42 protein-coding genes, 1 pseudogene and 1 riboswitch are annotated in these 45,812 nt (G+C 69.9%); of the genes and pseudogenes, 23 read left to right on the top strand and 20 right to left on the bottom strand.

From position 1 onward, the window contains the following. Positions 1–88: 88 nt before the first annotated feature. The 3 genes from KDK82_RS00210 to KDK82_RS00200 form a co-directional block, all read right to left on the bottom strand. Positions 89–544 (bottom strand): DoxX family protein, encoded by a 456-nt coding sequence (locus tag KDK82_RS00210; RefSeq protein ID WP_223275169.1) that lies wholly within the window; start codon positions 542–544, stop codon positions 89–91. Beyond that, positions 531–890 carry a DUF4148 domain-containing protein gene (locus tag KDK82_RS00205; protein WP_012207534.1) on the bottom strand — a complete coding sequence of 120 codons (360 nt, stop codon included), beginning with the start codon at positions 888–890 and terminating at the stop codon, positions 531–533. Before KDK82_RS00205 ends, KDK82_RS00210 begins: the two co-directional genes overlap by 14 nt. A gap of 124 nt (positions 891–1,014) precedes the next feature. After that, a complete protein-coding gene (locus KDK82_RS00200) occupies positions 1,015–2,676 on the bottom strand; it encodes an adenylate/guanylate cyclase domain-containing protein (protein WP_088163630.1) in 1,662 nt (553 codons plus the stop codon). A gap of 126 nt (positions 2,677–2,802) precedes the next feature. Between KDK82_RS00200 and KDK82_RS00195 the strand changes: the two genes are divergently transcribed. After that, positions 2,803–3,510, top strand: a complete 708-nt coding sequence (locus KDK82_RS00195; RefSeq protein WP_088163628.1) for a Crp/Fnr family transcriptional regulator — start codon at positions 2,803–2,805, stop codon at positions 3,508–3,510. Here the strand turns inward: KDK82_RS00195 and KDK82_RS00190 are convergent. The 3 genes from KDK82_RS00190 to KDK82_RS00185 all read right to left on the bottom strand — a co-directional run bounded on the left by KDK82_RS00190 (position 3,507) and on the right by KDK82_RS00185 (position 8,632). Beyond that, positions 3,507–5,132: an ABC-F family ATP-binding cassette domain-containing protein gene (locus tag KDK82_RS00190; RefSeq protein WP_088163626.1), complete on the bottom strand. Its 1,626-nt coding sequence runs from the start codon at positions 5,130–5,132 to the stop codon at positions 3,507–3,509. The two genes, KDK82_RS00195 and KDK82_RS00190, sit on opposite strands and share 4 nt — an antisense overlap. 149 nt (positions 5,133–5,281) lie before the next feature. Further along, positions 5,282–5,488 carry a hypothetical protein gene (locus KDK82_RS31640; protein ID WP_143343368.1) on the bottom strand — a complete coding sequence of 69 codons (207 nt, stop codon included), beginning with the start codon at positions 5,486–5,488 and terminating at the stop codon, positions 5,282–5,284. Positions 5,489–5,491: 3 nt separating this feature from the next. Beyond that, positions 5,492–8,632 carry an efflux RND transporter permease subunit gene (locus KDK82_RS00185; RefSeq protein ID WP_063328382.1) on the bottom strand — a complete coding sequence of 1,047 codons (3,141 nt, stop codon included), beginning with the start codon at positions 8,630–8,632 and terminating at the stop codon, positions 5,492–5,494. A gap of 383 nt (positions 8,633–9,015) precedes the next feature. Here KDK82_RS00185 and KDK82_RS00180 point away from each other — a divergent pair, with 383 nt between their 5' ends. Beyond that, entirely contained in the window at positions 9,016–9,750 is a 735-nt protein-coding gene (locus KDK82_RS00180; RefSeq protein ID WP_175403331.1) for a response regulator, read from the top strand. Positions 9,751–9,784: 34 nt separating this feature from the next. Next, a complete protein-coding gene (locus KDK82_RS00175) occupies positions 9,785–10,858 on the top strand; it encodes an ATP-binding protein (protein ID WP_013800609.1) in 1,074 nt (357 codons plus the stop codon). A gap of 18 nt (positions 10,859–10,876) precedes the next feature. On the opposite strand, the gene KDK82_RS00170 is transcribed toward KDK82_RS00175, so the two are convergent. The 12 genes and pseudogenes from KDK82_RS00170 to KDK82_RS00115 form a co-directional block, all read right to left on the bottom strand. Beyond that, entirely contained in the window at positions 10,877–11,338 is a 462-nt protein-coding gene (locus tag KDK82_RS00170; protein WP_256974381.1) for a VWA domain-containing protein, read from the bottom strand. A 209-nt stretch (positions 11,339–11,547) separates the two neighbouring features. Then, positions 11,548–12,684 (bottom strand): ATP-binding protein, encoded by a 1,137-nt coding sequence (locus KDK82_RS00165; RefSeq protein WP_088163624.1) that lies wholly within the window; start codon positions 12,682–12,684, stop codon positions 11,548–11,550. After that, complete coding sequence (cobN, locus tag KDK82_RS00160; RefSeq protein WP_088163622.1) at positions 12,681–16,505, bottom strand: cobaltochelatase subunit CobN; 3,825 nt, start codon at positions 16,503–16,505, stop codon at positions 12,681–12,683. The genes KDK82_RS00165 and cobN overlap by 4 nt, the downstream gene beginning before the upstream one ends. A 29-nt stretch (positions 16,506–16,534) precedes the next feature. After that, positions 16,535–17,584 carry a cobalamin biosynthesis protein CobW gene (cobW, locus tag KDK82_RS00155; protein WP_061289518.1) on the bottom strand — a complete coding sequence of 350 codons (1,050 nt, stop codon included), beginning with the start codon at positions 17,582–17,584 and terminating at the stop codon, positions 16,535–16,537. 27 nt (positions 17,585–17,611) lie between these two features. Beyond that, positions 17,612–18,634, bottom strand: a complete 1,023-nt coding sequence (locus KDK82_RS00150) for an LLM class flavin-dependent oxidoreductase (protein WP_088163620.1) — start codon at positions 18,632–18,634, stop codon at positions 17,612–17,614. Positions 18,635–18,638: 4 nt separating this feature from the next. After that, complete coding sequence (locus tag KDK82_RS00145; RefSeq protein ID WP_306417379.1) at positions 18,639–19,226, bottom strand: ABC transporter ATP-binding protein; 588 nt, start codon at positions 19,224–19,226, stop codon at positions 18,639–18,641. Positions 19,227–19,327: 101 nt separating this feature from the next. Further along, positions 19,328–19,606: pseudogene (locus KDK82_RS33360) on the bottom strand (ATP-binding cassette domain-containing protein); the annotation flags it as partial. Further along, positions 19,603–20,625, bottom strand: a complete 1,023-nt coding sequence (locus KDK82_RS00135; protein WP_088163618.1) for an iron ABC transporter permease — start codon at positions 20,623–20,625, stop codon at positions 19,603–19,605. The pseudogene KDK82_RS33360 and the gene KDK82_RS00135, both read right to left, overlap by 4 nt. Beyond that, complete coding sequence (locus KDK82_RS00130) at positions 20,622–21,563, bottom strand: ABC transporter substrate-binding protein (protein WP_088163616.1); 942 nt, start codon at positions 21,561–21,563, stop codon at positions 20,622–20,624. Before KDK82_RS00130 ends, KDK82_RS00135 begins: the two co-directional genes overlap by 4 nt. A 10-nt stretch (positions 21,564–21,573) precedes the next feature. Then, complete coding sequence (locus KDK82_RS00125) at positions 21,574–23,814, bottom strand: TonB-dependent receptor (protein ID WP_088163614.1); 2,241 nt, start codon at positions 23,812–23,814, stop codon at positions 21,574–21,576. A gap of 127 nt (positions 23,815–23,941) precedes the next feature. Beyond that, positions 23,942–24,223, bottom strand: a riboswitch (cobalamin riboswitch). 38 nt (positions 24,224–24,261) lie between these two features. Beyond that, positions 24,262–25,143: a CHAD domain-containing protein gene (locus KDK82_RS00120; RefSeq protein ID WP_088163612.1), complete on the bottom strand. Its 882-nt coding sequence runs from the start codon at positions 25,141–25,143 to the stop codon at positions 24,262–24,264. A gap of 57 nt (positions 25,144–25,200) precedes the next feature. After that, positions 25,201–25,692 (bottom strand): YbaK/prolyl-tRNA synthetase associated domain-containing protein, encoded by a 492-nt coding sequence (locus KDK82_RS00115; protein WP_088163610.1) that lies wholly within the window; start codon positions 25,690–25,692, stop codon positions 25,201–25,203. A 66-nt stretch (positions 25,693–25,758) separates the two neighbouring features. On the opposite strand from KDK82_RS00115, the gene KDK82_RS00110 reads away from it, so the two are divergent. Then, positions 25,759–26,400 carry a transcriptional regulator gene (locus KDK82_RS00110; RefSeq protein ID WP_088163608.1) on the top strand — a complete coding sequence of 214 codons (642 nt, stop codon included), beginning with the start codon at positions 25,759–25,761 and terminating at the stop codon, positions 26,398–26,400. Between the two features lie 44 nt (positions 26,401–26,444). Then, positions 26,445–27,407, top strand: coding sequence for a threo-3-hydroxy-L-aspartate ammonia-lyase (locus tag KDK82_RS00105; protein ID WP_088163606.1), 963 nt, complete (start codon positions 26,445–26,447; stop codon positions 27,405–27,407). 31 nt (positions 27,408–27,438) lie between these two features. Here the strand turns inward: KDK82_RS00105 and KDK82_RS00100 are convergent, their stop codons facing one another. Then, positions 27,439–28,173, bottom strand: a complete 735-nt coding sequence (locus KDK82_RS00100; RefSeq protein WP_016448794.1) for an NUDIX domain-containing protein — start codon at positions 28,171–28,173, stop codon at positions 27,439–27,441. 87 nt (positions 28,174–28,260) lie between these two features. Here KDK82_RS00100 and KDK82_RS00095 point away from each other — a divergent pair, with 87 nt between their 5' ends. The 7 genes from KDK82_RS00095 (at position 28,261) to KDK82_RS00065 (ending at position 34,488) form a co-directional block, all read left to right on the top strand. Continuing rightward, positions 28,261–29,334 (top strand): SPFH domain-containing protein, encoded by a 1,074-nt coding sequence (locus KDK82_RS00095; RefSeq protein WP_034397141.1) that lies wholly within the window; start codon positions 28,261–28,263, stop codon positions 29,332–29,334. Next, entirely contained in the window at positions 29,321–30,253 is a 933-nt protein-coding gene (locus tag KDK82_RS00090; protein ID WP_088163604.1) for a sugar kinase, read from the top strand. Before KDK82_RS00095 ends, KDK82_RS00090 begins: the two co-directional genes overlap by 14 nt. A gap of 56 nt (positions 30,254–30,309) precedes the next feature. Beyond that, positions 30,310–30,894 (top strand): RNA 2'-phosphotransferase, encoded by a 585-nt coding sequence (locus KDK82_RS00085; protein WP_088163602.1) that lies wholly within the window; start codon positions 30,310–30,312, stop codon positions 30,892–30,894. Then, positions 30,872–31,483 (top strand): HAD family hydrolase, encoded by a 612-nt coding sequence (locus KDK82_RS00080; RefSeq protein ID WP_088163600.1) that lies wholly within the window; start codon positions 30,872–30,874, stop codon positions 31,481–31,483. Before KDK82_RS00085 ends, KDK82_RS00080 begins: the two co-directional genes overlap by 23 nt. A gap of 28 nt (positions 31,484–31,511) precedes the next feature. After that, the gene (locus KDK82_RS00075) at positions 31,512–32,093 is read left to right on the top strand and encodes an NADAR family protein (RefSeq protein WP_088163598.1); all 582 of its coding nucleotides are present in this window, start codon (positions 31,512–31,514) and stop codon (positions 32,091–32,093) included. Continuing rightward, positions 32,090–33,058, top strand: a complete 969-nt coding sequence (locus KDK82_RS00070) for an ADP-ribosylglycohydrolase family protein (protein ID WP_256974379.1) — start codon at positions 32,090–32,092, stop codon at positions 33,056–33,058. The genes KDK82_RS00075 and KDK82_RS00070 overlap by 4 nt, the downstream gene beginning before the upstream one ends. Before the next feature lie 338 nt (positions 33,059–33,396). Beyond that, a complete protein-coding gene (locus tag KDK82_RS00065) occupies positions 33,397–34,488 on the top strand; it encodes a fimbrial protein (RefSeq protein WP_256974378.1) in 1,092 nt (363 codons plus the stop codon). Between the two features lie 15 nt (positions 34,489–34,503). Here KDK82_RS00065 and KDK82_RS00060 read toward each other — a convergent pair whose 3' ends face one another. Beyond that, a complete protein-coding gene (locus KDK82_RS00060; protein ID WP_088163596.1) occupies positions 34,504–34,917 on the bottom strand; it encodes a lysozyme inhibitor LprI family protein in 414 nt (137 codons plus the stop codon). 224 nt (positions 34,918–35,141) lie between these two features. Between KDK82_RS00060 and KDK82_RS00055 the strand changes: the two genes are divergently transcribed. From KDK82_RS00055 to KDK82_RS00005, 11 genes are all read left to right on the top strand, one after another. Continuing rightward, entirely contained in the window at positions 35,142–36,002 is an 861-nt protein-coding gene (locus KDK82_RS00055) for a transporter substrate-binding domain-containing protein (RefSeq protein ID WP_047219606.1), read from the top strand. 102 nt (positions 36,003–36,104) lie between these two features. Then, positions 36,105–37,019, top strand: a complete 915-nt coding sequence (locus tag KDK82_RS00050) for a transporter substrate-binding domain-containing protein (RefSeq protein WP_013800587.1) — start codon at positions 36,105–36,107, stop codon at positions 37,017–37,019. Next, complete coding sequence (locus tag KDK82_RS00045) at positions 37,016–37,834, top strand: transporter substrate-binding domain-containing protein (RefSeq protein WP_016448804.1); 819 nt, start codon at positions 37,016–37,018, stop codon at positions 37,832–37,834. The genes KDK82_RS00050 and KDK82_RS00045 overlap by 4 nt, the downstream gene beginning before the upstream one ends. Beyond that, entirely contained in the window at positions 37,831–39,372 is a 1,542-nt protein-coding gene (locus KDK82_RS00040; RefSeq protein WP_088163594.1) for an FAD-binding oxidoreductase, read from the top strand. Before KDK82_RS00045 ends, KDK82_RS00040 begins: the two co-directional genes overlap by 4 nt. Then, on the top strand, positions 39,369–40,640 hold the full coding sequence (locus KDK82_RS00035; RefSeq protein ID WP_088163592.1) for an aminotransferase class I/II-fold pyridoxal phosphate-dependent enzyme: 1,272 nt from the start codon (positions 39,369–39,371) through the stop codon (positions 40,638–40,640). The genes KDK82_RS00040 and KDK82_RS00035 overlap by 4 nt, the downstream gene beginning before the upstream one ends. Next, positions 40,637–41,386, top strand: a complete 750-nt coding sequence (locus KDK82_RS00030; protein WP_013800583.1) for an amino acid ABC transporter permease — start codon at positions 40,637–40,639, stop codon at positions 41,384–41,386. The genes KDK82_RS00035 and KDK82_RS00030 overlap by 4 nt, the downstream gene beginning before the upstream one ends. Further along, entirely contained in the window at positions 41,376–42,197 is an 822-nt protein-coding gene (locus KDK82_RS00025) for an amino acid ABC transporter permease (protein ID WP_013800582.1), read from the top strand. Before KDK82_RS00030 ends, KDK82_RS00025 begins: the two co-directional genes overlap by 11 nt. Further along, the gene (locus KDK82_RS00020; protein WP_013800581.1) at positions 42,184–43,062 is read left to right on the top strand and encodes an amino acid ABC transporter ATP-binding protein; all 879 of its coding nucleotides are present in this window, start codon (positions 42,184–42,186) and stop codon (positions 43,060–43,062) included. Before KDK82_RS00025 ends, KDK82_RS00020 begins: the two co-directional genes overlap by 14 nt. 26 nt (positions 43,063–43,088) lie before the next feature. Then, a complete protein-coding gene (locus KDK82_RS00015; protein WP_088163590.1) occupies positions 43,089–43,760 on the top strand; it encodes a cysteine dioxygenase family protein in 672 nt (223 codons plus the stop codon). Then, positions 43,757–44,980 (top strand): cystathionine beta-lyase, encoded by a 1,224-nt coding sequence (gene metC / locus KDK82_RS00010; protein ID WP_088163588.1) that lies wholly within the window; start codon positions 43,757–43,759, stop codon positions 44,978–44,980. Before KDK82_RS00015 ends, metC begins: the two co-directional genes overlap by 4 nt. A 534-nt stretch (positions 44,981–45,514) precedes the next feature. Continuing rightward, positions 45,515–45,784 (top strand): hypothetical protein, encoded by a 270-nt coding sequence (locus KDK82_RS00005; protein WP_063328408.1) that lies wholly within the window; start codon positions 45,515–45,517, stop codon positions 45,782–45,784. The last annotated feature ends 28 nt before the right edge of the window (positions 45,785–45,812 follow it).

Genomic DNA, 45,812 nt, shown 5'->3' with positions numbered 1-45,812 from the left:
GGCCCTTCCTCGGTGTCCCTGGCTTTTCGGGCGCGCCGGTTTCATGGGCTATGGGTAACGCACAGCGCCAGGGATCACTGGCTCGTGCTCAACGCGAGGCCTTGCGCCGCGCGTCCAGGCTCCAGCGCGCCACGGGCGCCAGCATCAGCTGCACGAATCCCCCGGCGATCGCCAGGTTCTTCAGGAACTGCACCAGCTGGCCCTTGTCGCCGAACTGGTTGTGGAACATCAGCGCCGACATGACGCTGAACACGGCCATCACGGCCGCGGCCTCGCGGGTGCGCCAGCCCAGCAGCAGGGCCGTGGCCACGCCCAGCTCCACCACCAGCGCCATGGCATACGACAGCATGGGCAGCGGCAGACCCGCCTTGGCGATATAGGCCATGGTGCCCTCCGGCCCCATCAGCTTGCCGATGCCGCTGTAGATGAACAGCAGGCTCAGCAGCACCCGGGCCAGCAGCGGTGCGAAGTCGGCCCAGGGCGATGCTGCGGCGTGGGCAGCGCGATGCGTGGCGGCGCGCGTCATCGCATCAGCCCGGGACACGGCCGGAACCCTGGCCTTCGGCCGCCTTCACCGAGCCGCCCAGGCGCTGTACTTCGGCCAGGTACTCGGGGCCGCTGCGCATGCGCTGGTACTGGGCCAGGCGCTGCTGGTAGTCGGCATCCCAGTGGTTCACGTCGGACTCGCGGTAGACGTTGAGGCCGGCGCGGTTCCACAGGGCCAGGTCGGCCTGAACCTCGGCGCGCGACAGCGCGGGGCCGGAAGCGACGGGCTCGGCGCCGAACCAGGTTTCTGCAGATACCGTGGCGGCCGGTGCGGCCGAGGCCATGCCCGACCACAAGGCGGAGGAAAGGGAAACGATGGCGAAGAGGGTCTTTGCGTGCTTCATGGCGAATCCTTTGTCAAATCCTGCAGCGCGTGATTGCGTTCTGCATGGCTGCAGTCTCGTCTTCGCCCGCCTGCGCGTCAGTGCCTAAACGCACAGCTTTGCGCAAACTCTCCGGCTCCCACGCTCACGGCCACTGCAGGCCGGGCCGCGCCACATGCAGGGCCGGCAAGGGCTCGGAGCGCCCGCGCACCTGCACCTGCCGGATTTCGCCCAGGCCATCGGCCACGCCCGCGCGGCGCGCCACCTCCAGCGACAGCACCAGCCGCGCCTGGGCGCTCTTGGTGTATTCCTGCAGGCGGCTGGCCGTGTTGACCACTTCGCCCACGGCCGTGAAGGTGGTGGTGTGCTCGAAGCCCACGCGCCCCACGGCGGCGCGCCCCGCATGCAGGCCCATGCCGAAATCCACCGGCTGGCCGAACTGCGCCTCGAAGGTGTGGCTCCATTCCTGCATGCGCCGGTCGATGAGGGCGCTGGCCTGCACGGCCTGGCGGCAGGCCGTGTCCAGGTCGGTGTCCAGCCCGAAGATGGCCATCACGCTGTCGCCGATGAACTGGTTGGCCATGCCGCCGCTGTCGTGCACGGCCTGGCCCACGCGCTCGAAATACTGGTCCAGCACCCAGGACAGGTCCACGGGCCATTGCCGCTCGGCCAGGCCCGACCAGCGGCGCAGGTCCACGAACAGGATGGCCACCGCGCGCACTTCACGAACCTCGCGCTGCTCATCACCCCGCCCGGCCTGGGCGGCTGCCGGCGAGCGAAACAGCGGGGCCACCTGCACATCGCCCGTGGGCCGCAGCTGGCAGGCCAGCCGCACGTCCTGCGGCGCGCCCACGCGCTCCAGCGTGAGGCGCTCGTCCCGCCCCGGCGCGGGCAGGTGGGTGGCCGGGCCGGACACGCGCACCCGGCAGGTGGAGCAACGCGCCCTGCCGCCGCACAGCGACAGATGGGCAATGCCATGCTCGCGGCTGGCTTCGAGCACGCTCATGCCCTGGGCCACCTGCACGGTGCGGCCCGGATAGTGCAGCAGCACCTGGCGGGCGCCGCGCAGGCGCATGCTCCGCCACAGCCAGGGGCCGGCCAGCAGCGCGGCCAGACAGGCCAGCCAGCCCTGGCGCAGCCCGGTCGTCAGCGCGCGCAGCCACTGCGATGCCTCGGGCGAGGGGCCGGCCGGCGCTGGCAGGCCGGCCGCCGCGATCTCGCGCGCCATGGAGACGATGCCCAGCGCCGCCAGCACGGGCAGCAGCACGGCGGCCGTGAGCAGCAGCGGCTGCCAGCGCCGCCACCAGCCGCGCGCACGCAGGGCCATGTGCAGGCCCATGCAGCCATGGGTCCAGGCAGCCGTCATCAGCAGCAGCTGGATGGCCATGCTGGACGGATTCCAGGAAGAACGCACGATGCGCGCATACGAGGGGTCCACGCCCCAGGCCTCCTGCGCCAGCCGCGTGGCCGGCACGTGCAGGGCCAGCAGCAGCGGCAGGCCCAGTCCCAGCAGCAGCCGCACGGCCTCCAGCGCCGGCATGCGCAGGCTGCGCCGCCGCGCCAGCGCCTGCAGCGCCAGCCCCATGTGCGCGGCCAGCGCGCCGTAGAGCAGCAGGCTGCCGGGCAGGGATCGCCACACGCCATGGACCAGCTCGCGCACGGCCTCGGCCGTGCCCAGCGAGACCAGGCCCAGGGCGTGATTGAACAGGTGCAGCGCCGCATAGGTCCACAGCACCAGGCCGGTGGACCAGTGGAGGCTGCGCAGGGACGGCAGAGCCGGCAGAGCCGGATGAGGGACACGGGCCATGGAAAGCGATGATGCGCCCGACGGCGGAAGAAGACAGGAGAAGACCGGAAGAACGGCAGCTTGAAGGAACTTAGGCCGGGCCTGGCCGATCCAGAATCTTTGTACCTTACGCCCGCTATTGGTTCCATGGCCCACCCCACCCAGCCCTCCAGTTTCGCCCTGCGCGGCATCGCCCTGTTCGAGGGCCTGGGCAGCGCCAGCCTGGACCGCATCGCCGCCGACTGCGAATGGCGCCCTCTGCAGGCCCGCCAGCCCGTGTTCAGCCGCTGCTCCACGGGCAGCGACGTGTTCTTCCTGGTCAGCGGGCGCGTGCGCATCACCACCTATTCGCCGGGCGGGCGCGAGGTCAGCTTCCGCGACTACGGGCCCGGCGAGCACTTCGGCGACCTGGCGGCCATTGACGGCCAGGCCCGCTCCACCGATGTGGTCACCCTGGAGTCCTCGCTGCTGGCCAGCCTCTCGCGCCAGGACTTCCTGGCCCTGCTGGCGCGCGAGCCCGCCATCGCGCTGCGCATGATGGAAGGCCTGGCCGGCCTGGTGCGGCGACTGACCGACCGCGTCATGGAACTGAGCACCCTGGGCGTGCCCACGCGCCTGCACATGGAGCTGCTGCGCCTGGCGCGGGAGGCGGGCGTCTCGTCCGAGCACACGGCCCTCATCAGCCCCGTGCCTTCGCACTCGGTGCTGGCCAGCAAGATCAGCACCAACCGCGAGCAGGTCACGCGCGAGCTGGGCGCCCTCACCCGGCGCGGCCTGCTGCGCAAGGAGGGGCGCCAGGCGCTGCTGGTGACCGATGTGCGCGCACTGCAGGCGCTGATAGCGCAGGAAAGCTAGGCGGACTCCATTCGCCAGCCCTGCGGCGACCACACCAGGCGGTCGGTCAGCCCGATGGCCTGCAGAAAATCCTCGTCATGCGAGACCACGACCAGCGTGCCGGCGTAGCCGCGCAGCATGGCCTCCAGCGCCTGCAGGGAAGGCAGGTCCAGGTGGTTGCAGGGCTCGTCCAGCAGGAGCAGGGGCGCGGGCGGCTCGGCATGCAGCGCGCAGGCGAGGGCAGCCTTGAGCTGCTCGCCGCCGCTGAGCCGGCCCGCGGGCTGCTCCACCTGCCGGGCCGCCAGCCCGAGCCAGGCCAGGCGCGTGCGCAGCACATCCACGGGGGTGCCGGGGCAGGCGTCCTGCAACTGCTCCATCACTGTGCGCCCGGGCTGCAACAGGGACAGGCGCTGGTCCAGGTAGGCACAGGCCTGCATGCGGCGCACCTCGCCCGCCTGGGGCGCAAGGCGGCCCGACAGCACATCCAGCAGGCGCGTCTTGCCGCAGCCGTTGGGACCCGTCACGGCCAGGCGCTGGCCGCCGTACAGAGACAGGTTCAGGCGCGGCCCCGTGGAAAACGAAAACGGCAGCAGCACATCGTCCAGCAGCGCCACCACGTCGCAGGGAGCACCGGCCGGTGGCGGCGCCTGCATGCGGATGCCGGCCTGCAGGTCGATCTGGCGCGCCGCTTCGCGCACGCGCTGGTCCAGCGCCTCGCGCGTGTCTGCATGCTGGCGGCGCAGCCGGCCGGCCGACGCCTCGCTGCGCTCCTTTTGCCGGTCCAGCAGAATGCGCGCCTGGTTGGCCTCCTGGCCCTGGCGGCGGCCGCGCGCCTCGCGGCGCTGCTGGCGCTCCTGCTGCTCGCGCAACTGCTGCGTTTCGCGGCGCCGCTCCAGTTTGCGCTGCTCCAGCAGTTGCACCGCCGAGGCCATCTCGCGCGCCTTGGCTTCGGCATAGAAGGCGTAACCGCCGCCGTAACTGCGAAGCCCCTGCGGCGACAGCTCCACGATGCGTTCCATGCCCTGCAGCAGACTGCGGTCATGGCTGACCACGACCAGGCCACCGGGCCAGCGCTGCAGTTGCGCGGCGAGGGCCTGGCGGCTTTCGCGGTCCAGGTGGTTGCTGGGCTCGTCCAGCACCAGATGGTCGGCGCCCGACAGCAGCGCGCCCGCCAGGGCCACGCGCATGGCCTCGCCGCCGCTGAGGGCGTGGCCCGGCGTATCGGCACGCAGATGGCCCAGGCCCGCCAGCTCCAGCTGGGCCTGCAGGCGCTGGCGCAGATCCCAGCGGTCAGCCAGCCGCTCGAAGTCCCGGGCATCGCAGCTGCCGCCCTCGATGCGCGCCAGCGCCTCCAGCGCGGGCTGCAGCCCGGCCAGCGCCGCCACCGAAGGCTGGTCATGCCAGTCCGTGCGCTGGGCCAGGTACAGCACCTGCCCCGAACGCAGGCAGCGGCCCTGCGAGGGCGCATCCAGCCCGGCCAGGATGCGCGCCAGCCGCGACTTGCCCACGCCGTTGCGCCCCACCAGGCCGGTGCGGCGGTGGTCAAGGGTTTCGGAAAGATCGGAGAAAAGGGGGCTGCCATCGGGCAGCACGCAGGAAACGCCGTCGAGCGTGATCGTGGTATTCGTCATATCGCAGTTCATGGATGCCAACGCAGTTCCTTGCCGCTTTGCATGCATTGCGCGTGCGGTGGGCAGGGTCGGGAAAAGCGGGCCGCTGGGACAGCGGCAGCATCAATGGCGCATGGGACGAATACCTCCTGCAATGGCGAACGAAACCGCCATTATAAAAATCATGGGCCGTTCGTGCCGGCCACCGTGGCACCGGCGCCGCGTGCGAAGGCGCCGGCCTGCTCCGCTGGCGGCCCGGAACCGGTGGAGCCGGCGGAGCCGGCCTGCCGGGCCGGGTTCGCAGGCGCCGGTGGCGCGCAGGGATTCAAAGACTGTGCCGGCGGGCGGCCCTGAAAGCACAGGGCGTTGAGCGCGATCCAGAGAGGCATGGTTCAGGTTCCGGGGTCGGCAGCGGGCGGCGGCCGGCGCGCGCTGCCGCGCGGCCCGGCGATGCGCCGCTGCCATTCAAGGACGAAGACGAAGAAGACGGGCACGAAGAACACGGCCAGCACCGTGCCGCTGACCATGCCGCCGAACACGCCCGTGCCGATGGCGTGCTGGGTCTCGGCGCTGGCGCCCGATGCCAGCATCAGCGGCACCACGCCCAGCGCAAAGGCCAGCGAGGTCATGAGGATGGGCCGCAGCCGCAGGCGCGCGGCCTTGATGGCGGCCTCGCGCAGGTCCTGGCCTTCCTCGCGCAGCTGCTTGGCGAATTCCACGATCAGGATGGCGTTCTTGGCCGACAGGCCGATGATGGTGATCAGGCCCACCTTGAAGAACACATCGTTGGGCATGCCGCGCAGCAGCACGGCCGCCACCGCGCCCAGCAGGCCCAGGGGCACGACCAGCATCACCGACAGCGGGATGGACCAGCTCTCGTACAGCGCGGCCAGCACCAGGAAGACCACCAGCATGGACAGGGCCATGAGCAGCGGCGCCTGCGCGGCCGACTGGCGCTCCTGCAGCGACTGGCCGGTCCAGGCCACGGCAAAGCCGGGCGGCAGCTGGGCCGCCAGCCGCTCCATCTCGGCCATGGCCGCGCCGCTGGACGTGCCGGGCGCAGGCGTGCCCGAGATGCGCGATGCCAGGAAGCCCTGGTAGCGCACCAGTTGCAGCGGCGTTTCCGACCACACGGGCGTGGCGAACTCGGCCAGCGGCACCATGCCGCCCGAGGCATTGCGCACGTTCAGCCGGAGCACGTCATCGACCTGCATGCGCGCGGGCGCGTCGGCCTGCACGATGACCTGCTGCATGCGCCCGGCGTTGGGGAAGTCGTTGACGTACAGCGAGCCCATGGCCGTGGACAGCGTCTCGCTGATGGCGGCAAAGCCCACGCCCAGGGCCTGGGCCTTCTGGCGGTCGATCTCCAGCCGCACGCTGGTGCCCGAGGGCAGGCTGTCCTGGTAGGCCGAGCCCAGCACGCTGCTGCTGCCGGCCAGCGCCAGCAACTGGTCGGTGGCCGACTTGAGCGCGGCATGGCCCTGGCCGGTGCGGTCCTGCAGGTACATGGTGAAGCCCGAGGAGGTGCCCAGCTCGTCGATGGCCGGGGGCTGCAGCACCATGATGGCGCCCTCGGGCGCGTGTTCCATGGCCTTTTGCGCGAGCGAGACTTCCTCGCCTGCCGTGGCGCCGTCGCGCTGGTCCCAGTCCTTGAGCGTGGTGAAGGCCATGGCCGCGTTCGGGCCCGAGCCCGCGAAGCTGAAGCCCAGCACCGAGATGCTGGAGGCGATGCCGGGGCGCTGCGCCACATGCTCCTCATAGCGCTTGACCACGTCCAGCGTGCGCTCGGCCGTGGCATCGGCCGGCAGCTGGATGGACGCCATGAAGTAGCCCTGGTCCTCCTCGGGCAAGAAGGCCGAGGGCAGCTGGCGCAGCGCAAACACCAGGATGGCCACGATGGCCGCGAACAGCAGCATCATGCGGCCCGTGCGCCGGACCAGGCCCGTGACATGGGCCTCGTAGCGGTTCGTCAGCCGCTCGAAGCCGCGGTTGAACCAGCCGAAGAAGCCCTTCTTCTCGTGGTGGCCTGCCGCCACCGGCTTGAGCAAGGTGGCGCACAGCGCCGGCGTCAGGCTCAGGGCCAGGAAGGCCGAGAACAGGATGGACACGGCCATGGACAGCGTGAACTGCTGGTAGATCACGCCCACCGAGCCGCTGGCGAACGCCATGGGAATGAACACTGCCGTCAGCACCAGGGTGATGCCGATGATGGCGCCCGTGATCTCCTTCATGGCCTTGAGCGTGGCATCGCGCGGGGACAGGCCTTCCTCGGCCATGAGGCGCTCCACGTTCTCCACCACCACGATGGCGTCGTCCACGATGATGCCGATGGCCAGCACCATGCCGAACATGGTCAGCACGTTGATGGAAAAGCCCGCCACCAGCATCACGGCGAAGGTGCCCAGCAGCGCCACGGGCGCCACGATGGCCGGGATCAGCGTGTAGCGCAGGTTCTGCAGGAACAGGTACATCACCAGGAAGACCAGCACCATGGCCTCGACCAGGGTCTGCACCACCTTCTCGATGGAGATCTTGACGAAGGGCGCGGTATTGAACGAGATGGTGTGCTCCATGCCCCTCGGCAGGATGGAGGCCAGCTCGGCCATGCGCTTTTGCACGGCGGCGGCCGTGCGCACGGCATTGGCGCCCGGCGACAGCTGCACGGCGGCGCTGGTGGCGGGCTTGCCGTCCTCGCGGTTGGAGAAGGCATAGGACTGCGCACCCAGCTCCACGCGCGCCACGTCGCCCAGCACCAGGCGGGAGCCGTCGGCATGGGCGCGCAGCACGATGGCCGCGAACTGCTCGGGCGAGGTCAGCTGGCCCTGCACGGTGAGCGGCGTGGTCACGCGCTGGCCCGGGGCGATGGGCGCATCGCCCACGCGGCCCGGGGCGATCTGCATGTTCTGCTGCTGGATGGCCTGGGTGAGGTCGCCCATGGACAGCCCGTAGGAGATCAGCTTGGCCGGATCGACCCAGACGCGCATGGCGCGCTCGGTGCCGAACAGCTGCACGCGGCCCACGCCCTCGATGCGCCGCAGCTCCTCGACGATATTGCGCGCCATGTAGTCATTGAGTGCCAGCTCGTCGAACTCGCCGCCCGGCGAGATCAGGCCCACCAGCAGCAGAAAGCTCGACGTGGCCGACTCCACCTGCAGGCCGTTCTGGCGCACGGCCTGAGGCAGGCGCGGCTCCACGGCCTTGATGCGGTTTTGCACATCCACCTGGGCCAGCTCGGGGTTGGTGCCGGGCTTGAAGGTGGCCTTGATCTCGGCCGAGCCCGAGGTGTCCACCGAGGACTCGAAGTACAGCAGGTGGCGGACGCTGGACAGCTCGCGCTCGATCAGCGAGACCACGGAGTCATTGAGCGTCTTGGGCGTGGCGCCCGGATAGGTGGCATACAGGCTCACCGTGGGCGGCGCCACCGTGGGATAGCGCGAGATCGGCAATTGCGGAATGGCAAGCACGCCCAGCAGCACGATGAACAACGCGATGACCCAGGCAAAGACGGGCCGGTGAATGAAGAACTGTGGCATGGACGCGAGGTCTGGTTTTCAATGCACGCCAGGGCGCGCTGCGGAAAAAATACGGCGCCTGGCGCCGACACATCTGAGGGGCCATCCGGATGCAAATCCAGATTGCCAGGAGGCATGGGGATGGAGGAAACTCCTGCCGGTGCGGCTTCGGCCTGCGGCGTGTTGCCGCCAGGGCCATTCATCCATGGAGCCGCTGCAAAGCTAACAGCTCTCCCACCCGCTCATACGGCATTGCCGCTGTGACTTCATATTCAGGGATTTGTTTCGCATGCCGGCCAATTGCGGCGGCACAGGGAAACAGCTTGCGTTCTTTCGATGGCATTTCGGCCCGGGAAATGTGGAAGAACGATGGAGATGAACACAGCCCCCGCCGCGACCCCAAAATGGCTTCTATCATTGCCCAGCCCTTGCCTTTCCAGCCATCGACATCGCTCATCCTCGTTGCCGAGGACGAGCCCGAGATCGCAGACATCCTGTGCGCCTACCTGGCCCGCAGCGACCTGCGCACCGTGCATGCCGCCGATGGCCAGCAGGCCCTTGAACTGCACCACCACTTGAAACCCGATCTCGTACTTCTCGACGTGCAGATGCCACGCCTCGACGGCTGGCAGGTGCTGTCCGAAATCCGCCGGCGCGGCGACACGCCCGTCATCATGCTCACCGCCCTCAACCAGGACGTGGACAAGCTCATCGGCCTGCGCATTGGCGCGGACGACTACGTGGGCAAGCCCTTCAACGCGGCCGAGGTCGTGGCGCGCGTGCAGGCCGTGCTGCGCCGCTGCGGCCAGGCCCAGCGCCGCGATACCAAGCTGCTGCAGGCCGGCCCCTTTCGCGTGGACCTGGACAGCCGCGAGGTCAGCGTGCAGGTGCAGGGCGCCACGCATGTGCCCGAACTCACCGTGACCGAATTCAATCTGCTGGCCAGCCTGGTGCGTTCGCCCCGGCGCGTGTTCAGCCGCGCCGAACTGCTGCTGAGCTGCCTGCCCGAAGGCCACACGCTGGAACGCACCGTGGACAGCCACATCAGCAAGCTGCGCAAGAAACTCGAAGGCCTGGGCCTGCAGGGCATGCCCGACAGCGTGCGCAGCGTGGGCTACCGGCTGGGGATGGACCCATGAGCGCCGCACAGGCCGCAGGCCGGGGAGTGCCGTCATGAGCGCAGCGGCCGGGCTGCGCCGGCAGGTGGTGCTGACCATGTCGGCCGTCACGCTGGCCGTGGTGGTGCTGTGCGTGCTGGGCTCGTACGCCTTCTATGCGCTGCTGCTGACCTTTCACCCGGCCAGCGTCTCCGACGGCTGGATGCCCTCCAGCGTGGAGCTGGCCTGGGTGCTGCTGACCCTGGTGGTGGCCATGCTGATTGCCATCTTCGTGGCCACGCGGCTGTCGCGGCGCATCCTGCCCTCGCTGGACTCGGTGGCCATCAGCCTGCGCCAGCTGGCCGAGGGCGACCTGTCGGCGCGCGCCAGCACGGACGACAGCGCGCTGCACGAGGCCGCGCAGCTGGTGCACGACTTCAACAGCCTGGCCCGGCGCCTGGAAGGCATGGCGCAGGAACGCGCCTTCTGGAGCGCGGCCATCGCCCATGAGCTGCGCACGCCCGTGACCATTCTCAGCGGGCGGCTGCAGGGACTGTCCGACGGCGTCTTCCTGCCCAGCAAGGACATGCTGGCCAGCCTGATGACCCAGGTCGAGGGGCTGACCCGCCTGATCGACGACCTGCGCCTTCTGGGCCTGCAGGAAAACGGCCATCTGCAACTGCAGCTGCGCCAGACCTGCCTGGCGGGCGAGGTGCGCTCGGTGGCCCTGGCCGTGGGACCGGCGCTGGAGCAGGCGGGCCTGCAGCTGGCGATGGAGCTCGATGACCAGCCCGTGGTCTGCGACCCCGTGCGCATACGCCAGGCCCTGCTGGCCCTGCTGGAAAACGCCATGCAATATGCCCAGCCCGGCCCCCTGCTGGTGGCCGCGCGCGTGCGCCACGGCCTGTGCACCGTGCGCGTGGAAGACAGCGGCCCCGGCGTGGCGGCGGACCTTGCGCCGCGCATCTTCGACGCCTTCCAGCGCGGTGAAGGCGCCCGCAGCCGAAGGAATGCCAGCGTGGGTGCAGGCAACGGCAGCGGACTGGGCCTGGCCGTGGTGCAGGCCATTGCCCAGGCCCATGGCGGGCGGGCGCAGTGCCTGCCGGGCGAGCGTGGCGGCGCGCTGTTCGAGCTGAGCTGGCCGGCCTGACCTCGTCAAAGCCGCAGATCAGCCTGCGAAATCATCGGCCCGCACATGGCGTGCGTCCCAGGCGGCGGCCAGCGCAGCGGCCCGGCCCAGGCGCACGCGGCCCGATTCAAAGTCCACGATGCCCGCCTCCTGCGCCGCCGCAGGCCGCGCGGGCCGCTCGCGCGTGCGGCCGTCGGTGAGCAGCCACAGCCAGCCCTGGCAGGAGGCCTCTGCGCCGCAATGGCGCTGCAGCAACTGGCCCGCCTGCTCCACGGCCGCCTGCAGCGGCGTGCCGCCGCCCCCGCCAATGGGAGCGATCCAGTCGTCATTCCAGGCAGCAGCCTTGCGCGGCGGCAGGCGCAATTCCACGCGCGTGCCCGCAAAACAGATCAGCGCCACCTGCTCGCGGCGGCGGTAGGCCTCTTCCATCAGCGACAGCAGCACGCCCTTGGCCCGCGCCAGTGCACCGCTGCCGGCCATGGAGGCCGAGCAATCGAGCACAAAGCAATGCAGCCGCGTGGCCTGCGGCGGCTCGCGGCGGCGCTGCAGATGTTCAGGCGCCAGGGCCTGGGCGCCGCGCGCGGCCAGCGTGCGCGTCCAGTCCCAGCTGCCGGTGGGCGGCCCGCTTTGCGCCTGGGCCAGCCGGGGCTGGCCTGCCGCCTGCTGGCCCGCCCCCGCAGCCCTTGCCTGTGGCGTGGGGCCGCGGGGGCTCAGGCTTTTTTTGTGGCGGGCGCTCCCGCCTTTGCGGCCTCGCGGGCCAGCAATGAGGGCACGGCGACACGCAGCAGGCCCACGGGCTCGGGCGGCATGGCGCCCCAGTCGGCCTCGGAGGGCGGGCTGTCGCCTGCGCCGTTGGCCGTGGATTCTGCAGGCGGCCGGCTTTGTGCCGGCGGATTCGATGGCGCTTGCTGTGGTGATTGCTGCTGTGGCTGTGGCTGTGGATGCGGTGCCCCCGGCTTGCGGCGGTGCACCAGCACCAGCTCGGCCACGGCCTGCACATGGTCGGGCCTGACCTCGGCGTCGCCCAGCCAGGCGGCCCAGGCGCGGGCGGCGCGCAGCAGCACCAGGTCGGCGCGCAGGCCGTCCACCTGGGCGGCAATGCACAGCGCGCCTGCGGCCTGCAGCACCGCGTCGGACCAGGGCAGCGCGCCGGCCGGCTGCAGGCGCTCGCGTGCCGTGCGCAGCTGCGCAGCCAGCGCGGCCTGGGCGTCTGCATGGCGGGCGCGGAAGGCGGCCGGGTCGGCATCGAACAACAGCCGCGCGCGCACGATGGCCTGGCGCTGGGCCGCATCCTCCACATTGGCCAGGCGCACGCACAGGCCCAGGCGGTCCAGCAGCTGCGGGCGCAGCTGGCCTTCCTCGGGGTTCATGGTGCCCACCAGCACGAAGCGCGCCGCGTGGCGGTGCGAGATGCCGTCGCGCTCGACCACGTTGACGCCGCTGGCGGCGGCATCCAGCAGCACATCGACCAGGGCATCGGGCAGCAGGTTGATCTCGTCCACATAGAGCACGCCGCCATGGGCGCGCGCCAGCAGGCCGGGCGCGAATTTGAGTGCATGGCCGGCCATGGCCTGGCCCAGGTCCAGCGAGCCGGCCAGATGCTCCAGCGAGGCGCCCAGCGGCAGCGTGACGAAGGGCGCGGCATCGATGAGCTCGGCCAGCGCCCGCGCTGCCGTGGACTTGGCCGTGCCGCGCGGCCCCTCGATCAGCACGCCGCCCAGTTGCGGGTCGATGGCGGCCAGCAGCAGCGCCTGGCACAGCAGGGGCTGGCCCGCGATGGCGGCAAAGGGAAACAGCGGCGGCAGCGCGGGCTGGGCGCCGCTGCCCAGGTCAGGGGAGGCGGTCATCCGCGCAATCCTTCGAGGTGGTTTTCATGTTCCAGCAGCAGGTCTTCCAGCTGCTGGCGATAGTCGCCGGGCTGCTCCCACAGGCCGCGCTGCATGGCTTCGAGCAGGCGCTCCAGCATGTCGCGCAGAGCCTGCGGATTGTGCTGCACGAGAAAGTCCCGCGTGGCCGCATCCAGCACATAGGCGTCGGCCACCAGGGCGTACTGGTGGTCGCCCACCTGCTGCGTGGTGGCATCGAAGCCGAAGAGATAGTCCACCGTGGCCGCCATCTCGAAGGCGCCCTTGTAGCCGTGGCGCTTGGCGCCGTCCATCCACTTGGGATTGGTGACGCGCGAGCGCACCACGCGCGCAATCTCTTCCTTGAGCGAGCGCACGCGCGGCTGGGCCGGGTTGGCGTGGTCGCCGTGGTAGAGCGCGGGCTGGCGGCCCGAGAGGTGGCGCACGGCCGAGGCCATGCCGCCCTGGAACTGGAAGTAGTCGCCCGAGTCGAGGATGTCGTGCTCGCGGCTGTCCTGGTTGTGGGCCACCACGTCGAGCTCGCCCAGGCGGCGGCGCAGCGCGTCGCCTGCGGGCACGCCCTCGGCGTCCTGGCCGTAGGCGTGCTGGCTCCAGCCCAGGTAGGCCTGGGCCAGGTCGGCATCGCCCTGCCAGTCGCTGCTCTGGAACAGTCCGCCCAGGCCCGATCCATAGTGGCCGGGCGGCGCGCCGAACACGCGCCAGCCGGCCTGCAGGCGGGCCTGCACGGCGTCCATGCCCTGTGCATGCAGCTGCTCGGCCTCGGCCAGGATGCGCGCGCGTATGGGGTTGTCCTCGGCGTCCTCGTCCAGCGCGGCCACGGCCTGCACGGCCGCGTCGAACATCTGCACGGCGCCCGGGAAGGCATCGCGGAAAAAGCCCGAGATGCGCAGCGTCACATCCACGCGCGGCCGGCCCATGCCCACGCGCGGCACCACCTCGAAGTCCACCACGCGCTGGCTGCCGGGCGCCCACTTGGGGCGCACGCCGATCAGCGCAAAGGCCTGGGCGATGTCGTCGCCGCCCGTGCGCATGGTGGCCGTGCCCCAGACCGACAGGCCCAGGGTGCGCGGGTACTCGCCATGCTCCTGCAGATAGCGCTCCAGCAGCCTGAGCGTGGCCTGCTGGCCCAGCTCCCAGGCGGCCTGGGTGGGAATGGCGCGCGTGTCCAGCGTGTAGAAATTGCGCCCCGTGGGCAGCACGTCGGGCCGCCCGCGCGAGGGCGATCCGCTGGGCCCGGGCGGCACGAAGCGGCCCTGCAGGCCGCGCAGCAGCTGGCGCAGTTCCTCGCCGCCGCAGGCATCCAGCGCGGGTGCCAGCACGGCATGCACCTGCGCCAGCGCGGCGCGCGTCTGCGGCCAGTCACCACCCGGGGCCTCGCCTTCCAGCAGTTGCTGGGCCAGCAGCTCCAGGCGCTCGCGCGTGTCGCCCTCATGGCGCCAGGGCTCGTCGCTCACGGCCTGCAGTGCGGCGGGGCGCGCGCCGACCCAGGGGCGTGCGGGCTCCATGCGCAGCGGGTCGAACCCGGGGCTGTCCAGCAGGTCGGCGGCCAGCGCCTGTATCAGGCCCTGGCCTTCGTCCGACGGAAAACGCGCCAGCGCCAGCAGCGTGTCGCGGCGCTGGCGCCCTTGCGGCGAGGCGCCGAAGACATGCAGGCCGTCGCGGATCTGGGTTTCCTTGAGCTCGCACAGGTAGGCGTCTATGCGTTCGAGCACGGCATCGTCGTCCTGCGCGGCACCGGGCGCCAGGTCCAGCTCCTGGTCCAGGTGCTGGCGGCGCACGATGTCCAGGATCTGGCGGCGCAGCAGCGCGCCGCGCCGCGCATCGACCAGCAGGGCGTCGTAGTACTCGTCCACCAGGCGCTCCAGGTCCTGCAGCGGGCCGTGGTTTTCGGCGCGCGTCAGCGGCGGCATCAGGTGGTCGATGATCACGGCCTGGCTGCGGCGCTTGGCCTGGGCGCCTTCGCCGGGATCGTTGACGATGAAGGGGTACAGGTGCGGCAGCGGGCCCAGGATGGCATCGGGCCAGCACGCACCCGACAGCGCCAGGCTCTTGCCCGGCAGCCATTCGAGGTTGCCATGCTTGCCCACGTGGACCATGGCGTCCACGGCAAAGCGGTCGCGCAGCCAGAAGTAGAAGGCCAGGTAGCTATGGGGCGGCACCAGCTCGGCATCGTGGTAGCTCGCATAGTCCTGCGCGCCCATGCCTTTACCGACCAATGCACGCGCCGGCTGTATGCCGACAAAGACATGGCCCAGGCGCAGGCCCGCGATCATGAAGCGGCCCTGGCGCAGCAACGGGTCGGCCTCGGGCGCGCCCCAGCGCGCCGTGATGGCGTCGGCCATTCCGTCCGGCAGCGCGGCCAGGCGCGCCAGGTACTCGTCCAGCGCATAGCTTTGCCAGGCCGGGCGCAGCGGCCACTGGGCAGGGTCGTTGGCAATGCCCTGCTGCAGGGTGTGCATCAGCGCCTGGCCATCGGCGGGCAGCTGCGCGGGGTCGCCCAGCTCGTGCCCTTCGGCAGCCAGGTGCTGCAGGATGGCGATCACGGAGGCTGGCGTATCCAGCCCCACGCCGCTGCCGATGCGGCCTTCGCTGCCCGGATAGTTGGCCAGCACCAGGGCCAGGCGCTTGTCGCGCGCGGGCAGGCTGCGCAGGCGGCACCAGCGCCAGGCCAGGTCGGCCACGAAGTCCACGCGGTCGGGCTCGGGCTGGTAGGCCACCACGTCGGCCTGGGTGAAGGCGCAGCGGTGGGACAGGCCCTTGAAGCTGATGGCGCGCGTGATGATGCGGCCATCCATCTCGGGCAGCACCACCTGCATGGCGATGTCGCGCGGGCGCAGGCCCTGGCTGTCGGCCCACCAGTCCTCGCGGTTTCCGCCGCTGGCAATGACCTGCAGCACGGGCGCATCGCCGGCCAGGGCCGTGCCCGATTCCAGCGCCGAGAACGCCGTGGTGTTGAGCACCAGCTGCACGGCATGGTCTTCGCAGAGCTGGCGCAGCGTGGCCAGGCACAGCGGGTCCTTGAGCGAGTCCAGCGCCACGGGCAGCGGGTTCATGCCGCGCTGCTGCAGCGACAGGGCCATGGCGTCGAAGGCCGCCGTATTGCCCGCCAGCAGGTGGGAGCGGTAGAACACCAGGGCCACCGTGGGCGCGCCCGGCGTCCAGGCGCGCTGCAGGTCGTCGATGCCGGCCACGTCATGGGCATGGACCTGGGCCTGGGCATGGCTCCTGGCAGCGACCAGCGCCGGGGGAACGTGGACAGCCGCCTGCGGCAGGGTGCGCGGCGGCAGCGGCGCATCGCCCCGGTCCAGCCCGTGGTAGACGGTGGCCTTGAGGAATTCGCGCGCATTTGCCGCGCCGCCCGAGCGCAGGTACTGCCACAGCTGGCGGCAGGCTGCGGCCGGCAGCGTGCTGCGCGCCAGCAGGTGCGGGTCTTCCTGCAGGTCACCCGAGAACATGGCCAGGCGCTGCCCCTTGCGGCGCGCCAGCGAGCCGATCTGCTCGATGCCGTAGGGCCAGGCCGATTCCGAGCCCAGGTGGTCCACGATGACCACGCGCGCATGGCGCAGCACCTCGTCCACATACAGGTCCAGCGAGGCCGGCTGGCGCAGGTACAGCAGATTGGCCAGCCGCACCGAGGGAAAGTCCGCCGACGCCCCGGCCAGCGCGGCCACGGCCGAGGACAGCAGGGCCAGCGTGGTGTCGGCCGAGCTCAGGATGACGATGTCGGCCGGCGTCTGGTCGAGGCGGGTGACGATGCTCTCGTCCTCGACAAAGCCGCCGGGGCGCGTGGACAGCAGGTGCATGGAACAGGTTTCAGTGCGGAATCGGAAGGTCAGGCGGCCACATTCTCCAGGCCCTTGCGCAGCGCTGCTTCGTCAAGGTCTTGCCCGATGAACACCAGGCGCGTGCCGCGTGCCTCGCCCTCGCGCCAGGCGCGGTCGAAATGGTGGTCGAAGCGGCGGCCCACGCCCTGCAGCAGCCAGCGCATGGGCTTGCCCGGGATCTCTGCAAAGCCCTTGACGCGCAGGATGCTGTGCTGCTCCACCAGCGTCTCCAGCGCGGCCAGCAGGCGGTCGCGGTCCACGGCGGGCAGGTCGATCACGTAGGAGTCGAAGTCGTCGTGGTCATGGTCCTCGTCGTGGTCGTGGTGGCTCACGCGCTGGTCGATGGTGGTCTCGGCCGCCTTGGCCAGGCCCAGCACCACGTCCAGCGGCAGGCGGCCCTGGGACGATTGCACGATCTTGACCTCGGGCGGCAGCTCCTCGCGCACCAGGGCGGTCACGCGCGCCAGGGCCTCGGCATCGGCCAGGTCGGTCTTGTTGAGCACCACCAGGTCGGCCGCGCCCAGCTGGTCCTCGAAGAGTTCGTGCAGCGGCGATTCATGGTCCAGGTTGGGGTCGGCGCGGCGCAGCTCGTCCACGGCCTGGGGATTGGCGGCGAACTGGCCGCTGGCGGCCGCCGGCGTATCCACCACAGTGACCACCGCATCCACGGTGAACACGTTGGCGATCTCGGGCCACTGGAAGGCCTGGACCAGGGGCTTGGGCAGGGCCAGGCCCGAGGTCTCGATGATCACGGCGTCGATCTGGTCGCGGCGCTCGGCCAGCGCGCGCATCACGGGGAAGAACTCTTCCTGCACCGTGCAGCACATGCAGCCGTTGGCCAGCTCGTACAGCGCGCCTTCGCGCTCGTTGCCCTCGTCGTCGCAGCCGATGCCGCAGCCCTTGAGGATCTCGCCGTCGATGCCCAACTCGCCGAACTCGTTGACGATGACCGCGATGCGCCGGCCGCCCGCGTTGTCCAGGATGTGGCGCAGCAGCGTGGTCTTGCCGCTGCCCAGGAAGCCGGTGACGATGGTGGCGGGAATCTTGGCGGTTTGCATGGAAGGTTCTCCAGAAAAAAGAGGAAGTCAGACGGTGGCGAAAGGCACGGCGCTGCGCAATGAAGGGAGAACCTCCTGCGCAAACAGTTCCATGCCGGCGAGGGCCTGGGCATCGCTCCACAGGCCGTTGGCGTTGAAGACGCAGCGCAGCTGGCCAATGCCCGTGCGCTCGCGCAAGGCGGTGATCTGCGCATGGCACTGCTCGGGCGTGCCATGGATGAATTGCTCGGCCAGCACGCGCGGCACATCGATGGGCAGCACCTGGTCGGCCGGCACGCCGCGCTTGCCCGCAAAGTACACGCGCCGCTGGTACAGCTGCGGCCACAGCGTGGCCAGCTGGGCCTGCACGGCGGCCTCATCGGCACCGATGCAGACATAGCGCGCCAGCGATGAACGCGCACGCAGCGCGGCGGCATCGCGCACGCGTTCCTGCGCGGCCGCCTCCAGGCGTTCCAGCTGCGTGCCTTCGGGCGGCTCCAGGCTCAGCAGCAGGGGCAGATTCTGATCGACGGCAAAGCCCAGGGTCTCTGCCGTGGAGCCGGCCACATACAAGGGAGGATGCGGACGCTGCACGGTCGAAGGCAGGGCGGGCCGGTCCTCGAAGCGCCAGGGCCCCTGCCCCGCTGCGATGGGCTTTCCGGACAGCGCCTCCACCAGGATGCGGCAGGACTGCTCGAAGCGTTCGCGCGTGCTGTCCGCATCGATCTGCAGGGCGCGCAGCGCGGCCGGCTCCGTGCCCCTGCCAACGCCCACGTCGATGCGGCCGGCGCTTTGCAGGTCCAGCTGGGCAATCTCCTCGGCCAGCATCAGCGGATGGTGCAGCGGCAGCACCAGCACCGAGGTGCCCACGCGCAGCCGCTCGGTGCGCGCCAGCACGGCGGCGGCCAGCAGCAGGGGCGAGGGATAGGGCCAGGCGGTATCGGGCACGCGGAATTCGTTGAACCACACGCCCTGGAAACCCAGGCGCTCGGCGCGCTCGAACAGCGCCAGGAATTCACGGTGCCCGCCGCGCGTGGCGTCGCGCGTCCAGCCGGCCAGATCGATGCGCATGGGGTCAGTTCTCCTGTTTCAGCCGCGCGCGCAGCAAGGTTTGCGGAGGTGCGTCGATGCGCTCGAAATCCACGCCGAACACGGCATCCAGCCCCGGCGCATGCAGCAGATCGGCAGGGGCTCCATCGAGCGCAATGCGCCCCTGGTCCAGCACGATGACGCGCCCGAAGTGCGCCAGCGCCAGGTCCAGGTCATGCATGACCACCAGCACCAGCCGCTCGCGCCCACGCTGCGCCAGCGCCTGCACCAGGGCCAGGCGGTGGCGCACGTCCAGCGCGGCGCCGGGCTCGTCGGCCAGCAGCACGGGCGGGTCGGTGGCCAGCACGGTGGCCAGCAGGGCACGCGCCTGCTCGCCGCCGGACAGCGTGGACCAGCGCCTGCGCGTGAAATCCTGCAGCCCGGCGCCTGCAATGGCCGCCTCGACATCACCCCGACCCGCCAGCCGCATGTGCATGAGCTCGGCCAGCGTCAGGTCCCAGTGCGGCGCAAAGCGCTGCGGCATGTAGCCCATGCGGCGTGCGCGCTCGGCCACGGGCAGGGTTGCAATGTCTTGCCCGTCCAGCAGCACGCTGCCGGATGCAGGCGCCTGCAGCCCCGCCAGCAGGGACAGCAGGCTGGACTTGCCCGCGNNCCCCGACCCGCCAGCCGCATGTGCATGAGCTCGGCCAGCGTCAGGTCCCAGTGCGGCGCAAAGCGCTGCGGCATGTAGCCCATGCGGCGTGCGCGCTCGGCCACGGGCAGGGTTGCAATGTCTTGCCCGTCCAGCAGCACGCTGCCGGATGCAGGCGCCTGCAGCCCCGCCAGCAGGGACAGCAGGCTGGACTTGCCCGCGCCATTGGGCCCCACCAGGGCCACGGCACCGCATGCGGGCAGCTGCAGCGAGACGGCGTCGAGCACGCTGCGGCCACGGTGGCGCAGCGTGAGGAACCGGGCCTGCAGGCGTGGTGGGGCGCAAGGGATGGCACCGTTCATGCGGACCTCAGCCTGCGCGCCAGCAGCACGATGAAGAAGGGCCCGCCCGCCACGGCCGTGACCAGGCCCAGCGGGATTTCGGCCGGCGGCAGCACGCTGCGCGCAATGGCATCGGCCAGCGTGACGATGATGGCGCCCGTGAGCGCCGACGCCGGCAGGGCCGCGCGGTGCAGCGGTCCCGCCATCCAGCGCGCGATGTGCGGCGCAGCCAGCCCCACGAAGGCCACCAGCCCGCCATAGGCCACGGCCACGGCCACCACCAGCGAGCCGGCCAGCACGGCCAGCGGCGTGAAGCGCGCCACATCCAGGCCGAAGCCCTGGGCCGCATCGGCACCCAGGCCCAGCAGGTCCAGCCCGCGCGCCAGCGCCATGGCCCCGGCCAGGCAGGCCAGGGAGGCGCCGGCCAGCAGGCCCAGCCCGCCCCAGGACGGCGTCTGTATGCCGCCCAGCACCCAACTGAGCACCACCTGCAGGCTCACCGTCTCATCGGACAGCGCCAGCATCAGGAACGAGCGCAGCGCGCCCAGCACGGCCGCCAGCGCCACGCCGGCCAGCAGCATGCCGGCCGCATCGGTGGCACCGGCCACGCGCGAGACGGCCAGCACCAGCACGGTCGAACCCCAGGCGCCCGCAAAGGCCAGCACGGGCAGCGTCCAGGCCTGGGACAGGCCGAACAATAGATGCATGGGAACCAGCAGGGCGACAGTCGCCCCCAGCGCCGCGCCGCCCGAGGCGCCCAGAAGATAGGGCTCGGCCAGCGGATTGCGGAATACGCCCTGGAAGATGGCGCCCGACAGGCCCAGCAGCGCGCCCACCAGGGCGGCTGCCAGCACGCGCGGCACGCGCCACTGCAGCAGCAGCCGGCTGCGCAGGCTGTCTTCGCCGCCCAGCGCGGCCAGCAGGTCGGCCGGGCTGGCCCACTGGTGGCCCGCGCAGGCGGCAATCAGCAGGCTGGCCAGCAGCAGCAGGACCGCACCGGCCCAGGGGCGCCACGCAGGTGGATGTGAAAGGGAATTCATGCGGCCTCCCCGGCCCAGGCCTCAGGGTGCAGCCAGCGCGAGAGCTTTTCCACGCCGCCAAAGGTGCGCGGCCCGGGAATCAGGAACTCGGCACGCGCCACCGTGGTGGCCCGGCCGCCGCGCACGGCACGCAGGTCGCGCCAGCCGCGCTGGCCGATCAGGTCCTGCATGGCCTCCTGGGTGCCTGCGAACAGCAGCACGTCGGGGTCGGCGGCCAGCACGGCCTCGGGCGAGACCTGGGGCACCGTGCCCAGGCCGTCCAGCGCGAACGCGGCGCCCGCGCGCACCATGGCCTCTCCCGTATAGGTGCCCGGCCGGGCCGCCAGCAGCATGCCGTTGCCCAGCCGGCCCGTGACCATGAGCGCGCGCGGCCGGGGCTGGCCGGCCACCAGCCGGTCCACGCGCAGCAGCCGCGCTTCCTGCGCCAGGGCCAGCGCCTGGCCGCGCGGCTGCACGCCCGTGGCGCGGGCCACCAGGCGCAGGTTGTCCATCACCTCGGCCAGCGAGCGGCTGAGCAGCACCATCACCGGCACGCCGATGCGCTCCATGGGATCGACCAGCTGGTGCGCCGCCTGGCGCGCGGGCGTGACGATGACCAGGTCCGGCTGGCGCGCCACCACGGCGTCCACCGAGAACCCCAGCCGCCCGCCCACCTTGGGAATGCGCTCCACGCCCGGTGGAAAGCGCGTGAAATCCTCCACGCCCACCACGCGGTCCAGCAGGCCCAGCGCGGCCACCAGCTCGGTATTGGAGGCAAAGATGGAGACGATGCGCTGCGGCGGCGCGGCAATCTCCACGCGCCGGCCCAGCGCATCCTGCAGCACCACCGGCCCGCCTGCAGCGACGGTGTCGGCCCAGGCCGCGGGCAGGCCGCAGGCCAGGGCCGCCGCCGCGCCCTGGCGCAGCAACTGGCGGCGCGTGGTGCTGGATTGCCTCATGCCGTGGTCCTCAAAACTCTGCCTGGAGGCCGACCATGAGTTCGCGGCCCGCCATCGACGTTCCGCAGCCGCCGTTCTGGTACGCCGGGTTGGCGATGCAGGGCGCGCGGTCCAGTGCGATGAAGATGGGATGGCGGTTCAGGTCGAACAGGTTATTGACGGCTGCGAACAGCTTGACGCCGCGCGACACGCGGTAGTCGGCCCGCAGGTTCCAGATGGTGAAGGCGCCCTTGCGGTGGATGAAGGTGCTGCTGGACTCGCCCTGCGGGATGAGCAGCGCCTCTTCCGTGTCGTACCACATGGGGCCGCGCAGCAGCGTGGACAGCTGCAGGCTCCAGTCGCCCTGCAGCCGCCCGCTGCCCTGGCCGTAGCGCACGCCGGCCGAGGCCTCGTAGCGGTACATGCGCTGCACCTTGTCGGTATTGGCCGAGGCTGGCGATCCCTTGTCGCGCATGCTGAAGTGGTAGTAGCCGCCAGCCCAGGCCTTGAGCTGGTGGCCCGTCAGGTTCAGCGCCCGCGCCAGGTCCATGTCGGCCTGCATTTCCAGGCCGCGCGCCACGATGTCGGCCGCGTTGTTGGCGTAGTCCGAGGTATTGGTCGTGGCCCCGCGCGAGACGGTGATGATGCGGTCGCTGATGGTGTTCTGGAACAGGGCCGCATCCACGCGCCAGCCGGGCTGCTGCAGGGCAGCGCCAACCTCGATCTGGCGGCCGGTCTCGGGCTTGAGGTTGGGGTTGCCGAAGGTGCGGCCACCGCCGACGGCCGTGAAGTCCGAGGCCAGCTCCGTGGCCGTGGGCGCGCGGAAACCCGTGGAGGCCGCAGCGCGCAGCGTGAGCCGGTCCGTGGCCTTCCAGGTGGCGCCGGCCGACCAGGTGTGGTTGTCGTAGTCACGCGTGCTGGCCTGGGCCAGGGCCAGGTTGGGCGTATCGTCGAAACGCGTCGTGCCCCAGGTCTTGCGCAGGCCGGCACGCAGGGTCAGGCGATCGTCGAACAGGGTCTGCGCGTCCTCGAAGTACAGCGCTTGCACCTGCTCGGTCTGGTTGTTGTCGTAGGGCGCAACCTGGCCCGCCGGGCCGCCCGGCATGGCCACGCGCAGGCGGTCGGAGCGCAGCTTGCTGCGCTCCCAGTCAAAGCCCATCAGCAGGTCATTGGTCTGGCTGACACGCAGGCGCGGCTGAAAGCGCAGGCCCGTGGCGTCCAGCTGGCGGTGGTTGTAGTCGCGCGCCGTGCCGGGCACGGCGCTGTTGCCCGAGCGGATCACGGGCGATGCCCAGTTGAACTCATCGGTATCGACCAGGCTGTAGAGGTGGGTCGTCCAGCTCAGGCGCTGGCCGGGCAGTGCGCCCTCGTAGGTCAGGTCCAGCGAGCGGTTGCTGCGGTTGTCGCGGCTGTAGATGTTGGCGCCCGATCCGCGAAAACCCGCGTTGTAGATGCCGTCCGTGCGCAGCTGCAGCTCCACGCGGTGCAGCTCGTGCAGCTGCCAGCCCAGGGCGCCGCTGGCGCCGCGCCGCTTCCAGCCCGTGTTCTCCATGCGCGTGCCGCCGTCGCCCGACTCGTAGTCGCCGCGCCCGCCTGCGCTCACGCCGAAGTACCAGTCGAAGCGGTCATTGGCGCCGGCCGTCTGCGCATCGGTGCGCCACAGGTCCCATGAACCGGCCTGGACCTGGGCACGCGTGCCGGGCGCCGTCGCCCCCGTCTTCATGATGATGTTGACCACCCCGCCCATGGCCTGGCTGCCGTAGATCACCGAGGACGGGCCGCGCACGATCTCGATGCGCTCCACATCCGAGGGGCTGAGCTTGGACAGGTTGGCCGTGCCCGCGCGCCGGCCGTTGACCAGCACCAGCACCTGGCTGCGGAAGTCGCGCCCCTGGCCGTCGGTGGAGGCGCCGCGCAGGTTCATCGAGGTCTGGGCCGCCGTCCATTCGCTGAGAAAGCCCACGGCGTTCTCGGCCAGCAGGTCGGTGACCGAGCGCGCGCTGGAGCGCTCTATGGCCTCGCGGTCGATGGTCTGCGTGGTGCCCGCGATGCGGCTGCGCGCCTCGGGCCGCGCGGTGGCGGTCACGAAGACGGCGTCCAGCGCATCGTCGGCGGAGTCCGTGGATCGGCCCGAAGTCGGCTCCTGCGCGGCGCCGGCCGCTGCAGCGCAGCTGGCCAGCAGGACGGCGGCCGCTACGGGCCACAGGCTGGAGACAAGAGGGAGAACAGAGAGAAGGCCGGAGGAATCGGCGGCCGAAGAAGCGAAGCGCATGCGTTGACCCAACTGCCCCACTCACCCGCGGGGCCTATCGTCTGAACCACGCCGCACAGCGCGCACGCCGGAGCCGGCCACGGCAGCGCAGGCTGGGGCCGGACCGGACAGGCGCACTCCCGCGGCGTCCGAAAGCAATGCAGAAGGCCGGTATCCGGGCTTGCGGAACGCTGCGGCGCGCAGGGTGGGCGCGCTGCGGCAGGCATCCCCGCCTTCCCATGCCCGAGAAGGACACAGTGGCTTGCGGTGCGTGGTTTGGGGCGCGTCCGCGTGGGGAGTTGTATTCCGCTGACCGTTGCGGGGGCAGCGCAGGCATTGCGAGCGGCCACCTCGATGGCATCGCGCACCTGCTTCCCGTTGAACCCCTGGCCGGTGAACGGCATGGGGCACCTTCAGCAACAGCGCACCGCCACGGCCCAGAGGCTGCGGCGGTGCGCCAGCGGCGGATTATCGCCCAGCCCAGAAGCCCGGCACCCGGGCCAGCGCCCGCAGCGCGCGGCGGCTGCTGCGCGCGCTCGTGGCCAGGCGGGCCTGCAGGTAGCCGGCCGCGAACCAGGCGCGCGGGTCGCGCGCGGCCTCGGCATGGAAATGCTCGGCCGCCACGGCCATGTCGTTGTGCAGGCCCAGCGCGTCCTGGGCGGGCACCAGCGCCTCGGCAAAGCGCCGGCCCTTTTTGCCGGGCCACATTCCGGGCGCGAATTCCCGCGCAAAGTCCGCCAGGTAGCGCAGGCGCTTGAGCCGCTTGCGCACGCGGTGCTGCTGCGCCAGCGGCAGGCGGTCGAAGTGCCGGCCATCGCGCAGCACCTGGCGGTGCAGGCGCGCCAGCCGCCGTGCCAGGTACTTGCGCGTGCCTGCGGCGGACAGATGGGCAAAACGGGCCGATGGCTCTCCCTGCGGCGCCTGCGCCAGCGCCTGGATCTCGGCCAGCGCCTGAAGGAATGGCGGCTCGCGCACGGCAGCGGCTGCATCCGCCTGCACGGCCTGCGGCGCCTGCCAGTCGCACAGGGGCGCATGGGCTGCCTGCAGCAGCGGGCGCACCACATCGGCCAGCGTATCGGCATCGCGCAGCGTGCCCAGTTGCGCAAAGGCCTGGGCCAGGGGGTCATCCCATTCGGCGCGCATGCCGGGCGCCAGCCCCGCGCACTCACGCAGCACGGTGCGCAGGCGCCGCAGGGCCACGCGCAGCTGGTGGATGGTCTCGGCATCGCTGCCACCGCCCTCCAAAACCGCCAGATGCGACTGCACCTGGGCCAGGGCAGCAGCCAGCGCCGCACGCACAAAGCCGGCCGCATCGGGCCGGTCAGGGTGCTGCTTCGCAGGGGTGGACATGGTCAGGAGAGGGTGTGCGGGCGTTGCTGCGATTGTGGGCACCGCCCGGCCCCCGGGTCAATCGGCGCCATCCCCGCTCAGGCTGTGCAGCGCGGGCCGGGCAATGCGCACATAGTCGGCCGAGTCCAGCACGATGGAGCGGTCCAGCCGGCCCGCGTTGAAGGCGATCTCGCCAAAGCGCTCTACCAGGGCCGGGTCCACCACCAGGCGCACCTGCGGGTTGAAGGAGAACGGCGGCACCGATCCCATCACGCAGCCCGTGGCGGCCTGGGCCTCCTCGGGCGAGGCCAGCGTGGCCTTGCGCACGCCCACGGCCTGGGCCAGGCGCTTGAAGTCCAGCTTGCGGTCGCCGGGCAGCACGGCCAGGAAAAGCTGGGGATCGCCCACACCGGACGCATCGCGGCTCTTGCAGAGCATGGCCTTGGCGCCCTGGCCGGGGGCGGTGCCCCGGATTTCGGCGACCAGGTCAGAGCGGCCTTCGGCCGGATGTTCCAGCACGCGAAAACGCGCGCCCTGGGATTGCAGCAGGTCTACAAGGGTGTCGAACATGGTGGAAAGCGCAGAGAAGTCGTCTGGGTTTTGACATTTTGTCCAATTCAAAACAAAATGTCCAATATGACCCAACGAACCCCTGAACAGCGCCAGCTTCTGGACCAGTTGGCCCAGATCGCAGAAGGCCTGGGCCAGACCTTTGCCCCGTTCTGCGAGGTGGTGGTGCATGACCTGCTCGACCCGTCCCATGCGGTGCTGGCCATCCACAACAACCTGTCGGGCCGCGAGGTGGGCCAGGGCGCGACGGAGCTGGGCCTGGCCCGCATCCTCGACCCCGGCTACGAGCAGGTCATCGCCAACTACCCCAACCAGTTCGCCGATGGCCGCCAGGCCAAGAGCACGTCCATCGGCATCCGCGACTCCAAGGGCCGCTACATCGCCGCGCTGTGCATGAATGTGGACCTGACAATGTTCCAGGGCTTCCAGGGCATGCTCAACCGCTTTGCCGCCGTCAGCGGCGACACCCCCGCGCGCGAAATGCTGGACCCCACGGGCGCCGGCGCAGGCGCCGACACGGTGCGTGCCCGCATCGACCAGTTCGCGGCCCGCCTGGCGACCACGCCGCGCGCCCTCAAGCCCGAGGAGCGCCGCGCCCTGGTCCGCGAGCTCAAGGGCGCCGGCCTGCTCGATGTGCGCCGCTCCATGGAGACCATTGCCGCCCACCTGGGCGTGTCGCGCGCCACGGTCTACAGCTACGCCAAGTAGCTCCCGGCACCCCGCCGATCAGCAACCCCTTCTCTCCCGTACCGATGACAAGCCTTCCCACCTATGACGACGTGGCCGCAGCGGCCCAACGCATCCAGGGCCATGCCCACCGCACGCCCGTGCTCACCTCGCGCACGCTGGACGATGCGCTGGGCGCCCGCGTCTTCCTGAAGTGCGAGAACCTGCAGCGCATGGGCGCCTTCAAGTTCCGTGGAGCATTCAATGCGCTGTCGCGCTTCAGCCCCACCCAGCGCAAGGCCGGCGTGGTGGCGTTTTCCTCGGGCAACCACGCCCAGGCCATCGCACTGGCAGCGCGGCTGCTGGAGATTCCCGCCACCATCGTCATGCCGCATGACGCGCCCGCCGCCAAGGTGGCGGCCACCAAGGGCTATGGCGGCCAGGTGGTGGTCTACGACCGCTATACCGAAGACCGCGAGCAGATCGGCCGCGACCTGGCCGAGCGCCACGGCCTGACCCTGATCCCGCCCTACGACCATGCCGACGTGCTGGCCGGCCAGGGCACGGCCGCCAAGGAACTGTTCGAGGAAACCGGCCCGCTGGACGCCCTCTTCGTGCCGCTGGGCGGCGGCGGCCTGCTGTCGGGCACCGCCCTGTCCACACGCGCGCTCAGCCCCGAGTGCGCGCTCTACGGCGTGGAGCCCGAGGCCGGCAACGACGGCCAGCAGTCGCTGCGCGCAGGCCGCATCGTCCACATAGACACCCCAAAGACCATTGCCGACGGCGCCCAGACCCAGCACCTGGGCGGCATCACCTTCCCCATCATCCAGCGCGACGTGACCGACATCCTCACCGCCAGCGATGCCGAGCTGGTCGATGCCATGGGCTTCCTGGCCACGCGCATGAAGCTCGTGGTCGAGCCCACCGGCTGCCTGGGCCTTGCCGCCGCGCGCCAGAAAGGCGAAGAGCTGCGCGGCCAGCGCGTGGGCATCATCCTCAGCGGCGGCAATGTGGACATGCAGCGCTTTTGCAGCCTGCTGGGCGCCTGATCCTGGTCCTGGTCCTGAACGAAGGCCGCCCTCACCCGCGCGGGCTGAAGGTGCGCGGAAACACCACGGGCGCGCTGCGGTCGGCCAGCCGGTAGCCCATGGCGGGGCGGCGTGACGTGCCCTCCACCTGGCCGGCCTCGACCAGAAAGCCGGCCGCCATCATGCGCGTGCGAAAACCGCTCTTGTCCACGGGGCGGCCCAGCACCACTTCGTAGGCCTGCTGCAGCTGCGGCAGCGTAAAGGGCTCGGGCAGCAGGAACGCCGGCAGCGAGGTGTATTCCACCTTGCCCCGCAGCCGCTCCACCGCTGCGCGCAGGATCTCGCCGTGGTCGAAGGCCAACGCAGGCGCGCGCAGCAGCTCATCGACGGCAAACCACGACACATCGGCCGCATTCGCGCCCTTGGCCAGGATCAGGTCGTGCCCCGGGATCAGCGCGAAATACACATGCGTGGCCGACCAGCCACGCGGGTCGCGCGCCGCGCCGCCCCAGCTTCCCAGCTGCTCCAGGTAGGGGCTGTCCACACCCGTCTTGTCCAGCAGCTTGCGCCGCGCGCAGGCCAGCAGGTCCGCGTCCTGGCGCACATCCACAAAGCCGCCGGGCAGCGCCCACAGCCCCGGAAACGGCTCGCTGCCCGCCGTGGGGCGCTGCACCAGCAGCACCTGCAGGGCATCGTCGGCCACCGTGAAGATGACCACGTCCACCGTGGTGAACGGGCGCGGGAAGTCCAGCGCGCCCTGCGGGGATGGGGAATTTTTTTCAGCCATGGGATGGATTGTGCTTGACGTGCCGGATTTTAAGTTGCACTATGCAACCCATACAAGTTGCACAGAGCAACTTAAAGGAGAAGCACCATGTTCGGCATCCGTTTCATCAAGTCCCAACCCACGGTCCACCTCATGCAGTTCCGCGCCGGCAAGGTGGTGCGCGAGGGTGCGGGCCAGTCCTTCTTCTACTACGCCCCCACCACCACTCTGGTCGCCGTGCCCGTGGGCAGCCAGGACTGCCACTTCATGCTGGAGCTGGTGACGGCCGACTTCCAGAGCGTCACCGTGCAGGGCCAGGTCACCTACCGCATCAGCACACCGCGCCAGACCGCCACGCTGATGGACTTCTCCCTGGCGCGCGACGGCCAGAAATACATGTCCGAAGATCCGCAGCGCCTGGGCGACCGGGTGACCATGCAGGCCGAGGTCATCATCCAGCAGGCCGTGCAGGCGCTGGAGCTCAAGCAGGCGCTGCGCTCCTCGGCGCTCATTGCGCGCACGGCCCAGCAGGAGCTGGCCGCCCAGCCCGAGATCGAGGCGCTGGGGCTGGAGATCCTGGGCGTCTCGGTCATGGCCGTCAAACCCACGCCCGACATCGCCCGCGCCCTGGAAGCCGAGGCGCGCGAGTCCAACCTCAAGGCCGCGGACGACGCCGTCTATGCCCGCCGCATGGCTGCCGTGGAAAACGAGCGCGCCATCCGCCAGAACGAGCTCGATACCGATGTGGCCGTGGAAAAGAAAAAGCGCCAGATCCGCGAGGCCCAGCTGGAAGCCAAGGCCGCCCAGATGCGCAAGGAAAACGAGCTGCGCGCCGAACAGATGTCCGCCGACGTGGCGCTGGAGACCAGCCGCCGCGACTTCGTCGAAGGCCAGGCCGCCAACAGCCGTACCCTGGCCGAGGCCGAGGCCTACCGCGTGGGTGCCGTCATGCAGGCCCTGGAAAAGGCCGATCCGCGCATCGTGCAATCGCTGGCCGCCGTGGGCATGCAGCCGGGCCAGCTCATCGCCCAGGCCTTTGGCGGCATTGCCGAGAAGGCCGAGCGCATCGGCCAGCTCAATGTCTCGCCCGAGCTGCTGCAGTCGCTCATGGGCGCCGGTGCAGGCCATGCAGCTGCCGTGGCCGATCCCGAACCCGCAAGGAGCCGCCGTGAACGCCAATGAACGCAAGACCGTGCTGGTGGTGCGGCGCACGCGGCTCGATGAGCTGGTGGCCAGGTACCACACGCTGTCCCAGGCGCGCTTCTACATCGAGCACCTGGGTGCCGACTTTGGCGACTACCTGCGCGAAAGCGCCGCCTACGCCGCCGCCCTGCAGGCCGTGGTGCAGGCGCTGGAGGCGCGCGGCCGCTACCAGATCGTGGACCGCGCCCTGGTGCCCAACTTCGTCTTCGGCGCCGACGACATCGTGGTGGCACTAGGCCAGGACGGCATGGTGGCCAACACCATGAAATACCTGGACGGCCAGCCGCTCATCGGCGTCAATCCCGAGCCCGCGCGCTGGGACGGCCTGCTGCTGCCCTTCGCCCCCGCCGACCTGGCCGCCCTGCTGGGCGACGTGGCCGCCAACCGCCGCCCCACGCGCGCCGTCACGCTGGCCGAAGCGCGCCTGAGCGACGGCCAGGTGCTGCGCGCCGCCAACGACCTGTTCATCGGCCCGCGCAGCCATACCTCGGCCCTGTACGACATCACGCTGGGCGAGCGGCAGGAGTCCCAGTCGTCCTCCGGCCTCATCGTCGCCACGGGGCTGGGCTCGTCGGCCTGGATCAAGAGCATCGTCACGGGATCGATGGGCATTGCCCGCGCCGTGCGTGGCGCGTCCACCGACTTCGACTACCAGCCCTTCGCCTGGGATGCGCCACGCCTGGACTTCGCCGTGCGCGAGCCCTTTCCCAGCCGCTCTTCCACGGCCGAGCTGGTCTACGGCCAGGTCACCGCCGGCCAGCCGCTGACCCTGCGCTCGCGCATGCCCGACCATGGCGTCATCTTCTCGGACGGCATGGAGGCCGACTACCTGCAGTTCACGGCGGGCATGCAGGCCACCATCGGCCTGTCGGACCGGCAGGGCTGCCTGGTGGTGTGAAGCCCGAAGCACGGACAATCATCAACACAACAAGAAAATCCATGGAAATGGACCGTATGAACAACAAGAACACACTGACATCGACCAGCAAATTCATGAGCCTGGTCCTGCGCCACAACCCCGGTCGCGCCGGGCTCGCACTGGACGCCCAGGGCTGGGTCTCCATAGACGCATTGCTGCGCGGCGCCCAGGCGGCCGGCCGCAACATCTCACCCGCACTGCTGATGGAGGTGGTGCGCAGTTGCCCCAAGCAGCGCTTTGCCATCAGCGCCGACGGCCTGCGCATCCGCGCCAGCCAGGGGCATTCCGTGCAGATCGACCTGGGCCTGCAGGCCAGCGTGCCGCCGCAGCGCCTCTACCATGGCACGGCCACGCGCTTTCTGGACTCCATCCTGCGCACCGGCCTGGACCGGCGCAACCGCCACCACGTGCACCTGACCGACAACCTCGCAACGGCCCGCTCCGTGGGCCAGCGCTATGGCCGGTTGGTGCTGCTGGAGATCGATGCGGCGCGCATGCATGCCGATGCCTGCCTGTTCTACCGCTCGGACAACGGCGTCTGGCTCACGGACAGCGTGGCACCGCACTACCTGCGCGTGCGGGCCGAAGAGGAACACGATGAAACCCATCATTGCCCTTGACGCCGATGGCGTGCTGCTGGACTACAACAGCGCCTATGCCGGAGCCTGGGAACGCGCGTTCGGCCAGCGCCCCGCCGAGGCCGACCCCCATGCCTACTGGGCCATGGACCGCTGGGCCGTGCAGGCGCTGGACGGCGAGCGCCTGCAACAGTTCAGGGCCTGCATGGACGATGCCTTCTGGCGCAGCATTCCCGCGCTGGGCAATGCCTTGCAGGCCTGCCACGACCTGCAGGGCGCCGGCTACGAACTGGTCTGCGTGACGGCCCTGGCGGCGCGCTTCGAGCAGGCCCGCCTGGGCAACCTGCGCGACCTCGGCTTTCCCATCGACCGCGTGATCGCCACGGGCCGGACCACCGGCCTGCGCAGCCCCAAGGCAGACGCCCTGCAGCGGCTCGGCCCGGTCGCCTTTGTGGACGACTATCTGCCCTACCTCCGGGACATTGGCCCGGGCATTCACGCGGCCCTGGTGTGCCGTGGCCCGAACGGCACGCCCAACACCGGGCCGGACCTGGTCCACGCCCACTCGCAGCACGCAGATTTGATGGCCTTCAGCCAGTGGTGGCTGCAGCAAGCTCCATCGCATTCCTGAAACGGCACATACGGCAACGAGACAGCCCATGACTACGACAGACCACATCGCCTCCCTGCAAGACCTCCAGCACGCCATGGCCCAGGGTCTCACCCCGCGCTTCCTGCCGTTCTGGGGCCACCAGCCTGCGGCCGATGGCTCCATCGGCAAGACCTGCATGAGCCAGTGGTTCGAGGCGGGCTTCGAGGTCGATGGCCAGCACTACCCCACGGCCGAGCATTTCATGATGGCGGGCAAGGCACGGCTGTTTGGCGACGGGGCGGCGCACGCGGCCATCGTGCGCTGCCGCACGCCGGGCGAGGCCAAGAAGCTGGGGCGTGGCATCCAGGGCTTTGATGAAACGGCCTGGGTGGCCGCGCGCATGGGCATCGTGGTGCGCGCCAACCAGGCCAAGTTCTCCCAGAACCCCGCCCTGGCCCGCTATCTGCTGAACACGGGCGACCGGGTTCTGGTGGAAGCCAGCCCCGTGGACGCCATCTGGGGCATTGGCCTGGCCGCCGACGATGCGCGCGCCGCCGACCCCGCGCGCTGGCAGGGCCTGAACCTTCTGGGCTTTGCCCTCATGCAGGTGCGCGCGCGGCTGCGCAGCACCGCTCCTGACCGACCATGAGCGCGAGCACAGGCATGGCCATGGACACGCTGGACCGATACCGTGGTGCCCTGCTGGGCCTGGCCTGTGGCGACGCCGTGGGAACGACGCTGGAATTCCAGCCGCGCGGCAGCTTTGCGCCGCTGACCGACATGGTGGGCGGCGGCCCCTTCTCGCTGCCCGCAGGCAAGTGGACCGACGACACCTCCATGGCCCTGTGCCTGGCCGAAAGCCTGCTCCAGCGCGGCGGCGGCGACCCGCAGGACCAGATGGCGCGCTATGCCAACTGGTACGAATGGGGCTACTGGAGTTCCACCGGCAACTGCTTTGACATCGGCATGGCCACCAGGGCGGCCATCCAGCGCTTCCTGGCCACCGGCGATCCGCTGGCCGGGTCGCCCGACCCGGACCAGGCCGGCAACGGCTCCCTGATGCGGCTGGCGCCCGTGCCCATGTTCTTCGGCCCCGACGAGGACCTGGTGCAGCGCATGGCTGAACTCAGCTCACGCACGACCCACGCGGCACCCGAATGCCTGCAGGCCTGCCGCCTGTTTGCCGTGGCGCTGTGCCGGGCGCTGCAGGGACTGCCCCGGTCGCAGGTTCTGGACCTGGGCGGCGTTCTGCAAAACGGCGCCAGCCCGCGCCTGCGGGAGATTGCCCGTGGCGACTATCGCGACAAGCCGGCCGCACAGATTCGCGGCAGCGGCTACGTGGTGGACAGCCTGGAGGCGGCCCTGTGGTGCTTTGCGAGGCATGACAGCTTTGAAGGCGCGGTACTGCAGGCCGCCAACCTGGGCGATGACGCCGACACCACGGCAGCCATCACGGGCCAGTTGGCCGGAGCCCTCCACGGCGCCAGCGGCATTGCGGACCGCTGGCTGGAACGCCTGCACCTGGCCCCTGAGATCACAGCCCTGGCCGATGCGCTCTGGCAAGCCGCCAGAGGTGCCAGGGACGCTTCTCCGACCGCACCTCTCAGCAACTGAGCGGCCTGGCGCGCTCACGACAGCCGCCGGGGCCGCGAGCGGACTGGACCGGGCTTGTCTGCGCGACCTCCCACGCGCCCGAGCTCCGTGACACGCAGGCCTTGCTCTCTACGAATGGCGTGCATGAGCGGCTTTTGACTGAGCCACGCTCCATTTTCAGAGCAGTCTGATTGCATCACCTCATATCTTCGGCGTAGAGTGCGAAATACTAAAGAGGCCACCCATCGAATGATTCGATGCTTTCATTTTCAGCCCCTCATTATTCACTCAAAAGTTCAATAAAACTATTGCGTGATATTTTCGACAATCATACTTCAGCAATGGACCGAATCAGTATCATGCATTCTTCTTTCATTCCCTCATTTCCCTTGCAAGTACGCCGCCTTGCATTGATCGCCCTTCCATTTCTCATCGCCTTTTCAGCGGCAACGATGAACACCAATGCCTTTGCCGGGGGCGTATTCTCCCCCACCAGCTCCAGCATTTCACTGCCCGAGGAAATAACAGTACCCGGAAATTACTCCAACGGATCGACGCTATGGAAGTCTACGGCAACCGTATTTAATCTTAAAGCGGTGCTGAACACGGCATTCGAGTACGATGTTTCCAAAGCCGTTGTGGCCGCCAATGTTCAATCCGGAAACAAGACGCCCGGATACAATAATGTCTACAGCACCAATATTCCCGGCATTGGAATCCGCTGGTGGGCAACATGGCGCGGCCCCAGCGCTCCCAGTGGCAGAACCATGCCCATTACCACCGAATCAGAAAATCATTCGGGCGCGCTGGGTTATTTCTGGAATGTCAGTTCACATCCCCAGGATGTCTGGATCGAGCTGGTGAAAACCGGCAACGTTTCCGCTGGCACGCTAACGGGCTCCGGGATGAACGTCGAGATGCGATTCCAGTGCCCCAGCTGCACCGCAGGAAACGTCAACCTGTCCGGCCGCACCAGGGTGGTGGTCGGTCCCTCCTGCTCGGTGGCCGCCTCGACCATCTCCGTACCCATGGGCGCTGTGCCCATCCTGCGATTCACGGGCCTCCAATCCACCTCCATCCCCCAGCACTTCGACATCACGCTGGAATGCAAGGGCGGCGCGCCCGAAAGCGTTCTGCGCCCCCACATCACGCTCACCGATGCCAACGACACCAGCAATCAGAGCACCGTCCTGACCTTGAGCCAGACCGCGCCAGACGGCAAGCCGGTTGCCACGGGAATAGGCATACAGATACTGAAGGATGGCACCGCTCTCGGCTACGGCCCGGACTCCAACGTGCCTGGCAACACCAACCAATGGAGTGCGGGAACCATCGTCCAGGGCGTTGCCCAGTTCAAGATCCCGCTGACTGCCAAATACGTGCAGACCGCTGCGGCAGTCACGACGGGGCAGGCCAACGGCAGGGCCACCTTCACGCTGAACTACCAGTGAGCAGCGTCCCCGCCCTCAGGGCTTCTTGTCCAGCTGCATTTCCCAGGACTTAAGCTGCTTGGTGCGGGCGCGGGCGAAGTCGCTCCAGCAGTTGGCGCGCGCATCGTCCTTGGCAAAGCTGGCGGAATTGAATTCAGAGAGGAACTCGCAGGCACTGCGCGCGTACTGCACCCAGTTTCTCTGCGCCACTTCCAGCTCTTCCGACGCCTGGGGCATGCGCGCCTTGAGCTTGAGCGACAGCGAGACGTAGGCGGCCTTGACCATGGCCACGTTCTGCTCGTGCAGGCAGGCGCGCACCTCGGCCATGTTGGTGGAGCTTTCCTCGCAATTGCCCGAGCTGGTGGGATTGGCGGCCCAGGCCACGGGGCTGGCACACAGCAGGGCGGCGCAGGCGAGAGGGGCGAGTAGGGACGCTAGGGCTTGGTGCATGGAAGAGGGCTCGCTGGGAGGTGCCGGTGGGCGCAGCACCCCGGCCGTCGCGATTACACCATCGACCCGCCCTGCTTCGGGCCCACATTCCCCTGGTGATCACCCTGATGCAGCGACGCAAAGCGCATAAACATGCTCCCAAAGCTTTGTTGCCGTGGGTCAAGGGCGGCCAGAAGATGCAGGCGTACGCATCTTTCGTTCGTCCCGACCGCCCCGCTCCCGCCATGCACACAAGCCCCACCCTGCGCCGCCAGCCCCGCGCCACCCTTTCCGCATCCCTGACCTTCATCGCCGCCGCGCTGGCCCTGGCCTGCACCCAGGCCCGGGCCGATGCCACGCTGGACAAGATCAAGCAGCGCGGCAAGGTCACCATTGGCGTGCTGGTCAATGGCGGGCCCTTCGGCTCCATCGACCCGTCCACCCAGCAGTTGGTGGGCTGGAACCCCGAGCTGGCACGCGCCCTGGCCAAGGGCCTGGGCGTGGAGGCCGAGCTGGTCCAGGTGCAGACCGCCACGCGCGTGCAGTTTCTGCAGGCCGGCAAGGTGGATTTGCTGATCGCCTCCATGGAGCTGAACCCCGACCGTGCCGAGACCCTGGGCTACGCGCCCACGCCCTTCTACCGCGTGGGCGGCATTGCCGCCGTGCGCAAGGGCAGCGGCATCGCCAAGTGGGAAGACCTGCGCGGCAAGCCCGTGTGCGTGTCCCAGGGCAGCAGCTTTGCCAAGCCGCTGGCCAGCGAGTACGGCGCCCAGGTGCATGGCTACAAGAGCTCGTCGGACTCGCTGCTGGCGCTCAAGGGCGGCAACTGCGTGGCCGCCGTGCATGACAGCACGCTGATCTACCCGCTGCTGCGCAGCAACCCCGAATGGGCGCAGTACTCGGCGCCCATCGCCAGCGAGGTGCTGCCCGCGCCTTCCGTGGTCTGGACCCGCAAGGGCGAGGCCGACACCATCGCCGCCGTGGACAAGGTGGTGCAGGACTGGCACCGCACGGGCTGGCTGATCGCCGCCGAAAAGCGCGTGGGCATAGAGCCGGCCAACCCGCTGCTGCCCGAGCTGCAGGCCAAGTTCAAGTCCGCCAGCTGACCGCCGACCGCCACGGCGGTCCACTCCTACTTTTTTTCCGACCACCCAGGCCCAGGCCCCGCAAGACGGGGCCGGGCCTTCCGTTCCCTGATGGATTCACGCATGCCCCGCCTTCTTTCCCCCCTTGCCGCCGCCCTGGCCCTGCTGCTGGGCGCCGGTGCCGCCCACGCCGATGCCACGCTGGACAAGATCAAGCAACGCGGCAAGCTGTCCGTGGGCATCGACGGTGCCAGCCCGCCGTTCGGCGTGCTGGACCCCGCCACCGGCAAGACCGGCGGCTACCAGACCGAGCTGGCCGCCGACATCGCGCGCCGCCTGGGCGTGCCGCTGGAGACGGTTCCCGTGACAGCCTCCACGCGCGTGCAGTTCCTGCAAAGCGGCAAGGTGGACCTGTTGATCGCCAACATCCAGTGGACGCAGGAGCGCAGCGAGATCCTCTCGTTCGCGCCCACGCCCTATGACCTGATCGGCGGCGGCGCCCTGGTGGCCAAGGCCAGCGGCATCAAGCGCTGGGAAGACCTGCGCGGCAAGGTGGCCTGCGTGTCGCAGGGCAGCAACTTCGCCAAGCCCCTGGCCGAGAGCTATGGCGCCGTGGTCAAGGGCCTGCGCGGCATTCCCGAGTCGCTGCTGGCGCTCAAGGGCGGCACCTGCGCGGCTTCGGTCCATATCCAGCCCGCGCTCTATGAAAAGCTCACCGGCCCGAATGCGGCCGAGTGGAAGGACTTCGAGCTGGGCACGCAGGACCAGTTGATTCCCTCGCCCACCGTGGTGTGGACGCGCCGCGGCGAGGCCGACACCCAGGCCTTCGTGGACAAGGCCATACAGGACTGGCACCGCACGGGCTTTCTGCTCAAGGTGGCCCGCGCCAGCGGCGTGCCCGACACCTGGATCGCCGAGCGCCACGAGCGCGCGCTGAAGGGCCAGTTCGACCGCGCGCCCTACGACTTCGCGGTGTATGCGGCAGCACAAGCCGATGCGCAGGCAACCCAGGCCGCCGCCAAGGGAGCCAAGCCATGAAGCCGACCCGCACCGCACTGGCGGCCCTGCTCGCCCTCACGGCCCTGGCAGCCCATGCCGACGCCACGCTGGACCGCATCAAGCAGCGCGGCAAGATCGTGGTGGGGGTGATGCTTTCGGGGCCGCCGTTCGGCACCATCGACCCCGTCACGCAAAGGCACGTGGGCTACAACGTGCAGCTGTCCGAAGGCGTGGCCAAGGGCCTGGGCGTGGGGGTGGAGACCGTGCAGGTCCAGCCGTCCAACCGCGTGCAGTTCCTGCAGCAGGGCAAGGTGGACATCCTGATCGCCAACATGCAGTGGACGCAGGAGCGCAGCGAGATCCTGTCCTTCGTGCCCACGCCGTTCGAGGAAGTCGGCGGCGCCGCCATCGCCAAGAAGGGCAGCGGCGTGCGCCAGTGGGACGACCTGCGCGGCAAGCCCGTGTGCGTGTCGCAGGGCAGCAATTTCACCAAGCCGCTGGCCGATCAATACGGCGCCCAGATCAAGGCCTTCCGGGGCCAGCCCGAGTCGCTGCTGGCCCTCAAGGGCGGCAACTGCGCGGCCGCCGTGCATGTCAGCCCCACGCTGCGCGAACTCGTGGCCAGCAATGCGGACTGGAAGGACTACGAGATCGTCTCGCCCGCGGACATCATTCCCTCGCCCTCGGTGATCTGGCTGCGCAAGGGCGAGTCCGACACGCAGGCGGCCATCGACCGCATCGTGCAGGACTGGCACCGCACGGGCTGGCTGATCGAGGTGGAGCAGCGCAACGGCATGACGCCCACGCCGCTGCTGCACCAGCTGCACGACAAGTTCAGGAAGGCGCCCGCATGAGCACCCACACCAGCACCAACACCAGCACCAGCGGCCACATCACCGGCCCCGCCGACCTGGTCACCGCGCTGCGCCACGCCCTGGGCGATGCCCATGTGCTCACGGGTGCCGATGCGGCCGGCTACCTGACCGACCAGCATGGCCGCCTCACGGGCCAGGCCCTGGCCGTGGCACGGCCTGCCGACACGGCCCAGGTGGCGCAGCTGGTACGCCTGTGCCGCGCCCACCGCACGCCCATCGTGGCCCAGGGCGGCAACACCGGGCTGATGGGCGGCGCCACGCCCGACGCCTCGGGCCACGCCGTGCTGCTGTCGCTGGCGCGCCTGAACCGCGTGCGCGCCATCGACACCGACAACGACACCCTGACCGTGGAAGCCGGCGCCGTGCTGGCCCATGTGCAGCAGGCAGCGCGCGATGCGGACCGGCTGTTTCCCCTCAGCCTGGGCTCCGAGGGCAGCTGCACCATTGGCGGCAACCTGTCCACCAACGCGGGCGGCACCCAGGTGCTGCGCTACGGCAACGCGCGCGAACTGGTGCTGGGCCTGGAAGTGGTGACGGCCGAGGGCGACATCTGGGACGGCCTGCGCGGGCTGCGCAAGGACAACACCGGCTATGCGCTGCGCGACCTGTACGTGGGCAGCGAAGGCACGCTGGGCATCATCACGGCGGCCACGCTGCGCCTGCATCCGCTGCCCCGCGCCCAGCACACGGCCCTGCTGGCCTTTGGCTGCATACGCGATGCGGTGGCCTTCCTCAGCCAGGCGCGGGCGGGCTTCGGCGCCAGCCTGACGGCGTTCGAGCTGATGTCGGATACGGCCCTGGGCCTGATAGCCCGCCATGTGCCCGAGCAGCCGATACCGCTGGCGCTCAAGGCGCCCTGGTTTGCGCTGATCGAGCTGTCCGACAGCGAGGGCGAGGACCATGCGCGCCAGCGCTTCGAGTGCGTGGTGGGCCAGGCCTTCGAGGACGGCCTGGTCACCGATGCCGCCATTGCCGAGAGCCTGCAGCAAAGCCAGGCCCTGTGGCGGCTGCGCGACCAGGCCCTGGGCGAGGCCCAGCGGCGCGACGGCCGCAACATCAAGCACGACGTGTCGGTGCCCATCTCGCGCATCCCCGACTTTCTTGCGGCCACGGCCGCGCTGCTGCAGGCGCGCTTTGGCGCCGTGCGGCCCGTGGCCTTCGGGCACCTGGGCGACGGCAACCTGCACTACAACGTGTCGCACGCGCCGGACAGCACGCCCGCGCAGCTGTTTGCCCAGGAAGACGCCATCCACGAGGTGGTGCACGACAGCGTGCACGCCCACGGCGGCTCCATCAGCGCCGAGCACGGCGTGGGCCAGACCAAGCGCGACCTGCTGCCCCGCTACAAGAGCGCCGTGGAGCTGCAGCTCATGCGGCGTCTCAAGCAGGCCTTCGACCCGCTGGGCCTGCTCAATCCCGGCAAGGTGCTGCAAGCCCTGCCGGACGATTTGCCGCACGACTTGCCGCAGGTTTCTCCAACGCCAGCCGCCGCATTCCAGGAAGGCCACACGCCATGACCACGCCCTTTCCCCTTTCGCAGCGCGTGCAGCGCGTCAGGCTCTCGCCCAATGCCGCGGCCAGCGCGCGGGCCACGGCCCTGGCCCGCCAGGGCCGCGACATCATTGCGCTGACCACGGGCGAGCCCGATTTCGACACGCCCGAGCCCATCAAGCAGGCCGCCATCGCGGCCCTGGCCCGTGGCGAAACCAAGTACACGCCCACGCCCGGCACGGCCGCGCTGCGCCAGGCCATCAGCGCCAAATACCGGCGCGAGAACGGGCTGGACTTCGACGCCGGGCAGATCATCGTCAGCAACGGCGGCAAGCAGGTGATCTACAACGCGCTGGCGGCCACGCTGGACGCGGGCGACGAGGTCATCGTGCCCGCGCCGTACTGGCCTTCGTTTCCCGACATCGTGCGCGTGAACGACGGCACGCCGGTCATCGTGGACTGCGGCATTGAGCAGGGCTTCAAGCTCACGCCGGCCGCGCTGCAGGCCGCCATCACGCCGCGCACGCGCTGGCTGGTGCTGAACACGCCGGGCAACCCCTCGGGCGCCGTCTACAGCAGCGAGGAACTGGCCGCCCTGGCCCAGGTGCTGCGCCAGCACCCGCAGGTTCTGGTGCTGCTGGACGAGCTGTACGAGCACATCTGGTTCACGCCCCAGGCCCCCGCGCACTGGCTGGCCGTGGCCCCCGACCTGCGCGAGCGCACGCTGCTGGTCAACGGCGTCTCCAAGACCTATGCCATGACCGGCTGGCGCATCGGCTGGGGCGCAGGCCCGGCCGCGCTGGTGCAGGCCATGGTGGTGATCCAGTCGCAGGCCTCGTCAGGCCCCAATTCCGTGGCCCAGGCCGCAGCCACGGCGGCGCTGCAGTCGCCCGACCAGAGCTTTGTGCAGCAGGCCCGCAACGCCTATGCGCGGCGCGCGCAACGGGTCACCCAGGCGCTGGACCAGGTGCCGGGCCTGGCCCTGCTGCCGCCGGGCGGATCGTTCTTTGCCTTTGTGCACTGCGGCGCGGTGATAGGCCACCTGCGCCCGGACGGCCAGCCCATCGCCAGCGACACCGACCTGACCGAATGGCTGCTGGAGTCCGAAGGCGTGGCTGCCGTGGATGGCGGGGCCTACGGCCTGTCGCCGTACTTCCGCATCTCCACGGCCGCCAGCGACGAGGTGCTGGCCGAGGCCACGGCCCGCATCGCACGCGCCGTGGCCGCGCTGAAAGACCCCGCTGCGCAAGCGCAAGCGCATGCACAGCCGGCCGCCCTGGAGGCCGTGCCATGAACGACAGCCTGCTTGCCCAGGGCGTGCAAGCGCTCAAGGGCCTGGGCCTGAACTACGCCTTCGTGTTGGACGTGGCCGAGCGCCAGGCCTTTGTGCGCGGCATGTTCGTGACCGTGCAGCTGGCCCTGCTGACCATTGCCGGCAGCCTGGCGGCCGGCGTGGCGCTGGCGGCGGCCCTGACCTCGGGCCGTGCCTGGCTGGCACGGCCTGCGCGCGCCTTTGTGGAGGTCACGCGCAACACGCCCACGCTGGTGCAGCTGTACTGCGCCTTCCTGGTGCTCAACATGCTGATCACCCAGCAACTGCGCGACTGGGGCGCGGGCAACAACCCGCTCACGCCCTTTGTCTGGGTGGTGATCGTGGTCTCGCTGCACAAGGGCGTGTTCCATGCCGAGGCGCTGCGCGCCGGCATCGAGGCCGTGCCCGCCACCACGCTGGAGGCAGCGCGCTCGCTGGGCTTTTCGCAGCGCCAGCTGCTGGTGCGCGTGCAGCTGCCGCTGGCCGTGCGCTTTGCCCTGCCCTCGCTGACCAACAACCTGGTGGACCTGGTGAAGATGACGGCCGTGGCCTCGGCCATCGCCGTGGGCGACGTGACCTACGAGTCCATCATGATCTGGTCGCAGCGCGACAACGTGCTGGAGCTGCTGCTGCTCATCCTGCTGTGGTTCGGCCTGCTGACCTGGCTGGTCAGCCTGGCGGGCCGCTGGCTGGAACAACACCTGAGGATGCCCGGCTATGGCCAATGAAGCCACCCTGAACACCGGCGCCGCGCCCCGTCCGCTGCCCGCCGCCCTGCTGCGCGCGGCGCGCAGCCCCTGGCTGATCGCAGGCGCCGCACTGCTGGCCCTGTGCGCCTGCTGGGCCGCCACGGACAGCGCCCCGCCTGCCTTCGTGCATCTGTGGAAATGGCTGCCCGCGCTGCTGCGCGGCCTGCTGGTCAACATCGAGATCAGCGTGCTGGCCGTGGCCATCGGCACCGTGGCCGGCCTGGTGCTGGGCGCCCTGTCGCTGTCGCCCACGCCGGCCGTGCGCACGGGCGTGCGCTGGTATGTGCAGCTGTTTCGCAATGCGCCCATCCTGGTGCTCATCTACTTCACCACCTATGTGTTCCCGTTCGAGCTGAAGCTGGTGGGCTGGACCTTTCCGTTCCCCGACTGGGTCAAGGTGGTGCTGGGCCTGGCCCTGCCCACCAGCGCCAACGTGGCCGAGATCTTCCGGGGCGCCATCCAGTCCATTCCCAGCGCGCAGTGGGAGGCGGCCCAGTCGCTGGCCTTTCGCCGCAGCGAGATCTTCCGCCTCATCGTGCTGCCGCAGTGCGTGCGCCGCATGCTGCCGCCGTGGATGAACCTCTACGCCAGCATCACCATGAGCACCTCGCTGGCCTCGCTGGTGGGCGTGCACGACGTGGTGGACACCGCCCAGATCGCCAGCAACACCGTGGCACGCACGGACTTCACCATCCTTGTGTACTTCACGCTGCTCGCGCTTTTCTTTGCCTATTGCTATCCCATCGCCCGGGCAACCCGGGCATTGGAGCGACGCCATGAACGCCACTGACTCCTTTCTCTCCCAACTCGCCACGGCCGATGCCCCCGCGGGCACGGCGCCCGCACTGGTCCACCTGCAGGATGTGCACCTGTCCTTTGGCGACAACCAGGTGCTCAAGGGCATCGACGTGCAGGTGCGGCGCGGCGAAGCGGTGACCATCATCGGGCCCTCGGGCTCGGGCAAGTCCACCATCCTGCGCTGCATCACCGGCCTGCTGCGGCCCCAGCGCGGCGCCATCTCGGTGGCGGGCACGCGCGTGGACCAGCTGCGCACCGAGGCCGAGCTGATCGCCCTGCGCAAGCGCGTGGGCTTCGTCTTCCAGCAGTACAACCTGTTCCCCCATCTGTCGGTGCTGGAGAACCTGGTCATCGCCCCCACGCGCGTGGTCGGCCGCGACCGCGCCACGGCCGAGCGCGAGGCCCGCGCCCTGCTGCAGAAGGTGCGCCTGGACCACAAGGAATCCGCCTACCCCGGCGAGCTGTCCGGCGGCCAGCAGCAGCGCGTGGCCATTGCGCGCGCCCTGGCCATGCGGCCCGAGCTGATCCTGTTCGACGAAGTGACCTCGGCCCTGGACCCCGAGACCGTGGGCGAGGTGCTGACCGTGATCCGCGACCTGGTCAGGGACGGCATGACCTGCGTGCTGGTCACGCACGAAATGCGCTTTGCCGAAGAGGTCAGCGACCAGGTGTATTTCACCGAGGCCGGCCGCATCGTCGAGCACGGCCCGGCCGCCCAGATCTTCGGCAGCCCGCGCAGCGAGCGCACGCGCGAATTCCTGCAGCGCGCCCTGGGCGATGGTGCACGGTCCAGGCCTGCGCCAGCCGCCCCGGCCACAACGCCGCTGCCCTTCAACAGCCTGCGCTTTGCCCTTTGATCCCCCACCTCCAGGAGCACATCCCCATGACCGCAGAAACAACGACTGAAACCCCGGCCGGCACAGGCGCAGATACAGGCACCCATACAGACGCCGCCGCCCGGCGCCGCCAGGCCGTGGACGCCGCCCTGGCCGACGTGCGCCAGCTGCTGCAGGCCGGCGCGCCCGACCGCAGCACCCTGTCGGCCATCACCGCGCGCCTGGAGCAGCTGGCCGAGCACAAGGCCTTGTTCAGCCGCGCGGACTTTCCCCCGCCCGCGCAGACCGAAGGCGTGGGTGCCTCCACGCGCTACCGCCTCAACCCGGCCGATGGCGATGCGGGCCTGGCCCTGTACCTGAACTCCATCAACCCCGGCAAGACCACGGCGCCGCACAACCACACGACCTGGGCCGTGATCGTTGCCGTCGAAGGCCAGGAGCTCAACCGCCTCTACGAGCGCACGGACGACCGCAGCAACCCCGCACGCGCCAGCATCCACCTGGCGCGCGAATTCACCGTGCAGCCGGGCGCCTCCATCGCCTTCCTGCCCGATGACATCCACAGCATTGCCGTCGTGGGCGAGCAGCCCACGCTGCACTTCCACCTCTACGGCCAGCCGCTGGAAACCCTGAGCGGCCGCGTGGCCATCGACCCCGACACCGGCGAAGTCAAGAACTACAACGCCGCCTACTTCCGTCCCAGCGAGGCCGTGGCATGAGCACCCCCCAAAACAAGCAACGGCCCCTGGGCCCGTCGACCCGCCTGCTGCACGCAGGCACGCCGCCGCTGCAGGGCGGCTCCGGCCCCGTCAACGTGCCCGTGGTGCGCACCAGCACCGTGCGCTTTGCCGACAGCGCCGCCTACGCCGACCTGCACCACCGCCGCGAGGCCGGCGAGCGCGTGGCCTCCTACGGCCGCCACGGCCTGGACACGCACCGCGCCCTGGAAGACGCCGTGGTCGCGCTGGAGGGCGGGCACCGCGCCTTTCTCACGCCCTCGGGCCTGTCCGCCATCACCCTGGTGCTCATCGCCCTGCTCTCGCCCGGCGACCATGCCCTGGTGGCCGACAGCGTCTACTCCCCCGTGCGCCGCGTGGACGCCACCTTGCTGCAGCGCCTGGGCATCACGCTGGAGTACTTCTCGCCCTCGCGCGACGATCTGGCCGGCAAGATCCGCCCCAACACCCGCCTGGTCTACCTGGAATCGCCCAGCTCCCTGCTCTACGAGGTGCTGGACCTGCCCGCCCTGGCCGCCGTGGCACGCCAGCACGGCATTGCCGTGGCCACCGACAACACCTGGAGCGGCGGCTGGTTCTACCAGCCCCTGGAGCACGGCGCCAACCTCTCCATCCAGGCCGCGACCAAGTACATCGCCGGCCACTCCGACGTGATGCAGGGCATCGTCATCACCGACGGCCCCGCGCTGTCCAAAAAGATATCCACCGCCTACGAGGCCCTGGGCCTGACCATAGGCGCCGACGACGCCTACCTGGCCCTGCGCGGCCTGCGCACCCTGCCCGTGCGCCTGGCCCAGCACCAGCGCCACGCCACCGAAATCGCCCAGTGGCTGGAGCAGCAGCCCCAGGTCGGCCGCGTCTTCTACCCGGCCCTGCCGTCCGATCCCGGCCATGCGCTGTGGAAGCGGGACTTCAGCGGGGCCAGCGGGCTGGTGTCATTCGCGTTTGCCGAAGGGGTGGACGCCGGTGCCGGCGCCGTGTTCGTTGACTCGTTGCGGCAGTTTGCGCAGGGGGCTTCCTGGGGCGGGTACGAGAGCCTGGCGCTGGTGGCGCAGCCTGAGCGGTTGCGGGAGCACAGTGTGTGGACGGGGACTGCGCCTGTGGTGCGGTTGCATGTGGGGCTGGAGGATCCTTTGGATCTGATTGCGGATCTGGAGAGGGGGTTTGGGGGGGTGGTGGAGCGGTTCAGGCTGGCTGCCTGAGCTTCCTTTTTGACTCTGTCGCGCCTCTGGCGACAGAGGCCGGGTCTCGGCCCGGCAGCCGACTGCCCTTTCTTGATTCGCCAAGAAAGGTCAGATCAAAGAAGGCGACCCGGATGTCCGCGACCCCTTCGCTTCGCTGCGGGGCAACCTGCGTCGTGGCGGTTGCGGGGTTCGCCGTGAAACTCTCTTCGCGCTGCGCGCTACGTTCAAACATCACGGCGAGTCAGATGACGAAGCAGTCCTGTCCTTCGGCAGGACTGCAACCCCGCAACCACCACGCCGCAGGCGCTGACATACGGGGAGTTTGCCCGGGCCGTCGCTTCGCTCGGCCTTTTTTTGAGCGCGCTTGTCGTCCAAAGCCTCTATCATTTCGACCGGCCCCCTGTTCAGGGGCTGGTGCGTAAGAACACCGATCGCAGCTGGTGCTGGCCTCCCCATCAGAGAGGCCTTGTCTCGTCTGAATACGGAGCACGCAACCATGCATACAGTGTCCATAAGCCTCGAAACCCTCACCATCACATGGAGGGCCAGGCCATGAAGCAGGAAACACGATCCACCAGCGCAAGAACCACGCAGTTGAACTTCTCCATCACCGAGGTGAACCGGATGGTCCAGATGAGCTGCAACGAGGTTTCCTCCATCTCCCAGCTCGCCCAGGCATGGCTGCTATCGCCCGAAGGCCTGCGCGATACGGACGTGGTGACCAACGCCTTGCGCACCATCCAGCACAGCGCCGAGCGGCTGGCCACCTACGTGGAAGACGAGATCTATCTCCTGCGCAACACCGCCAAACCCGAGGTTTGAAGCATCAGCCTCAGCCCACGAAAAACAG

The sequence above is a fragment of the Delftia sp. K82 genome, from assembly GCF_002193035.1.
Taxonomy (GTDB): Bacteria; Pseudomonadota; Gammaproteobacteria; order Burkholderiales; family Burkholderiaceae_C; genus Comamonas; species Comamonas acidovorans.
This window is presented reverse-complemented; position numbering and strand designations above follow the sequence as displayed.

Coding starts and splice junctions, on each gene's coding strand:
- KDK82_RS00065 (WP_256974378.1), top strand. CDS start 33,397: ATGCATTCTTCTTTCATTCCCTCATTTCCCTTGCAAGTACGCCGCCTT.
- KDK82_RS00050 (WP_013800587.1), top strand. CDS start 36,105: ATGCCCCGCCTTCTTTCCCCCCTTGCCGCCGCCCTGGCCCTGCTGCTG.
- KDK82_RS00130 (WP_088163616.1), bottom strand. CDS start 21,563: ATGAGGCAATCCAGCACCACGCGCCGCCAGTTGCTGCGCCAGGGCGCG.
- KDK82_RS00105 (WP_088163606.1), top strand. CDS start 26,445: ATGACAAGCCTTCCCACCTATGACGACGTGGCCGCAGCGGCCCAACGC.
- KDK82_RS00100 (WP_016448794.1), bottom strand. CDS start 28,173: ATGGCTGAAAAAAATTCCCCATCCCCGCAGGGCGCGCTGGACTTCCCG.
- metC (WP_088163588.1), top strand. CDS start 43,757: ATGAGCACCCCCCAAAACAAGCAACGGCCCCTGGGCCCGTCGACCCGC.
- KDK82_RS00015 (WP_088163590.1), top strand. CDS start 43,089: ATGACCGCAGAAACAACGACTGAAACCCCGGCCGGCACAGGCGCAGAT.
- KDK82_RS00020 (WP_013800581.1), top strand. CDS start 42,184: ATGAACGCCACTGACTCCTTTCTCTCCCAACTCGCCACGGCCGATGCC.
- KDK82_RS31640 (WP_143343368.1), bottom strand. CDS start 5,488: ATGCCTCTCTGGATCGCGCTCAACGCCCTGTGCTTTCAGGGCCGCCCG.
- KDK82_RS00175 (WP_013800609.1), top strand. CDS start 9,785: ATGAGCGCAGCGGCCGGGCTGCGCCGGCAGGTGGTGCTGACCATGTCG.
- KDK82_RS00205 (WP_012207534.1), bottom strand. CDS start 890: ATGAAGCACGCAAAGACCCTCTTCGCCATCGTTTCCCTTTCCTCCGCC.
- KDK82_RS00045 (WP_016448804.1), top strand. CDS start 37,016: ATGAAGCCGACCCGCACCGCACTGGCGGCCCTGCTCGCCCTCACGGCC.
- KDK82_RS00195 (WP_088163628.1), top strand. CDS start 2,803: ATGGCCCACCCCACCCAGCCCTCCAGTTTCGCCCTGCGCGGCATCGCC.
- KDK82_RS00030 (WP_013800583.1), top strand. CDS start 40,637: ATGAACGACAGCCTGCTTGCCCAGGGCGTGCAAGCGCTCAAGGGCCTG.
- KDK82_RS00120 (WP_088163612.1), bottom strand. CDS start 25,143: ATGTCCACCCCTGCGAAGCAGCACCCTGACCGGCCCGATGCGGCCGGC.
- KDK82_RS00040 (WP_088163594.1), top strand. CDS start 37,831: ATGAGCACCCACACCAGCACCAACACCAGCACCAGCGGCCACATCACC.
- KDK82_RS00075 (WP_088163598.1), top strand. CDS start 31,512: ATGACTACGACAGACCACATCGCCTCCCTGCAAGACCTCCAGCACGCC.
- KDK82_RS00055 (WP_047219606.1), top strand. CDS start 35,142: ATGCACACAAGCCCCACCCTGCGCCGCCAGCCCCGCGCCACCCTTTCC.
- KDK82_RS00125 (WP_088163614.1), bottom strand. CDS start 23,814: ATGCGCTTCGCTTCTTCGGCCGCCGATTCCTCCGGCCTTCTCTCTGTT.
- cobN (WP_088163622.1), bottom strand. CDS start 16,505: ATGCACCTGCTGTCCACGCGCCCCGGCGGCTTTGTCGAGGACGAGAGC.
- KDK82_RS00135 (WP_088163618.1), bottom strand. CDS start 20,625: ATGAATTCCCTTTCACATCCACCTGCGTGGCGCCCCTGGGCCGGTGCG.
- cobW (WP_061289518.1), bottom strand. CDS start 17,584: ATGCAAACCGCCAAGATTCCCGCCACCATCGTCACCGGCTTCCTGGGC.
- KDK82_RS00070 (WP_256974379.1), top strand. CDS start 32,090: ATGAGCGCGAGCACAGGCATGGCCATGGACACGCTGGACCGATACCGT.
- KDK82_RS00060 (WP_088163596.1), bottom strand. CDS start 34,917: ATGCACCAAGCCCTAGCGTCCCTACTCGCCCCTCTCGCCTGCGCCGCC.
- KDK82_RS00110 (WP_088163608.1), top strand. CDS start 25,759: ATGACCCAACGAACCCCTGAACAGCGCCAGCTTCTGGACCAGTTGGCC.
- KDK82_RS00150 (WP_088163620.1), bottom strand. CDS start 18,634: ATGCGCATCGATCTGGCCGGCTGGACGCGCGACGCCACGCGCGGCGGG.
- KDK82_RS00035 (WP_088163592.1), top strand. CDS start 39,369: ATGACCACGCCCTTTCCCCTTTCGCAGCGCGTGCAGCGCGTCAGGCTC.
- KDK82_RS00025 (WP_013800582.1), top strand. CDS start 41,376: ATGGCCAATGAAGCCACCCTGAACACCGGCGCCGCGCCCCGTCCGCTG.
- KDK82_RS00200 (WP_088163630.1), bottom strand. CDS start 2,676: ATGGCCCGTGTCCCTCATCCGGCTCTGCCGGCTCTGCCGTCCCTGCGC.
- KDK82_RS00080 (WP_088163600.1), top strand. CDS start 30,872: ATGAAACCCATCATTGCCCTTGACGCCGATGGCGTGCTGCTGGACTAC.
- KDK82_RS00005 (WP_063328408.1), top strand. CDS start 45,515: ATGAAGCAGGAAACACGATCCACCAGCGCAAGAACCACGCAGTTGAAC.
- KDK82_RS00185 (WP_063328382.1), bottom strand. CDS start 8,632: ATGCCACAGTTCTTCATTCACCGGCCCGTCTTTGCCTGGGTCATCGCG.
- KDK82_RS00095 (WP_034397141.1), top strand. CDS start 28,261: ATGTTCGGCATCCGTTTCATCAAGTCCCAACCCACGGTCCACCTCATG.
- KDK82_RS00180 (WP_175403331.1), top strand. CDS start 9,016: ATGGCTTCTATCATTGCCCAGCCCTTGCCTTTCCAGCCATCGACATCG.
- KDK82_RS00085 (WP_088163602.1), top strand. CDS start 30,310: ATGAACAACAAGAACACACTGACATCGACCAGCAAATTCATGAGCCTG.
- KDK82_RS00190 (WP_088163626.1), bottom strand. CDS start 5,132: ATGAACTGCGATATGACGAATACCACGATCACGCTCGACGGCGTTTCC.
- KDK82_RS00165 (WP_088163624.1), bottom strand. CDS start 12,684: ATGACCGCCTCCCCTGACCTGGGCAGCGGCGCCCAGCCCGCGCTGCCG.
- KDK82_RS00115 (WP_088163610.1), bottom strand. CDS start 25,692: ATGTTCGACACCCTTGTAGACCTGCTGCAATCCCAGGGCGCGCGTTTT.